The following is a 44,571-nucleotide window of genomic DNA, read 5'->3' on the forward strand; positions in this document are numbered from 1 at the left end:
GCTGCACTCCGCTGCCGCGGACCTGCCCCCGGCCGAGCTGGAGGCCGCGCACTACCGTCAACACATCGGCCAGCCCGAGTCAGAGCACTCAACCCGATAGCTCTCCGGACACGCCGGGGCGGTTCACCACCGCGGGCCGGCGGTGGGTCGACCTGTGCCCAGCTCGCCGAGGTGGGTGCGGCGATCCTCCCGCCGACTTACTACGCCGCCCGGGCCGCAGCGCCGACTCGCCAACAGCAGCGCGACCGGGGGGCTGACCGCCCAGATCCGGCGGGTGCACGCCGAGAACTAGGGCGTCTATCGGGAGCGGAGGGTGTGGGCTCAGCTATACCGCGAGGGAGCCGAGATCGCTCGCTGCACGGTCGAGCGGCTGGTGCGCGAAGCCGGGCTAGTCGGGGTGCGCCGCGACCGCCGGATCCGGACCACGATCGCCAGCGCCCGGGCCCCGGGCGGCGGACTTAGAGGTCGTTGCAGAAGTCGGGGTGTGTCGGTCCTATGTAGATGGATCTGGTCGGGTGATGCTCGGGGTCGATGGCAAGGGCATCGACGGTCGAACGACTGGTCACCGACGAGCTGTGGGAGCTGGTTGAGCCGCTGCTTCCCCGGCCTCGGCCACGTCGGCGAGGCGCGCGGACGGGCCGGCCACCGGTACCGGACCGGGCCGCGCTGGCGGGGATCGTGTTCGTGCTGGCCACGGGGATCGGCTGGAACGACCTGCCGCCCGAGTTGGGCTGTGGATCAGGGACCACCTGCTGGCGACAGCTACGCGACTGGCAGCGGGCGGGGGTCTGGGGTGAGCTGCACCGAGTGGTCCTTGATCGGCTCGGCCAGGCTGGGGTTCTGGACTGGTCGCGAGCTGCGGTGGACTCGGTCAGCGTGCGCGCCAAGCGCCGCGGCGAACAGACAGGGCCCTCGCCGACCGACCGTGGGAAGGCCGGGTCGAAGTACCACGTGCTCTGCGACCGCAACGGCCTGCCGCTGCACGCGGTCGTGTCCGGCGCGAACACCCACGACAGCCGGATGCTGGCCGAGCTGCTCGACACCAATCCCGGCGTCCGCGAACGGTGCGGCCAGGCCGGACGCCCGCGGCGGCGTCCCGGCAAGCTGCACGCCGACAAGGGCTACGACTACCCACGGTGTCGGCGCTACCTCTCCGGGCGCGGGATCGGGGTGCGGATCGCTCGCCGCGGAGTCGAAGACTCGGCCCGGCTCGGCCGGGTCCGGTGGGTCGTGGAGCGCACGATGGCCTGGCTGCTGTCGTTCCGGCGGCTCGGGCTGCGCTACGAACGCTCCCGCACCAGCATCGAGGCCTTGCTGAAGCTGGCGTGCGCGTTGATCTGCTTGCGCCGTCTGCCCTGAACGACCCCTCGCGGTGGATCAGGACCGCGCCGTCGCGCTCGACCCGGCCAGCGGCGACCAGGCCAACCGCTCCAGCACTCGGTCGGTGCCGGCGAGGTCGAAATGGTGCGGATCGAACTGGTCCGAGCCCCACCACTCGACCCGCTCGGCGTGCTCAGCATGATCGGGATCGGCGAGCGCGTCGACGAACTCCGGGTAGCCGAACACCCCGCCCACGTCCTCGGGTGGACATGCACCCTGCCCCTCGACACAGCGCGGGTAGCGCACCCCAGGCTCTGGAGTGGTGACTGCGTCGACGGTCAGGACGTGGTGCCAGTTGTCGCCGAAGTCGTAGACATAGCCCGCGTCCTGCCCGGCGGCCAGCACCCGGAACAGCTTCGTCTTGGCCTCGTCGAGCGTGCCGGAGTCCCAGTCCGGATCAGGCATCCCATAGCGCACAGCGTCGATCTCGAACTCGTGCAGGTGGGAGTTGGTCCAGCCCATCGCGTCCTGCACGACCTCGTGCAGGACCGCGAGACTGGCCTCACCCGGGACCTCGACCACCCGCCGCACGGTCGGTTCGACATCGACCAGCACGATCTCGATCCGGAAGATCTTCGTCTTCGTCGTCACCCGAGGCCTCGCCATGCCCGCGATGCTCCCACCGCCCCTGGGAGCGCCCGGTACCCGCTCCCGGACTTCTGCAATGACCTCTTAGTCGGGCGCCCGTGCGACCGGCAGCGCCCGACCGGTTGCCGATCGCTGACTTCGCCTACGTCCCCACCCTGGTCCGGGATGGTCTACGTCGCGTTCGTCATCGACGCGTACTCGCGACGGATCCTAGGCTGGCGCGCAGGCACCTCGACGCGCACCGAGCTTGTGCTCGACGCACTCGAGCAAGCGGTATGGATCCGCGCACAGGACAGCCACGACGACCTGCCTGGGATCATCGCCCACTCCGACGCCGGGTCTCAACACCGGTCCATCGCCTACACCGAACGCCGCGCCGCGGCTGGAGCGGCACCCTCGGTCGGGTCGGTCGGCGACGCCTACGACAACGCCGTGGCTGAGTCCACGATCAAGCTGATCGAGACCGAACTGATCAAGCCATGTCGATCGGAACTAAGATCCCGTCTCTGCAATGGTGGGCGCAGGGACAAGGACGACCGCCCCCAGACCAGCGCCGACAGCTGATCGAGTCAGTGTCGGCTTCGCAGCCCGAGGCCTGTAAACGGCGTTTACCCCATCCTGCACGGTCGCGACTTCGCCCCGAGCCGAGATTCCTGGAGCGGCGACGGCTTCGAGGGCGAGCTAGATGCTGCAGCCCGACCCTCCCGCTTCGACAGCGGTGCAGACCTGACCGAGGTCCGGCATCGGTCAGGTGAAAGGACCTCCATCCCTGATGACTATTTACTGCCAGCCCTACCACTGTTGCAACGACTCCCCGCCGTGCTCTTAGCGCGCTGACCGTAGGTCTCATGCTCTGCACTTCCCCCGCCCGCTGGCGGCGCCAGCTGCACACCCCGCTCAGCTGCAAGCCTCGCTGGATCTTGGCGCAACCGCTCGACCCACCACCTGGACCAGGCTATTTGCGATATACTGTCACTTTAGTGACTATCGAGCCTTTCCGGCTAAAAGCCCAACCAACTGGCTGGTGCAGAACTCTGACCGAAGAACTTCCCTTAGGCTAAGGGAGGGCCCCACCTGCACTTGCAGCGACATCGGGACCAGGGGCGGGGTAGGAGGCCAGGATGATTCGTGGTCGTTTTGGCGATACCCATGTCGCACCGGCACCGCTCCTCGATGTCGGTGACGCCCATGCGTCGCCGCCAGCTGACTCACATGAGGTGCAGTTCCGCATTCCTCTCTCGCTCTCGGCGATGCTCGACGGCATGGCCAGAGCCGGCTTGGACGAGGACGTCGCGGCGTGGGGGACGGCCTACACCCAGCTGGTGCAGGACCAGGTTCTGCGCCGTGTGCAGGAGGCGTGTGGCTACGCGGCTGATCCCGCGAGACCGGATGTCGGTCGCCCGGCGCGTCTGGAGTTGGCGGCCGTGGTGGAGGCTGCGGTGCCGGGGATCGACGCGACGCGGTGGCACTGTCACGTCTACATCGGGTCGACAGCTTGCGTGCTGGCCACGGGGGAGCGTTTCCCTGTCTACGTCCCGCAGATCGAGCGGGGTGTCTTCGGCCTTGCCCACAGCTTCCACAACGCCGACGTGCGAGAGCTCGCGGAGCGCGAGTTCGGTGTTACCTGGGGTGATCCAGGCCCGACGGCCACGGTCGAGGAGATCGTGGATCCGCCGTGGCACGAGCACGTCGATCCTTCGGCTGTCCGTGGGGTGTGTCTCGGGCCGTGGGAGGTCCAGGGTGTGCGTGTTGTAGCCGACGAGGAGAGCCTGCGTGTTGCTGCAGAGCAGGAGGGGTTTCTGCGCGCGGAGCTGGAGCGGCGGGAGTCCGAGCCCGAGCCGTCGCCGCCGACGCTGATGGAGCGGTACGCCGAGTTGCTCGGTGATGCGGCGGTTTCACCGCGGTCGCGCTGACCGGAGCCCGTCTGCGCGGCAACTGCCGCCGCTGTTCCACCGCGTCCGGGAAGTATCGACCGGGCAGGCTGCTGGGGTGGGGCGGGACACCCCCGCGGGGAGCCTCCGCGCTCTTGTGCGGAGGCTCCTGGCTTTTCGTCGGGCCGCCGGGAGGGCCGGTTGGGTTAGTCGTCGTAGCCGTAATCGGTGTCGTAGGGGTCGTAGTCCGCGCCGTACTCATGGCCTTGTTCGTGGCTCTGTTCGGCCTGGCCACTGTGGTGCTGGTGGCGTTCGTTCTCGATGGCGAGCTGGTCGCGGTGGGCCCGTTCGGCATAGCCGGTGTCGGGGTCGCGGTCCTGGTGGTGCTGGTCGTTCTGGACACGGGCCTGCTGGTGCAGCTCTCGGAGCTGCGACTCGCGGGTCACGCGGCGTAGATCATCCACTGCGTCGCGTGCCGCGCCCGGGTCGCGCTCGCCGATGTGGCGGGCGCCGTTGTCGGCGGAGGGTTCCTCCTGGGTTGCCTCGGGTGTCGCGCTCGCGCGCGGCTCCTGCACGTCCGGTTCGACCGTAGGAGAGTCGTCGGAGTGCCCGAGGTCCGGGGCCGGCGCCGACTCCGAGTTCGCGCCCGGACCCTCATGCTCGACACTCGACTGCGCGGCAGCTGGGCTGCTCTCGGGCTCTGCGGCCGCGGCGGGCTCTGGGACATCGGTGGACAGGATGAGTTGTTCCCCAGCCGCCGGTGTCGGGGTGTCGCGCCAGGCGGGAAGCTGGCGTCGTTCCAGTTCCCCGGCCGCGGCCTGGTCGGCCTCGCGCAGCGGAGCGACGTCGTCCCACCACTGCTGCCGGGCCTCGTACTCCTCGGCCAGGTCGGTCGCTTGGGCGTTGTAGGCCTGTGCGAGGGCGCGATAGCGGTCGGCGGCCGCGAGCAGATCGTCTCGGCCGGGTCCGTCGGCTGTGGCGTCTGCTTCGGCTGCGGTGAGCACGGCGTCGTCGTTGATCTCGGTGGCCAGCCGCTGGGTCGCGGCCAAGTCCTCACCGACGGCGCGGGGCCCGTACTCATCGGCGTGATACAACGCGAGCGCCCAGGCTTCGCGGGCCTGGTAGAGCTCGCTGTCGGTCTTGTGCTGCCAGGCCAGCGCGGTCGGGTCCGGGTCGAGAGCTTCGGTGGCTTCGCGCCACAGCGCGTAGGCGAAAGGCTGCTGGGTCGGGGGCGCCTGCCCAAGGGAGGACTGGTGCTCGGGGATGCCGCGGTACTCCCGGTACGCCGCGACCACTCCGGCGCGGTGCTCCCATGCGCGGCGGGCGTCGGTGTCGTCCTGGCCGGGGACAGCAGGGAGCCGGTCGAGCGCCCACTGCGGCGGGTCGAGAGCGATCTGGGTGCCGAGTTCGCGCTGCCGGTCGGTGGCCAGTTCCCCGAGCTGGTGGAGGTAGTCGCGGACGGGGCCGGGAGCCAGGGTGTCGGCGACCGCGGTCCAGTCGTGCTCCGGCTCGGCAGTTCCGTTCTCCGGTGCGCGGTCGGCAGTGAGCTCTCCGACGCGCCAGTGCAGAACCTTCGCGATGGACTCGGCGTCGTCGAACCCGCGACGCGCGACGGCCTCGATGAGCAGTGCGCGCGGGTCGTGTCCGTCGAGTTCGGCGGCGTAGACGGTGGCCAGCATGCGTCCGTAGGCGTCCTCGCCCTGCAGGCGTTCCATCTGCTCGTCGGTGAGCAGTTCCGTGAGGATTTCGGCGTTGCGGCCGCCGGAGGCACGCATGCTGACCTGGTTGATCAGGGCACCTAGAGTCTCGAACGAGGCAGTGTCGTGCTCGGCGACCTCGCGCACGGTCAGCGCCGCTTCCGCGACCTCTGTGCGCGCGAGGATGTCGGTGAGCCGCTGGGCGGGTGTGTCCTCGATGCGCCGCTGGTCGTGACCGTCCGGGGCCTGCTCGGTGACCATGTAGAGCAGGTTGGTCTCCCTCCCGCGGCTGATCGGCACATACACCGACTCGCGGGTCGCGTCGCGGTCGAGCAGGCCCCGCCCGACATCGACGGTCACGCCTTGGGCCGCGTAGGCGGTGACGGCGTAGCCGAGGATGACGTGCTTCTTGACGTACTCGGGGGTCAGATGTGCGACCGCGCCGCGCTGGTCTCGGGCCAGGATCGCGCCGGCGGGGCTCAGGCCGATGACGGTGTAACGCTCCTTGTTCAGGACCTCGCCAACGGTCCCACCAGGCGCGGGGTCCACGCGCAGTCGCCGGTCGTTGCGGGTCGCTTGGATCAGGTCCCCGACCCCAATCTTGTTCTCGACACCCCCGCGGTTCACTATCGCCAGGACATCGGGCGATACGCGCCCGAGATCAACGAGGGTCTCGTGGACCTGTTTCGACATCTCCGCCGCAGTTCGGTTGGTGCCGACGATGAGCAGGGCGTCCTTGCCCTCGATCATGTCGGCCATGTGCCCGCGCACGGCGTGCTCGCTCATCTCCTTCACCGTGCCCGTCCGCAACCGCCCCCGGTCGGCGTATGCCGCGACGGCTGCGACGTCGCCCACCCGAAGCTGCAGCGACGCCTCGGCCTCCCAGGCGTGGCGGAACCGGTGCACTGTGTCCAGCTCGAGCACGCCGGCCTGGGCGGCGAGGTGAGCGAACATGCCGCCTGCGCCGACCGGCTGGAGCTGGTGGTGATCGCCGACCAGCAGCACCTTGGCCCCGGCCGCCGCGGCAGCGTCACTGATCTCGGTCAGCTCGGCGGTGGTACTCATGCCGGCCTCGTCGACGATCACCAGGTCCCCGGCGCGGAGCCGATCACAAACCTCGCCGGTGGTCGGGTCGGGTAGGAACCGCTGCCGCCACTGTGCGGTGTTCATCCCCTCTAGGCCGAGCTCGGCCAGGTTGCGCGCGGCCATCTCCGCGGTCGCCAAGCCCAGCACTCGGCCACCTTGCTCACCCGCCCACACGGTCGCCAGGGCCCCGACGGTGTGCGACTTCCCGGTGCCCGCCGGCCCGACCAGGACGTCCACTGTCCGCGCGGACCCCAGCACCCCGGAAATCACCGCAGCCTGGTCTGGGGACAGCTTCCCAGCACCGAGTGCTCCCCCGAGTTCGGCGAGCCGCGCGGCCGGAAGCGGGATGAGGCTGTCGGTGCGGCTGTAGCCCAGCAGCCGCTCTTCGGCGGTGACCGCCGCGGTGGTCGCGTAGCGCTCGTCGATGTGGGCGCGGAACATCGATCGGCCGTCACCACTGGCGCCGAGGCGGCGCAGCTCGTCCGGGACCGGCACCGGATCGGACGCGGAGACCTGCACGATCCCGAACTGACCGGGTGCGGCCAGCACCGCCTCGGTGAGGGTGGCCATGAACGCCGGACGGGCGGCCGCCGCCACCCCGAGCGCGGCCGCGTGGTCGCCGAGGTGGTCGTCGATGGCCGCGGTCAGGTTTCCGACCGTCCACGTCGCATACCGGCTCTGGACATCGGCCACTCCGGCCTCGATAGCGATGGCCACTGCCCCCGCGAGCGTGGCCGCGCCCTCCCCGACAGGCGTGTTGTGGCCGGACACCGCTCGGCCGGCGCCGATGACCGCCAGGACCTCAAGCGCAGCCTCGCGTCCGTCGATGGCCTGTGCCTGGTCACCATGTGCGAACACCGGATGGGTGCCGTTGGCCGCCGCGGTCATCACCACCTCGTCGACCGCGTCCAGTGCGGCCGCGAGCCTGCCCACCCGCCCCGGCTGTCCGGTCGTCCACGCCAGTACCGCGGCCGGGCCGGCCAGACCCCGCTTCGGTTCGCGGGTGCCCTTGACCGCCTGTTCCACCAACGCCCGCCGCGCCCGCGGCCCCGGGGCCCGCCCGTGCCGGGCTGTGTACGCCTCCACCAGCTCCGCGACCGCCGGGCGGACACGCTCCAAGGTGCGGGTGCTCGCCTGTGCCAACAGCTCCGGGTCGAACCCGGCGATCTCCCGCGCCAGCCCGTCAGGCCGCAGCTGGAACAGCACCCCCATTCGCTCGGTCAGCAGCTGCTGGTATGCCCGCGTGTAGGCCGCCGACAGCGCCTCCTTCACCGGCCGGAACGCCTGCCCATCCAGCGCGAGCACCCGCCCATCGGCGGTCGCGGCACGGTTGAGCACCCCGGCGTGCGAGTGCAGCTGGGGCTCACCGTCACGGTTGGTGTGGTGGCCATAGACCACGGCGGCCAGGCCCGTGGCCGCCTCCCACTGACCCACTGTCCGCCCCGACGGGCCCCGGCCCTCGTGGCGGCCCGAGCGGACATACGCCACGTCGGACTGCACCGACGACAACGCGATCCGCACCGCCTCGTCGTGCGCCCAGCGGACCGTCTCCGCGCCGTCGTTGTCGCCCGCGGCGAGCAACGCCGTGTAGTACATCGACACCGACTTCACCGGCGAGAACGTCACGTCGTAGTAGGCCGTCGGAGTCCGGGTGTTGCGGGTCGCCGCCGTCTCGATCTCGAATCGCCGCTCCGCCGACGCGGTCGGTTCTTCCTTGAGTGCGTCGGCCACGATCTGGGCTGCCGTGCGGAACTTCCGCGGCTTCGAACCGAGGTAGACCGGCGTCTTCTCGGTCGACCCCGCGAGCACGTGCTCTGGATAACGCAGCTGCCCGAACACCGCCCGAACGTCATCCGCTGCAGCCGTGTCGCCGGCCGCGAACGGCAGTCCGAGAGCCTCGAAACCGGCACCGAACCAGACGCCGTCGGGCTCGCCGCGCTCGGCCGCAGAGGTCAGATACTCGGCCGCCCCGGGGATCCGCTGAAAGCCATCCCCGGCGTTCTCGACACCCTGTTCTGAACCGTGCTCGTAGCTCTGTTCGGGGCGCGAATCGCACCCGTGGAGCAGGTACTCGACAGACCCGGGCGCCATCGCAGTGACCCGCACGACGCCCATGGCGAGAACGCTACGCGACCAGCACCGCATCCGGCAAGATCATTTGATGCATAGGTGTGAGGCGTTGGAGAAGTCAGCAGCAGCTCAAGACAAGAAAAGCAGAAACCACCAAACGGTTGGTAGAACCAAGAGGAAGGGAGAACGGATAGCTGCTGTTGAACGACGCTGAAGTGGCACTGGCAGACGACAGATAAGTGGCACGCGGCGACAGCTAAATGGCACGGAAGTGGATCATCGTCCGGGCGTCAGAGGTTGGTGACGCTGGCCGTCTGGGCGACGGCTGCGGCGAACGGCGCGGCGGGGTGGTAGCCGTAGAGCGGCCGGGCCGCCGGGGGCGGCCTGGTCCCGGTAAGGGTGCAGCCGCGGGCGACGCGGTGTGCGAGACGTTGAACGCTGAGGTGGAGGTCGCCGGGTTGGCCGAACAGCAGCTGTCCAGGCCCCGGGTTGTCGTGGGTCTCGATTGCGGCCCGCAGCAGTGGCCGGGCTGCGGACGGGATGCGGTACTGCCCGGCGAGCAGGGTGATCTGCTCGGTGTCCGCGCTGTGGCGGTGGTGGGCGAGGAATCGTGATGCTGCGTCGGTGGCCAGTGCAAGCACTACCGCGGCGGCGGTGACCGGACAGACGAGCTGGCGCAGCTGGGTGATCGTGGCCGGGTCGAACCGCGGCCCGAGGACGGCGAGGGTGGCCGGGTTCAGCTCGGGCAGGGTCAGCTGCCGGTGTTCGCTGGCGAAGCCGTCCTGGGCAGCGCGTAGCCGGATTCGGAGCTCCGCTGGGGTGGCGGCGTCGATGGTCAGGCGTTGCAGCAGCGCGCCGACGTCGCAGCCCGGCCAGGCGTGCGACGTGGGCGGGAGTCTCCACCCGAGCCGGTGTCCGTCGGGGCGCCAGGTGCGGGCCTCCTGCCTGGCCGCGGCGAACGCCGCGACGTACACCGCGTGCCCGGTCGGTGGGCACGGAGCGGCGGCCGTATCGGCGAGCAGCGCGTCCACCACAGCTGCCCACCCGGTGCGCGGGTGGGGCAGCGGCGCAGTGTCGCGGTGGTGCCAGACCGGCCACAGCGTGACGTCCGCGTCCGCGGCGAGTTCGACCAGCCGGGCCAGAACGGTCGGACAGAGTCGGTGTGCGCGCAGCACGACCAGGTGGCGGATCTGTTCGGCGCGCAGCCACACCCGCAGCAGGTGTGGGCCGTGGCGGGTGCAGCGTTCCCGTGTCAGCGCCTGCGGGTGCTTGCCCAGCGCTCGGAGCAGGTCCTCGACCAGCGCCGGCCAGGTCGCGCCGGGCCGCGGATGACACACCACCTGCCCGGCCGCCAGGTCGTGGAGATCTTGCAGCCCGCGCATGCAGGCGGTGTCGTCGCGCGGGTCGAGTGCCCAGGACACCCGAGGGCGGTCGGCGGCGACGGGCTCGGTCGCACCGCCGGGCACGGCCGCGACGACGGCCGGCGCTGCCACGGCTGCCGCGGCGAAGCTCACGCTGGCGCGCTGGTGGTGACCCCGCCACCACCGACGTCGACGACGCCGCCGTGAACGGCGAAGGCGTTGTGCACGATCTCCTCGTCGATCCGGTCGCGCGCAGCCCGGGCGCACAGGTCGGCGGCGGTGTGGGTGAACGCGGCCCAGTGCCGCAGGTTCCCGTGTCCGACGTGGTCGTCGATCAGCGCCAGCAGCTCGCGGTCCGCGCCGTCGTAGATCGGGTGGAACGAGCCCATCAGCTCGCACACCTGCGGCGCGGTCAGCGGGTCCAGCGCCACGCGACGGTAGACCCTCGAACGCAGCATCGGCTCGCGGGAGAGCACCGACCAGGCGTCATCGCCGCCGACCAGCAGCAGCGCGAACCGGGTCCGCCGGTCGTCGTGGAGGTAGCGCAGGAACTCGATGCAGTCCTTGGTCAACCGCTGCGCCTCATCGACCACCACCGCCCGCGGGCCGCGCCCGAGGGACTCGAGCAGCTCGTCGGTGAGCACGAACCGGCTGCGCCGCCCGGCCGGGTCGCGGGTGAGCTGCTCGAACAGAGTGGCCGCGACCAGGCGCATCGTCGGCCGGGACGGGAACTCCACCCACGACACCGCCACCCCGGCGTGGCGGGCCAGGGCCCGCTCGACCGCGTAGCTCTTGCCCAGCCCCGCCGGGCCGTGCACCACGCCCATCGCAGACGCCGCCACGACGTGCTCCACGGCCTGATCGGTCGCGACCAGACCCGGGGTGGGCAGCGTGCGCGCCCCGGCGATGTCCAGGAAGTGGTGACCCATCAGCGGCTCTCGCTCTCTGTCGGCTCGGCCGGGTCGACGGGCTCGACGGCCGCGGCGGGGGCGGGGGCGGCCAGGTCATCGAGGTCGGTCGAGGTGGCAGCAGTGGCAGGGGTGGCGATGTCGGGGTTCCAGAACGCGAAGTCGGTTTTCAGGTCGAGCAGGCTGGTACGCGCCATCCGGCGCAGCGCCTCATCGTCGCGACGCCCCGCACCGGCCCGGCCGCGCGTCGGCTCGCGGCGGTCGGCACGCGCGGACGCAGCAGTGATGACAGTGGTGTCGGTGACCGGGCCTGGCTCGGTGATCGGGGCCAGCTGGGCGCGGGCCCGACGGCTCGCCCGGCGATGGCGGCGCCCGAGCTCGGCGGCGTCCGCGCGGCGTCGCTCGAGCACCGCCGCGCGTTGCTCGTCGGTCAGCGTGTCCTGCGCGAACGCGGTCGCCAACCACACATCACCGCGGAACACCTCGATGCTGCGCAGGTCGTGGGGCATGTAGCGGATCTGGACCCGTTCGCCGACCAGGCCGTTGAGCTCCGGGGCCAGGAACCGGACCCCGTCGTGATGCACACCGTCACGGTTGACCGTGCGTTCCCGATCGGCCAGCAGCATCCAACGCAGCGCCTCGGCCGGGATCTCCCGCAGGGGGGTCGCGTCCTGGGCCCAGCGCTGCAGCGGGGTGCCACCCAGCGCGGAGTGCACCCGGCTGATGTTGTAGTCGGCGACCCAGGCGGCGAGCCGGTCCACAAACAACCCGAGCGTCATCGGGTCGGAGTCCGGGCCGAGCAGCGTGCCGTCGGCCGCGCGCGGCCCGCCGGTGTAGAACGGCAACCCGGACAGGAACTCCTGCACCAGCGTCCGGTTCCACCTCTCCACCTTGCCCTTCAAGTGCGGGGTGTAGGCCGGGGCCGGCACCAGCTCCACCCCGAGAGCCGCGCACGAGCGGCGCAGCGCGGCCGCGGTGAACTCCAACCCGTGATCGGTACGCAGCACCGCCGGGACACCGCCGAACGGGCCGCGCGCCGGGTCGATCACGATCCCGCCGCGCAGCGCGGCCAGCACGGTCCCCGAGTTGGGCCGCAGCGAGATCGCCCACCCCATCACCAGCCGCGAGAAGCCGTCGATGAACACCGTCGCCCACGGCTTGACCGGCCGCTGGGACCGCGGCGCGAGCACCAGCACCGGCAGCTCGACGTGGTCGCCCTCCCACATCGCGTTGCGCGCCGGCGGCGCCCACCGCAGATACACCTCGTAGCGGCGTCGCCCCTCCGCACCGTCCACCAGCCCGGCCCGCTGGCCCGGAGTCAGCTGCGCGGCGAACGCGCGCTGCAGCCGGCGCACCGACAACCCGCCCGGACGACCGGCGTGCAGCTCGCGGTGCGCCGCCGCGACATTGCCCTGCCACCGCGTGAACGCGTCCACATCCGCGTCGGTCAGTTCGTAGCGATCCGACCTGCTCTCCTGGTCGGTGTCGGTGAACTCCGCGACCCAGCGCCACACCGTCCGCGCGCCCACCCCGAGCTCTCCAGCGACGCGACGGACCTCGTCACCGATCGGCTCACCTGCTCGCCGGCGTTCCCGCAGCCGCGCCACCAGCAGCGCCTTGGCATGCGGGTCCACCCGAGTCATCGCGCCAGTTCACCGACGCAGTCCGGGCACACCGGCCCCGACAGCCGCCACCCGGCGCTACTCATCCAGGCCTGCACCATCGGCGATATCCGATCGTCGCCGTCCGCGGCGGCCGCCAACTCTCCGCCCAGCAGGGGTCCGTCCCCGCACCGCACACATGCGAGGTCAGCGACCGGACCAGCCGGCACGCAGCCACGGCAGAACCGCCGCTCGACCAGCCCCATCGACTCCGCCTCCATCGACTCCGTGGCGTCCAGCAGCAGCCAGGTCATCGACACCTCCGCGCGCTCGATCGGGTTCCCCGGCGCCTGCCCGCACCCCGAACAACGCATCTCCACGCGCCCCGGATACGCCGAACTCTGCCGCCGCACCGCTACACCCGACCACTCTGCTGCACGGGCGTATCGGACGGTTTGCCCAGGTAGCGGTAGATCGTGGGCCGGCTGACCCCGAACTCGGCAGCGATCTGGGCCACGGTGTAGCGGCGCCGCCCGTCCGCACCGGTTTCCTCGTACATCAGCCGTGCCAGGTGCGCCTGGCGCGCCCCGAGCTTCGGTTTCTGCCCACCGGTACGCCCGCGAGCACGCGCGGCCTCCAGGCCGTCCTTGGTCCGTTCGGAGAGCAGGCTGGCCTCGAACTCGGCGATCGCGCCGAGCACCTGGAAAAACATCCGCCCGACCGCGGTGGAGGTATCCACACCCTGATCGAGCACCACCAGATCGACACCACGCTGCTGCAGCGTGCGGGCCAGCTCGATCAGGTGCTCCAGCGAACGGCCCAACCGGTCCAGCTTGGTCACCACCAGCTGGTCACCGGCCCGTACGACGAGCAGCGCCTGATCGAGCTCCGGACGGCGCGCGAGCTTGCCCGAGGCCCGGTCGACGAACACCTGCTCGCAGCCAGCCGCGCGCAGCGCGTCGTGCTGAGCTTCGGGATGCTGGTCACGGGTCGAGACCCGGGCGTAGCCGATGCGCACACCCGCACCGTATCGCGAACCCGCGAATGCGTTACGCAGGCGCGGACACGGGTTCCGTTACAAACGCGACCTGCAGGAACCGACCTGCTCCGCGAGTGTCTCGCGAACGATCATTTCCCGACACACACCCCCAACCGCGCACGCACGAGGTGCGACCCGGAACAGATACACCCGGGGGTATGTTGGTGAGAGTGGAGGTGGCGACATGGAGATGACTCCCGCCCTGGTGGGCGACGCTCTGGTCCGGTTGCGACGCGCGCAGGGCCAACTGGCCGGCGTGATCCGGGCGATCGAGGGGGGTGGGGACTGCGCGGAGGTGCTGACCCAGCTGGCCGCGGTCTCCCGTGCTCTGGACCGGGCGGGTTTCAAGATCGTCGCGAGTGGGATGCGGCACTGCCAGGCGGCCCGGGACCGGGGTGAGCAGCCGCCGATGACCGAGGACGAGCTGGAGAAGCTGTTCCTGTCGCTGGCCTGATCCGCGAGCCCCGACCTCCCGTGGCGTAGCCGTGGGTAGCAGCCAAGGCAGAAGTGTGTTTCCTGGATACCCCACCGGGTATCCGTGACCAGGAGGTGTTGCATCGTGTCGATGCGCGAGATGGACGTGGAGCAGTTCGCGGCGGGACGTCGTGAGGACATGGCCGTGGTGGATGTGCGCTCCCATGAGGAGTTCGTGTCGGGCCACGTACCTGGGGCGGTGAACATGCCGCTGGAGCGGGTGATCACCGATCCGGGCCGCTATGCCGGGCAGGAGTTGTACGTGATCTGTCAGTCCGGGGGTCGCAGCGCCCAGGCGGCGCAGGCGCTGGCCGCTGCCGGCGCGCAGCCGGTGTCGGTGGCCGGCGGGACCGCCGGCTGGATCAGCTCCGGGCGCCCGGTGGACACCGGGGCCCGATGAGCGCCCCGCCAGTCCGATCGAACCGACGAAACGAAGGAGATCTGTCGTGATCGACGTCAACGTGATCGAAACGTCCTCGCTGGGTGACCGCAGCTACCTGGCCACCGACGGGGAGGTGGCGGTGGTGGTCGACCCGCAGCGAGACGTGGACCGGGTCCTGGCCCTGGCCGGGCGGCTCGGGGTGCGGATCTCGCACGTCGTGGAGACCCACGTGCACAACGACTACGTCTCCGGCGGGCTGGAGCTCGCCCGCCTCACCGGCGCGGCCTATGTGATGTCGGCGCGCGACGATCTGGCGTTCGCCCGCACCGGCGTGGTCGACGGTGACGTGCTGGAGGCCTCGCCGCGGCTGCGGCTGCGGGTGCTGGCCACCCCGGGGCACACCTTCCATCACCTGTCCTACGTGCTGGAGGGCCCGGACGGGCCGCAGGGGGTGTTCACCGGCGGGTCGCTGCTCTACGGCACCACCGGGCGTACCGACCTGCTGGGTGACGAGCACGCGGAGGCGCTGGCTCGGGCCCAGCATGCTTCGGCCGCGTCGATGGCCGACGTGTTGCCCGACGGGGCGCAGGTGTGGCCGACCCACGGGTTCGGCAGCTTCTGCACCGCCAGCCCCGCCTCGGGCAACGACTCCACGGTCGGGCACGAGAAGGAGGTCAATCCCGTGTTGCGGTTGGCCCGCGACGAGTTCGTCCGCCACACGCTGGCCGGGTTGGGTGCCTACCCCGCCTACTACGCGCACATGGGCGCGCTCAACACCGCCGGACCGGCGCCGGTCGACCTGCGCCCGCCGACCATCGCCGACCCGGCCGAGCTGGCGCGCCGCCTGGCCGACGGGGAGTGGGTGGTCGACCTGCGCCACCGCAAGGCCTACCTCGACTCGCACCTCACCGGAACGGTGAGCCTCGGCCTGGACGGGCCGATGGCGACCTGGCTGGGCTGGATGGCCCCCCACGACGCACCGATCACCCTGCTCGGTGAGGACCGCGCGCAGGTCGCGCAGGCCCAGCGTGAGCTGGTCCGTATCGGCGTCGACCACGTCGTGGCCGCCGCCACCGGTGAGCCCGGGGACCTGGCCGACGCGGCCCAGCTGGCTGGGTTGCCGAGCGCGAGTTTCGCCGACCTGGCCGCGGAGCTGTCCGGTCGGCGGGTCGCGGACCTGCCGCCCGCTCAGGTGGTCCTCGACGTCCGGCTGGGCACCGAGTGGGCCGCCTCGCACGTCCGCGGCGCGGTGCACGTCCCGCTGCCCGAGCTGGACGCCCGGCTCGCCGAGGTGCCCGACGGCGCGGTGTGGGTGCACTGCGGCAGCGGCTACCGCGCCACCGCGGCCGCGTCGCTGCTGGCCCGCGCCGGGCGGACGGTGGTGGTCATCGACGACATGTTCGACGACGCCGCGGATGCCGGTGTCCCGCTGACACCCACCTCGTGAGCAGGTCCCGGACCCGTGGCCCAAGGCGGGCACGGTGATCCTCGCCGGCGTGTTCGGCCTGGTCATCGGCGCCGCGCTGGGGCTGCTCGGTGCGGGTGGCTCGATCCTGGCCGTCCCGGCCCTGGTCTACGGGGTCGGCCAACCGGTGGCGGCCGCGGTGTTCGGGTCGCTGCTGGTGGTGTCCGTGTCGGCGGCCGGCGGCGTGGCAGCGAGGTTGCGGTCCGGCATGATCCGGTGGCCGGTAGCGCTGGTGTTCGGCGCGGCGGGCATTCCCACCGCGTTCGCGGGGGCCGCGCTCGGCCGCCTGATCGCCGACCGGTGGCTGCTGGTGGCGTTCTCGGTGCTGATGGTCGTCGTCGCGGCCCGGATGCTGCGCGGCAACCCCGAGGAGGCGACCGGCGGCGCGTGTCGGATCCGCGACGGGCGGGTCGACTGGCGCAGCTGCCTGCCCAAGGCGCTCGCCGCCGGCGCCGGGGTCGGGGTGCTGACCGGGCTGTTCGGGGTGGGGGGCGGTTTCCTCATCGTTCCCGCCCTGACCCTGCTGCTCGGGCTGAGCGCCGCAGAGGCCATCGCCACCTCGCTGGTGATCGTCACGATCACCTCGCTGGCCGGGCTGTCCGCGCACGCCGCCGACGCCGCGAGCGTGGACTACGGCGTGATCGCCGTGTTCGCCGGCGCCGCCCTGCTCGCGTCGCTGGCCGCCGGGCGCGTGGCGAACCAGCTCCCGGCCGCGGCGCTGCGGCGCGGGTTCGCCTACCTGATCCTGGCCGTCGCGGTCGGCGTCGCCGCCGCCGCGCTGCTCGCCCCGGCCGCACTGAGCAGCGGCTGACACACACACGACCGACAACTTGACGAATGGAGCATTCGCAATGGACTACAGCATGACGATCACCCTGGATCTGCCCTACGACCAGGCGGTCCCCGCGGTCAAGGCGGCCCTGGCCGAGCAGGGGTTCGGGGTGCTCACCGAGATCGACGCCCGCGCCACCCTCAAGGAGAAGCTCGACCACGACATGGAGCCCTACGTCATCCTGGGCGCCTGCAACCCCCAGCTCGCCCACCGCGCCCTCGACGTCGACCGGCAGATCGGGCTGCTGCTGCCCTGCAACGTCGTGGTCCGCGCCGACGGCGACGACCGCAGCATCGTCTCCGCCCTGGACCCGCAGGTCATGGTCACCATCCCCGAACGCGAAGACCTGCGCCCCGTCGCGGACGAGGCCGGGGTACGCATCCGGGCCGCACTCGACGCACTCACCAGCGACTGACCCGCAGACCAAAACAGGCACGACGAGACGACGGGAGTGGAACGACCATGATGGACGGCTCGATGATGGGATGGTTCTGGATCTGGCCGGTACTGGTGCTGATCGGCCTGGTGCTGCTGGGCTACCTCGCCTACCGGCTCACCCAGAACCGCCGACCCGGCGCGGACACCGCCGCGGCGGCGGGGCCGACCTCGGCACGGCAGATCCTCGACGAGCGCTACGCCCGCGGCGAGATCGACGACGACGAGTACCGCAAGCGCCGCGACGAGCTGGCGTGACCCCGGCACCGATCAGCCGGCGCCGCGCGATCGTCCTGGGCGGGCTCGGCGCCGCCGCCGTCGCCACCGGTGCGACGGGCTGGATCGGCTCCGGTACGGGCAGCCGGCTGCGGCCCGCCGACACCGGCGCAGAGCTGCGCCAACCGCAGGTCCTGGACAGTGCGGGCGGGCGGCTGCAGGTCGAGCTCACCGCCGCGGCGGGGGTGCGGCTGGCCGGTCGGGACACCCAGGGCCTGGGTTTCAACGGCACCGCACCCGGGCCGACGCTGCGGGTGCACCCCGGTGACGAGCTCGCGGTGCGCCTGACCAACCGGCTCGACGAGCCCACCAACCTGCACACCCACGGGCTGCGGGTGTCCCCAGAGGGCAACAGCGACAACCCGTTCCTGCGGGTCGACCCCGGCACCTCGTTCGACTACCTCTACCGGATCCCGGAGGATCACCCGGCCGGCACCTTCTGGTACCACCCGCACCACCACGGCATGGTGGCCGATCAGATCTTCGGCGGGCTCGCCGGTGCGCTGCTGGTCGCCCCGGCGGGCGCCGACCCCGACCTGGCGGTGGTCGAGGACCGGGTGCTGCTGGTCACCGACACCACCCTCGACGGTGACGGCGGGCTGGTCGAGGTGAGCGCGATGGACCGGGCGATGGGCCGCCAAGGCGAGCTGGTCCTGGTCAACGGCCAGCACCAGCCCGTCATCCCCGCCGTTCCCGGCGGGACGCAGCGCTGGCGGGTCGTCAACGGCTGTGTGTCGCGGGTACTGAGCATCCGCCTCGACGGGCACCAGCTCGTCCGGGTCGCCCAGGACGGCACGTTCCTGCCCGCCCCGGTCGACGCGGACCGGGTGATGCTCGCCCCGGGCAACCGGGCCGACGTGATCGTCCGCCCCACCGGCACCGGCCGCTACCCGCTGATCGCCGACGCCGTCGACCGTGGTGGCATGGGCGCGATGATGGGCGGCGCCGCCGCGAGCAGCGGGCCCGTCACCCTCGCCACCATGGTCACCGCCGGGGCGCCGGTCACCGCACCGCCGCTGCCCACCGCACTGCTCGCCGAGGCGCCCGCCCCAGGGCCGGTGACCGGGCGGCGGCAGATCACCTTCCAGATGGGCATGGGCGCAGGCGGGATGGCCTTCACCATCGACGGCCGCGCCTTCGATCCCAAGCGCGACGACCAGACCATCGCCCTGGGCTCCACCGAGGAATGGACGATCACCAATCCCGGCCCGCTCGCGCACCCGTTCCACCTGCACGTCTGGCCGTTCACCGTGCTCGAGTCCAGCGACGCCACCCCACCGACCGGGGTGCCGCAGGACGTCGTGCTCGTCCCGGCCCGCGGCTGGGTCCGGCTCCGCATCCCGTTCACCACGTATTCCGGGCGCAGCGTCTACCACTGCCACATCCTCGACCACGAGGACGCCGGAATGATGGCCACCGTCAACGTCCGCCCGTGAGTGCGCCTCGACTCGGCCATCTCGCCGACCCGGGCCCGACCGCGGCGGCCGGCTCAGCGACCATCCATCCCACGACCCCTACCGACAAGGACGCCCCTGTGGCCCACGCCAGCCCCCGCCACGTCGACGCACGCACCGTTCGCGACTGGCTCGGCGATCCCGACACCGTGACCGTCATCGACGTGCGAAGCCCCACGGAGTTCGAGACCGTGCACATCCGCGGTTCCTACAACGTGCCGCTGGACATGGTCAATGAGCACACCGAGCAGCTCGCCGCTCACTTCGACCGGCAAGTCGTCCTCGTCTGCCAGTCCGGGACGCGGGCCGCGCAGGCTCACCAGCGTCTCGCCGGGGTCGGATCCGAGCGCGTGCATATCCTCACCGGCGGCATCTCCGCGTACTCCGGTGTCGGCGGGGACGTTGTGCGTGGCCGCGCCCGGTGGGCGCTGGAGCGCCAGGTCCGTCTCGTCGCCGGAACGCTCGTGCTCGCAGGACTGACCGCGGGACTGCGTGCGCCGAGGGCACGTCTGCTCGCCGGCGGAATCGGGGCCGGACTCACCGTCTCCGCGCTCACAGACAGCTGCACAATGGCGTCGTTCCTGTCCGCGCTCCCATACAACCGCGGGCCTCGCGACCGCACGCCGGCCGAGGTACTCGCGGAGCTTCCCGCCACCCGGAAGGCAGCGTGAACCGCAGGCACCAACGCAGCACCGAGTTCCTGTAGCTGGCCCGCGATGATCGACGTGACGAACGGTTACCCGAGACGGAATTGATCTCGATCCGCGAACTGCGGTCAGCGTGCACCAGGGCGTCGCGGGACTGCCATCTCGTGGCGCCGACCCGCTGTCGTTCTACTGTCGTTCCACAGACGATCGGCGACGGGGAGCGAAGGCGACGTGCGGGACGGCGACGAGCGCGAGGAGGAGCTGCGGCCGGTGAACGCGGACGACCCGATGGGGACGTTGCTGGCCTCGCCGGGCGTAGTCCACGACGAGCGCACCGGTGAGGTGGCGGCGACCCTGACGCTTGCGCTTAGCCGCGACATCTGGGCGGCCGATCCGCATCGGGGCGCAGAGCTGGTCAGCGTGCTGGTCTCCGCCATGCTGGGGCGCGGCTGGGCACTATTGACCGAGACTCATCCGAGCGCGGTCCGCGCCCTCCCGCGCCCGCCCGGCTGGTCGGTGGAGATGCCGCACCCCGATGGAGGGATCACTATTGGCACGGCCGGCGAGGTGCTCTACGCCGGCGATCTGGGCCCGGCGGTCCCGCCCGGCTGGGTGTCGGCAATCCGAGCCCTGGACGATCAGCTCGCGGTCTGCGTGGCCACCGGTGTGGATCTGAACCGCCGCGACCTTGCCGACCATCTGGCGCGCGCGCAGCCGCGGGCAGGTCGCCGCCGCCGTCCTGCCGGTGGCACTCCACGACGGCGCACCGGACTAGGTGACCGCCACGGCCGACACGCCCTGTCCTCTCGCTGTGCTGGCACGGCCACACTCCCTCTCGATCGCCGCGAGGGTCACGGCCACATGCCAGGCACCGACCGCCACACGCCCGGGCAGCGTGTGCCCGAGCGGGGGGCGGACTCATGCACCCGACGGCCGCCCCCACCTCGTCTGTCAAACGAGATCACTTGCCGTGTACTTTCCATTATGTTGTCAGGGCGGGATAGAACCCGCGCAGGGAACGCGGACTGAGGGGGCAAGCAGTCATGGCCAGGCAGAGAATGCGGCAATCACGCCAGGAGCGAGACGACATCGCGGGGATGCTGGCCAAGCGAGATCAGCTCGACCGTGACCAGCAGCAGCAGCGCCAGCGGGAGGAAGTAGCGTTCGCTCGTTACGCGCATGCCCAGCTTCGGGTCACGGAGATCGACCGCGAACGTGCCGATGCCATCGCCGAACTCGATCGTCGACGGGAGCAGGTGATGACCGACGCGCGCGAGCAACTTGACGCCGTCACGGCCGACCAGTGCGCAGTGCTGGTCGAGCTGCACGTCGACGGCCGGGGCCGGCGCAGCGCGGAGGACCTTGCCGCGCTGTTCGAACTGCCGGTCAAACGTGTCCGCGCGATGCTCAAGCGAGCTCGTGCCGATGAGCCGGCCGGCCAGGACTCAACGACACCGGCACCCGAGGGACCCGCACGCGCCGGTGGCGAGCCCGGCGGCGCCGCTACCCCGGCTCCGGCCAAGGACGCTTCCCCGGCCATCGACGCCGAACGTGAGATGGAGGGTCCGCCGGTCCCCTCCGTCTCAGGCCCTTCCGTCCAGTCGGTCGAGGACTGACCCCTTACGAGGTCCGTGTGGCAGTGCAGCGACTACCTGACCTATGGCAACCGCGGCAGGCCAGGCCAGGCCTGGCTGCTGCGTCGTCGCGGATGATGCTGTGCCGCCGAAGGCGGGTCCGCTCCGCGCGCGGCCCGGCGCGGCCCTGAGCGCCACCCGGCACCGGCGCGGTCCCGCACGACCGTGCCGGTGGGGCCCGACGCCGTCACATGCCCTGCGCCTCGCGCCAGTCGACCACGGCGAACTGGTCGGTCCGTCGCATCGCCCGCCAATCGCGCCTCATCCGGGCATCGCGCTCGTTCGGGCTGGTCGAGGTCGCCGCGATGTAGTCGCACCGGGCGAACAGCACTGCCCGCGCGTCCGCGTCCGCGGCCGGGATCGCGATGCCGGGAACGCCGTCCTCACGGCAGTCCTGGCACAGTCCATCGTCATTGGCGCGGCGCCGGTCGGTGGCTGAGCGTTCCACTCCACACGCCACGCACCCGAGCCCGGCCATCGGCGCCAGCGCGGCCCGGTCGTAGTCGATCCGGTCATCACGCTGCCGCTCGTCCTCCTCGGTGCTCGGCTCGACCCGGTCGGCGAAGTAGCGCCGGGCCACCGTGTCGGACTCGACCGTGCGCGGGTCGCGCCGCTCGCGTGGGTTGGCGCGGCGGCTGGTCAGGTTCCGCGCGCGGCGGGCCGCCCGGTCGCGATCCTTGGCGCGGTTGTCCTCTGCGATGCGCGCGGCATCGCGGGCCTTCTCCGCGCGCCGTTCCGCGGTCGGCGCGAGCGCCTGCACCAGTGCGCGCCCGTCCTCGTCGGCCCGACGCCATTCGTCGCGCAGCCGGTGAAGGGCCGTTGTCGGGTGCTCGGCCTCCAGCGCCTCCACGCAACGCACCATCAGCAGTCGAGTCGGCGCGTCGACGCTGTCGAGCAGGCGGGCAAGACGAGCACGCGCGCCGCGCACCGCGCCACGCTCGATGATCTCGGCGATGACGCTGAGCTCCGCGGCCGCCGCAGTCATCACAGCGCCGGTGTTGTCGACATCGTCGGTGCTGGTGGTCTCGCTGGCAATGGTCATCGCGGTGCCTCTCCGTCGCTGGCGGTGGGTGATCGGGGTGGGTGGGGCTGCTGGCCCGTGAGGGGCAGCGGGCGTCGTCCCCGCTGCCGCTTCGCGGCGATCGCTCGGCCTCCGAGGCTCGACGTCAAGGGCAGCCCGCCAGGGCTGTCGCCGTGGCGACGCGGAGCGCCAGCGGAGCGCCCTTTACGTGGAGTGAGGCCGTGCTCAGCTCTAGGGCCGGCAGGCCCACCTCCCGCCGAAGGCGGTCCACCGGGGTTCACGGCCCGGCGCGGCCTTGAGCGCCCCCACCCGGCCGCCGGTCGCCCCTCCCGGCTGACACTCCGCCCGGCTTGGGCGCACCGCACCGGAATCCGCCACGCCGCGCTGGCCCTCCCGCGGGGGGCCACGCAACTGCGTTCGCTCAGGTGACCGGTGCGGTCTCGCGGACAACGACGATCTTGCGGTCCGGGCGGGCCTCGAGGACGGCCCCTCCGTCGAGCACCAGGGTCACCGGTTCGTGGCCATCGACCCCGCGGGTGGTCGCGGCCCGGTTCTCTACCGCGACCACCCGCGTACGGCGGTTGGTTTCCACCCGCACGGGCACGCCGTACTCGTCGTGGCGGATCCGGTCGATGGTGTCGGTCGGCAGCCAGTCCCCCGGCCGGATCTTCGTGCTGTAGGTCTGGTGGATCTCGATCGGCATCAGCCGGACCTCCTCACGCGCACACGGGAAGGGGCCCGCCCGGCGGGCGGGCCCCGGAGGGCGGACCGCCCTCAGAAGGGCGGCTCCTCGCCTTCGGCGATGCCCGAGCCATCGGCCTCCACCGGGCCGGCGGACTCCCAGTCCGCGGCCAGTGAGCGGAAGATCCGGGCGTCGCGCTCGGTGTAGCCGTCGGCGATGTCGAGGGAGTCGAAGATGGCGGCAGGCATGGCGGTCCTCCGGTGGTCGGTGCGGCTGGAACGCGGCGCAGCCTCAGCACGCCCGGTGGGGGTCCCGAAGGGACAGCGGGGCCTGCTGCTGGCCCGTCCGGGTGAGACTGCGAACCCGACCCCAGCTGACTCGGCCCCCTCGACCCCGGCCGTCGCGGCGCGACCCGGCCCGACCCACCCCGACCACCTCGTGACCGCCACTGCCGCACGCAACAGGCCCACACACCGCCGACCACCTCGGTAACAGCAGCCCCCGGCAGTCTCACCCGGACGGGTCGGCAGCAGGCATCGGTGCTCCGCCCCCGCCGGGTGTGCTGACCTTCGGGCGATCCAGACGCACCGACCACCGGAGGACCACGCGAACCCGTTCCGGTGTGGAGTGGTCGACTGCCCCAGTGCGGGGTTGACCTCGGCGAGGCGCGGTCAGGTCGCGGTGTGCAGGCGCAGGTCCGGTAACCGATCGCGGACGTCCCACTCGATCAGCGGTGTGTCCGTGCTCCGGTAGTGGCTGATCTTCGCCTGCTTGCGCGCGGTGTAGTCCTCGCGGTCGAGCATGCCCCAGACCTCGACGAGGGTCGCCGGATCGGTGTCGGTGAGGACGAAGTCCGGCAGGACCGCGGCCTCACCGTCGTAGCGCAGGGGTTTAACGAAGGTCCGTTTCGCCGCCGTCAGGGCATCGGCCATGACGACCTCGTGTGTGGAGTCGGCCGGGATGAAGTCGGCGTTGGTCAGCATCACCGCGGCGCCGACCGCGGACAGGTTGCCCTGGTCGCTGCGCGAGACCAGGGCGAGTATCACCTGCTCGCTGCCGGCCGGGCGCTGGTCGGTCATCGCCGGCGCCGCGGCCCGGCGGATGCGCTTGTGCAGCGCGGTGGAGAAGAAGATCGGTGCTCGGTGATGGCGCAGGTCGCAGCGCTGTCCGTAGGGCGTCGGGGTCCAGGAACGGACCGCGCCGAGCAGCAGCCCCCGCTGCACTATCCCGTTGCGCTCGACCATCCGGTCGGTGAACCGGGTGAACGCCGCATCGTGTTGGTCAGGGTGCGCGGGGTCGAACGGTGGGATCACGTAGCAGCACCAGCTCAGCGGCAGGCCGGCTGAGGTCACCCCGTCGGTCGCGGCTCGAACGAGCGGACTGCACCTGGCCCACCCACGCCGGCCGGATCTGGGGTTATCGGGTGGGCTTGAGCGGGTCAGGTCGGCGCGTTCCCACAGGTAGTGCAGCAGCCCGAGCAGGCCCATCCGTGACCGCGCCGCCCCGGCATCGCGGGGGCTCGAGGTGGTGCCCGACGCCGCGGGGTCGCTCGTGCGAACGTGTAGTGGCAGCGACAACGCCACGCTCGCGCTGCCGTCGTCAGTTTCCTGCAGCGCGCCGTCCTGGTACTGGCTTCGCCCGGACCACTGGCCGGTGGTGTTGTGGAACTCGCAGTCGCGGGCGTGCTCTTCTCCACCGCTGGGCCAACAGGCCAGGTAGTAGACCCCTGCGCGGTGGCGGATCACCAGCCGCGGGGCGGGGTCAGTGCACAGGCACCACGCACAGCCGTCAATGATCTTGGCCTGCTCGACCACCGCTCGGTAGACACTGGGTGCGCGGCGTAGCTGCCACAACGCGACTTCGCGCCCGGCCAGCCGCACCCGCGTCCGAGACACCGCGTGCTGGCCGTGTCGGTGTCCGGAGACCGGCGCCCGCCCGCGTCTGAAGGTCATATCGGCTCTCCCTACCTCATCCGCACCGCGTTGTCGGGTAGTTCAGCATCGCGTGGGCTACGCCTCGTCGACGTGGTTGTCGGCGCCGGCGGTGCCGCGGTCGATGGTGCGCGGGGCGCGCATCCCGAAGGTCATCCCACGGGCGATGGTGCGCTCGGCCTCGACACGGGTGAACCCCGCGACCCCGATGTGTACCCGGGCGGCGTCGAGCAGAGCCGCGTGAGCGTTGTCGGCGTCGAGCTCCCCACCGCCGACAAGCTGGCCGAGGACCCGGGCGGCGCCGAGCAGGGTGATCTGCCGCGTGCCCGCCTGGGAGTGTTCGACCTTGTCCAGTTCGTCGGCCTGGATCGCGGCGATGTAGGCGTTCGCGCGCTTGGTCGACAGTCTCCTCGCCGGTGTGGCCAGCGAGCTCGGCGGCGGCGGGGTGAGCAGGGTGGTCAGCCAGGTGGGTAGCTCGGCGACCTGTCCGTGCTCGGCGACCTGGTACGCACCTTCGGGGCGGATGCTGCCGGCGCCGACGACGAATCCGCCCCCGGCGCGGGTGTCGATCAGCGGGCCGAGGCTGTGACCGTGCCCGCCGATCGTGTTGCGCAGCTGGAGCCCCTCGGGCACCCGGAAGTAGAGGTGCTCGCCATCAGTTGGCGTGCGCACCGCGTAGGTGTCGGGGAGGGTCTCGCCGTGCCGGGCGGCGAGCTGGTCGAGGACCTCCCGTCCGGTGGTGGCCCCGCCCCATGCCCGGATCGGCTCGGTGCTGGTGTCCAGATCGATCACCACGAGGCCGGAGGGCCCGCACGCCACACCGACGTTCCATCTGGTGGTGTTCGACCACCAGCGCCGGATCTGGACGCGGTCGCGGGTCGCGCGCTGCTCCCAGCCCTGGTGTCCTTCGGCGCACACTCCACGGCGCCGGCACCGGGTCTCGCCGTGGAAGGCCGGGACCTTCGTGCCGGCCCGGACCGGGAACACGAACAGACCGGCGGTCGCGGCGTCGAGCGCGACCTGCCGCAGCCGCGCCACCTCACGTTCGAGGCGCGGACGAGCTCCTCGCGGCATGCGCGCCGTGTCCTCCCGTCTGGTCCGGGCACCGGTGTCGTACGCACCATCGCATCGCTCCCCAGCAGTGTGGGTGCTGTCGGCGCTGGTCGTGACGGTCATCTTGTGCTCCTCGCGTGGTTTAGGGACCGGTGCCTGGCCGGCCCGGGATCCGTCCGTCCCTGCGGTAGTCGATCTGCACATCTGCAGCGACTCCGGCGAATCCGTGTCGCTGCCACGGTCAGATGCTGCGGTGGCGGGTGCACAGGCCGGGCCTGGGTCGCGGTCGGTCGGAGCAGGCCCGGCGCTGTGCGGTGTGGTCACGGGGGTGGACGAGCCCGAGGGGCCGGGCGCAGTCGTGGGCGGCGCCCGGGCGTCGCCCACGACTGGGGTCAAGGGGCGATGACCTCAGGCGCGGTGGTCGAAGCGGGACGCCCGTTCTTGTGGACGGTCGCTGTCGCGAAGCTGAGTTCGACCCCGGCGGTGTCGGCGTGCAGGGTGGTGCGCACGACCCGGCGGGTCTCCCCGGCAGGTGTGAAGGAGTCGTCGGTGAGCCGGCCGGTCACTGTCACCCGGGTACCGGACTCCACCGAGTTGTAGACGTTCTCGGCGAGCCTGCCGAAAGCGGTCACCTGCTGCCAGGCGGGCTCGGCGTCACGCCACTGCCCGGTGTTCGGGTCGCGCTCGCGCTGCCTGAGAGCGAGGGAGAAGTTGAGGATTGCGGTGCCGTTGGCCTTGCCTCGGACCAGGGGCCGGATCTGGCCGATGTTCCCGGTCAGGGTGATCTCGTTCATGGGGTGCCTCTCGGAGTGGTCGGTGCTGGTTGGTGACGCGGCTCTGCCTCAGCGCGGTGCGGTGTGGCCCCGCAGGGGGCGGCGGGGGTTGCCGCTGGCCCGACCGGGCGGGAACCCGCGAAGCGGGTCCGATCGAAGCGAGGCCCGTCCCACCCGGTCGGTGTCGGCAGGCGTCCATCGCCGCGAACCACGCCGTGCTGTGCTGACCTCCGGGCGTCTCCCAACCCCGGGCTCTGACCACGCGTGCCCGCACGTGTGCGACCGTCCTGCTCCGGTGGTCAGACCCAGGCGATAGTTCGCTGTTCAGGCCGAGCAGGTGATCTCGCGCGAGGTAGGAGGAGCCGGGCCCTGCAGATAGCCCGGGGCGGCGCCCCATATGGATATGGAGGCCTGGTTGCCGAGGTCGTACCGACGCGTCGGGGGTTACGCGGTGCGTGCGACAGTCAGCAGCAGGCGAGCCGGCGTGCTGAACCAGGCGCGCACGACGTCGGTGGTGTCGTGATGGGCGAAGTGCTGGGCGAGCCGTTCGAGGGCTCCGGGGATCCGGCTCTCGACTTCGGCGGCGAGCGTGGCCACCGGGTAGGCCAGCCCACTCGCACCGTGTAGCTCGGCATGCTCGGCCAGGGCCAGGTGCTGGAACAACTCCTCGTCTCCGAGGTCCTGCACGCGCGGCACTGCGTCAGTCTCAGCCGCGAAGGTCGCCCCGGTGATGGTGCGCCGGTAGAGGAGGCCGTCGTTGAGCATGACCCGCAGCGGCGGAGTGTTCGGGTAGCGCTCGCCGAGGTCGGTGGTGTCGATCGATACGTGCAGCGCCCCGTCGTCGCTCCAGTAGGCGAAAACCAAGGCGTCACCGACCCTCACCGCGGGCAGCTGATCGTCGCTGGTCTGAGGCAGGAACTCGGCGGCCCGGTTGAGCTGCCCGGGGCTGGCCGCCGAGCGCGGTTGGGTGTCGTTGGTCCGGTCGGTGTTGGGCCGGTGGGATGGCATGAGCATCTCCATACGTCGGGGTGTCGGTCTGTTGATCGCTCCCGCGAGGCCGAGGTGGCGGTCGGGCCGCCGTCGTCGGTCGGGGCCGTCGCCGCTCATCCGGCCCAGGACAGACCGTGATCGTCGAGTGCGGGGAACTGGTGCAGGAACAGGCGCTGGTCGTCGCTGGCACGGTCGCGCCAGTCCTGGGCGTCGTAGTCCCAGGTGGAGTAGCCGCCGATGAATACGCACGGTGTGCAGGTCGGCCGGCCTGTGCGCTGCCCGAACGTGGCGAGCGGGCGGTCGCCGCCGGGGTGCGGGTCGCGGTGTTGGGCCATGACCTCGAAGACCGTCAGCATCACGCGGTAGGCGGGCGACCACACGGGCTGGTACTGCCCGAACCCGTAGGCCACGTCCGGGATCTCTTGCCATCCCTGCCTGGCTGCCACGTTCAGCGCCCGCACGATGTCGTCGGGCAGCAGCACGCACGGTGCGCACCGCCCGCCGTGGCGAACGACGACGCGCACGTCGTCGTGGTTGATGGCCGGGACGTCAGCGATGTAGCGGGCCTGTTTGCCCATGCGCGATTCCTGCTCCCAGTCGAGGTAGTAGGACAGCGCGGAGGCGAAGGACTCCCAGTAGGACACGGTGTCGTCGGTCATGCGCTCGCCCCAGGCGGGGTATCGCGGGCTGTGGGCGGTCGTGGTCATGCGTGGCCTCCGGTCGGTCGTCGAGGGGTGGCGACGGCGTCCGGCGGGCGCCGGTGGGTGGTCACGGCGCCGACCGGGCGAGTGGGGCAACCGTCCGCTCGGCCGGCCGGCCGCGGCAGGATCAGCTGATGGCGGCCGGTGCGCGGTCGGCGATGGTCGAGAGCCGGGTGCTGATGAGGACCGAGTGGTAGGCGGTCAGGGCGTCGCCGAGGGTGCGGCCGTCGTCCTGGGCGTTCTGCGCGGCGCGGGCCGCGGCCGTCACAGCGTGGGGCAGGGTGGGGACGATCAGCAGGTCTAGGACGGCGTCGGCCAGGGCGCCCTCGTGGTCGGCCAACAGGTGCAACGGCATCCCGGCGCGGTGCAGGGCGGCGCCGATCAGGCACATCGCCCGGTGGCCGTCGGCGCTGACGTAGCGGCACGACGGCACACCGTTCTCGCCGCTGTTCTCGGCGAACAGCGGGTGCTGATCGGCGGGGTCGACGTAGGCCTCGGGGTCGGTGTCGATGCCGGGGTAGGTCCAGTTCAGGCCGCGTTCACCGGCCACGGCGTGCAGCGCGGCGGTGAACTGGTCCTCGGTGACGGCGATGGTGTGCATGGGCGAACCCCTCTCGGGCAGTAGGCTGGCGGGGTGCGGGCGGCGCGGAGCCCCGCCGGGAGCGGGGCCCCGCGGCGGGTTGTCAGCGGTTGAGGCAGCGGCGGTGGTAGCCGGCCAGCACCGCGACCACGGGCGCGAGATCGACGCCGGGTTCGAGCAGGGGCTGCAGGTCGCATCGGACGGCGTCCGCGACGACGGTGTCGGGGTAGCAGATCCCGACGGTGACCTCGTCCCCGGTGAGCTCGCAGTCCTCTCCGATCTCCTCGTAGAGGCGGCCGGGGCCCACCGGGTGGGCCGAGTGCAGCACCACCGAGGGCCCGAACGGCCCCGACGCGTTGCGCGGGTCGAGCCAGCGCAACTCCACCGCGCCGTCGTCGTCGGCGACGACCAGCCGGATCCGGTGCGGATCCGACGCGACGCTCACCCGCAGGCCGTCGACGACGATCGGGTGGGTCTGCAGCCGGTCCAGGGTCAGGGCCGCCTCGCTGGTGGTGGGGGTGTTTGTACTGGTCAACGGGGCCTCCGCGGATCGGTGGGGTTTGCGCTGGATCGCGGCTCTGCCTCAGCGCGGTGCGGTGTGGCCCCGCAGGGGGCGGCGGGGGTTGCCGCTGGCCCGACCGGGCGGGAACCCGCGAAGCGGGTCCGATCGAAGCGAGGCCCGTCCCACCCGGTCGGTGTCGGCAGGCGTCCATCGCCGCGAACCACGCCGTGCTGTGCTGACCTCCGGGCGATCTGGCACGAGCTCCACCGGCCTGCGGCGTCGCGCGCCGGACCGCAGCGCCACACGTTCTGGTCCGTCGGTGCTTAGGCGTTATCGACGGCGGCGAGGAGCCGCTGTCGGAGCCCGGGGGTCTCCAGCGCTTCGGCCCAGACGATCCAATCGGGAAACGCGCGGGCCAGCGCTCGCCGGTGAGTGGGCCCGGTGACCGCGATCAGCTCACCGAGGGCACGCCCCCAGGGCGACGGGATGGTTCCGCCGGAGAGGCCGTAGGTGGTGAGCAGGCTCTGCAGCGCGTGCTGCTCGTCCTCTGCCAGGTCGTGGCGCTCGGCCCGGCAGACCCATTCCTCGATGGTGTGCTCGGCTTCGGCGGCGCGCCCGGGCGGGGCGGCACGTGGGCCGGGGTGGGCGGTGCCGAGGCTGAGGGCTGCGGTGATGTAGCGGGCCTGCTCGTGGTGCGAACGCCGCCGCCAGTGGTCGGTGTCGGTCTCGGCGAGGACGGCGGCGAGCAGGTCGATGGAGATGTCCACGATGTGTGCTCCTGTACGACGTAGGGGAACTGCGGATACAGCGCGGTCGGGCGCAGGGGCGAGACGCCCGCGGGCGTCTCGCCCCTGCGGTGACCGTGCGGTCAGCCGTTCGCGGCGGCCTCGCTGTTCGCGGCGGCCTCCGCCGTGGTTTCAGTCCCGCCCTCGGCGGTTGCCGCGGTGCCGGTCGCTGCGGTGTCGGGCTCGGTGGTGTCCGCTGTCTGGTCCTCGGCCGCTGCCTCGCCGGCGCTGTCGGTTACACCGCCGTTCTCGGCGGAGTCCGCCTCGGTAGTGGGGTCCGGGACGGTGGCATCCCGCGGTGTGGTCTCGGTGGCGCCGGTCTGGTCGGTGATGACGAGCTGCTCGACGTCGGACAGGTCGTAGCCCCACTCGCGCAGCTGGGTGATGTAGCGCCGCGTGGCCGGGCTGGGGTTACGCCAGCTGTTGCGGTGGGTGCCGTCCTCGTAGGCGGCGAGGACCACCGCGAGGGAGAGCATCGTGGCCCGGGCCGCGTTCGACGTGCCGGCGGCTTCGGCGATCGGGTGGGTCGGCCCACTGTGGAGGCCGTAGACGCCACGGGGGGAGGCGGCGCCCAACCCCAGCAGGGTCGCGGCGAGGGCGTTGCGGGACTCCATCGCGCGGCGTAGGTCGTGATCGCCCCGGGCGATCTCGGCAGCGACGAAGATCGCTGCTCCCTTCGGCGCCGCCTTGCGGGTGAACAGCTCGCGCAGCCAGTCCCGGCGCACGATCTGCGCGGAGTCCCATGCCTTGTTGTTCGCGATCACCGTGCGCCGTTCCTGGCGCGCGGCTTCCCGCTCGCGGTCCTCGCGGGCCTGGCGCTGCTCGTCGGTTTCCCCGACCGGCGCAGTGGTCGTGATGCCTGGCTGGGACCGGTCGTAGAGCTCGGCGTGGCCGTGCTCGATGGGGGCCAGGCACATCCACACCGGCTGGGCGATCCTGCCTGCCTGCTCGAAGTCCCAGCGGGTCATGACGGTGGCGGCGTGGCCGGGGCAGTCGCGGTGGGCCTGTTCAGTGAGGTCGGTGCCCTGCGGGTCGTCCGCTGTGGGCCGCAGCCGAGCGATCGAGGACGCGGTGTCCAGGCGGTCGTCGTCACGGCTCAGGACCGTGACCCCTGAAGCGCGCAGCTGGTCCTCCACCGCTGTGCACCGGGCGCGGTCTGCGCGCTCGTCGCGCAGCCGCTGCGCCTGGTGTGCGAGCTGTCCCGGTCGGGTCAGCGCGGTCTCGGTGAGCTGCTCGACCGCGGTGTCGTCATCGGCGAACTCGGCGATCACCGCCATCTGGACCAGGTCCAGCTCGTGACAGGACCCGATCTCGAGCGCCCGGGCGCTGCGGGCGACCGCGGTGGTCTGTCGGACCCGCTTGGCTGGGGTCCGGGTGGTCCGTGCGATCTGCCACGCCGTCATGCCTAGCCCGAGCAGCTGCTGGTGTGCGGCGACCTCGTCGGCGTCGGAGATCCCGGCGCGGTGCTGGTTCTCGCCGAGCTGGTCGATGATTCGCTCGGCCTCGGCGACACGCTGGGCCTGTGCGGGGTCGGTGAAGGCCTCGGCGGCGTCGGTGGCGGGGGTCTGGGGTTCGACCAGAACTCGCACACGGGCCAGACCGGCCTTGACTGCGGCAAGGGTGCGGCGCTGGCCCTTGCGCACGACTAGGGCGCCATCGGCGGCGCGGCGGTAGACGTTGATGGGTTCGCGCACGCCGCGGTCGCGGATCGAGGCGCAGAAGTGCGGGTCGAGGTGGGCGTCGGTGCGGGTATTGACCTCGAGGACCAGTGTGGAGGGGTCCGCCCAGGCCAGTTCGCCGAGCTCGTCGACATCGCCGAGGAGCTCCGCGGTCACCGGCGCGACCGGGGTACCGGTGGTCTCGGGCTGGTCGTCGACGCGGTCGGTCGAGTCGGTGGTGGTGTGTCTCATGAACGGGGCCTCTCCCTGGCGGTGACCGCCCGACCCGCTGGTCGGGCGGTGCGCCCCCGCTGCCCGGGGGTGCGCTGCGCGTCCCGGGCAGCCCGGCCGGGGGGCCGGAGGGGGATCGGCCGTGGTCACCCCGGTGTGGACCCGCCATGGGAGTGCCGCAGCGCTCAGGCGTCAGCGGGGCGGGTTCACCCGTGGGGGACCTCGCGGCCGAGGCATCGTCGGCCCGCCGGTCGGGATGCCAGCGTGTGTCCGCCCCCTGGCCGGGGCGGACACACGGCATACCTGACCTGGCTATGTCCCCGTTTCGCCAGCGAAGTTGTTGATGCCGCTGCGCATGACCTCGCGGGGGTCCCAGCCGGCCTCGGTCACCAGGTGGAGGAGGTCGGTGATCAGGTCAGCCACGCCCTCGGCTGCCTGCTCGTCCACCGCGGCGATCCGCTCGGGTGAGGTCCCGTCCGGCCGGTACGCGCGCAGCGCCCCCCAGCGCACGCTCGGCCGACTGACGGGGAGTCAGCCCATCGTTGAGGCGTTGGGCTCCGATGTCGTCCACCTCAGCCCTCCCACGTGCGGCTCTGCCCGAGCAGGTCGGGGCGGCGCGGAGCGACAGTCACCAGGGCCTCGTAGTGCGCGTGCTCGGACGGTCCGCACGCGTGACCGTCGCCGGTCTCGGGCTGGACGACATCGTCGAACCATCCCTCCACGCTCTCGCCGACGTGGGGCGCACGGATCACGGCCGCGTACTCGGACTCGTGTCCGCACGAGTAGGTGTTTTCGACCCTGACGGTGATCATGTCGGCGCCTCCCACCTCGTGCTTTCTTGCGAGGCGGCCGATGAGGCCCTCGGGGTCTCTGTGATCGGTGTGGTCGTGACCGTGTCTGCACTGCGGCTCGTGGGCGTGCGGGCACTGGTGGGCAGGTACTGAGGTGATGTCCGATGCCCAGCCGAGCACGGCGAGGGCTCGGGACAGGTCGGGTAGCAGCCGGGGGTGTACCCGCAGCCGGACCTCGGTGTAGCTCGGGAACTGCGCGTCGAACTGGCCGGGGCGGATCTCGTGGCGCAGGGAGGGCTCCACGACTTGCACCGAGTCGATGGGACCGGTGTGCGGATGATCTGAGCACAGCCGTAGCGCCCCGCGGTCGCCGTGCTCGCCTCGCGACACGAGCGTCGGGAGGCCGGAGAGGTTGGAGCGGACCTCGGCCAGGATGGCCTGCTCAGCGGCGGCGAGGGCGTCCGCGGCGCGCCGCCAGTCCCGCGCGGCCGGGCGGGCGTGGCGGTACGGGGTGACCAGCCGCCGGTGCAGGTCTGCGGCGATCCGGGCCGTCGGGCGGGTCGGATCGACGGTGGCTCGGGCTCTCAGCGCGTCGGCACCGGGTACGTCCCGCGCGTCCGGCGGGGGTTCGCAGACCACGAGCAATCGGCCGGACTCCGGTCCGTGGCGGGCGATGCGGACTCGCAGGGCCGCACCGTCGGTGGCGGTGAGCAGCATCCCGCTGGGGTGTGTGCTCGTCGCCCAGGGGTGCTCGTCGATCGCGGTCAAGGCCTCAGCGACAGCTTCGGCGACATCGCGGTTCCCCAGCTGCGCTGCGCCGGTCACGATCGCGCCTGCCCGGGGTGGCCGGGCGCGGTGTCGGCCCGGGCGGCGCCGGTGAGCAGGAGCGGGGCGATGCCCTGCTCGTGGAGTAGCCGATGGTTCTCGGACGACGTGATCATCGGTGGTTCCTCGTCTCGAAAGGTGTGCACAGCACGAAGCCCTGGCTGGGGCGATCCACTGCGCAGGGCAGGCCGCACCAGCCAGGGCTCGGGTGGTCAGGTGGTGGGATGGGAGTTCGGTGGCGTTGGCTCGACGCGCGCGGGATCAGGGACGGGCGGCGTGGCGGACCGACATGACCTGCCACCAGCCGTAGGCGACCTCGCAGCACGGTGCGTGGCCCCGGGTCGGGCACCACCCGCAGGGACAGTGCTCCGCCTCGCGAAGGTGGCAGACGCTGCAGTCGCCGGGCAGGTAACGGGTCATCATCAGGTGGAACGGCCACTCCGGTGAGGGCGCCACGAGCAGGTGCACCGCCGGCCACAACTGCTCATCGGTGGCCCCGTCCCTCAGCACCCGCTGCGACACCGCCGTCCAACGCTGGTCGTGCCCGACCAGCCGGGCCGCGGCGCGAGACGCGGCCGCGCACTGGGCCAGCGTCGGCGCACTGTAGTGGTCGAACGCGAGGGGGTTCACCGTCTGCGGCGTGCTCACGCGACGCGACCGGTGGTGAACGCGGCGGAGAGCCGCATGGCCTCGATACCGCGGGCCTCGACCTCGTAGGCCTCATCAACGTCGGCGATGCCCTGAGCGGCCGCGGTGACCGCGTGCAGTACCCCACCGGAGGTGCGCAGGCCGCCGTCGATGAAGTGAGACAGGATCGAGTTCTGGGCCTCGATGGAGAACCGCAGCTTCTTGCTGACGTGCTCGATGGTCTGCTGCGGGCGGGTCACCTCGATCCCGGCGTCGGCCTCGATCTCAGCGATCCGCTCGGCGACCCAGCGCTCGTCGAGGAACGAACCGATCGCGTCGCGGGTCATCTTCGTGACCAGCTGCAAGCTCGCGGCCTGGGTGTCGGAGGACCAGTTGATCTGGCCTGCGGCGAGGCGCCCGCCGACGTGGACCTCGTCGATGGCGTGGCGGGTCAGGGTCATCCCGTTGTTGCAGATCTGCACGGTCAGCTGCGGGATGAGCCGGAACTTACCCTGCCCGGTCTCGGAGTTGGTCAGCACGAACCCGGCGAACACCGTCGGGTTGTCGGCGCCGCGCGCGCCGGAGAACGGGGAGGTGTAGCCGGCCAGCAGCGCCGGGGCCATCGCCGAGACCGCGGTCGAGCGGATCTTGACGTACATGCGGGACTCCGACAGGTCCGCGGAGACGATGTCGACTGGGTGTCCGGCCGCGTGGACGCCTTCCAGGGCGGTCATCAGGACGTCGAGGTTCTCGATCGGGCGGTATCGGTCCGACAGCAGCGCCCGCATGACCCCCTGCCCGCCCTCACCTGCGGTGAGGCCGCGGACCAGGAACCGGCGGTTCGGGTCGTGGGTGAGCCAGCCGTTGACGTTGTCGTCGTAGAGCTCCACGTTGTGCTCGCGGGTCCGACGCAGGTAGGCGGTGGGGATGCCGAGCTTGTCGGCGATGCCGTTGTCGGCGGTGCGGGTCGGGGCCAGGGAGAGGTCACCGCTGGTGACCCCGTCCATCGACAGCTTCACCGGGCCGGCGCCGCGTACGACCACCCTGCCGGCCCTGGCCTGCAAGGCCGAGGCGGCGACGACGTGGTCGGACTTCGCGGCCTGCTGGGTACGCAGCAGCTCGACCATGTCGCTCAGGTCGGCGTTGCGGGTCGTCAGCGCCACCGGGCCCGGTCCGCCCTCGTTGTCAGCGCGCGAGGTGTTGTGCTCGATGTTCTGGCTCATGACGTGAGTCCAATCTGTGCGGCGTTCGTACCGGCCCCGGTGGAAGTGGGGCCGGTGCGGTCCCGACCGCTGCGGTGGGACGTGACTCGCCCGCACCACGAACTCCGGCGCGCCGGGGGCGTGCGCTCGCCCGACCGGCGTGACACCACCCGACCGCACCAACCGGCCGGCCGACGACGCAGAGCCGGTGGTGTCACCCGCGTCGGGTGCGGCAGGCGCGGCATCGGCGGGCAAGCCGGAGAGCGGGGTGCAGAGTCATCACGGCCCACCCATGTAGCGGGCGGGACCTCGCCGGCTTCTCTTCCCCCGCGAGGACCAGTCCGTCCCTACGGCCCGCGTATCGCTCGCCCGACGGTCAGGACCGAGTGAAGGTGTGGAGACGGTCGATCGAGCGGAATCCGTACTTCCGGTAGAGGGCTGTGGCTGCTGTTCGGTCGCGCGCGGTGCCGGGCTCATCGTCATCGACGTAGAGCACCGCCTGCTCGGCTCCGGCGCGCCGGGCGCGGCCCAAGCCCGCTCGAAGGAGGAACCGGCCGAGTCCAGCGCCGCGGTGGCCGGGGTCGACCTCGAGCCACGCTATCCGGGAGATGCCCTGGGCAGGGCCGTCGATCTCTATCTCGCCGACGAGGTGCTTCCCCTCGTGGACCGCGATACGCCAGCCCAGTCGCCGCTTCTCGATCCGGGACGTCAGCGCAGGGCTGAGCTTCGATGCCGGGGCGTCGAGCAATTCGGTCAGCGCATCCGGTGGCAGCAGCATGTAGTTCCACAGGTCGGCGCTGGCGAATCCGGCTGCGACCAGGACATCAGCCGTGTGACGCCGGTGCGATACCGGCAGCGCCTCGAGTCCTAGGTCCAGTGCGGTCGCCATGCCGAACGCCTCCGCCTTGGTCGTCGAGAAGCGTGCCAGGGCGGCGTCGAGCAGGGCGGACAGGACGGCGCTGTTCTCCCGCGCGTGCATCCAGGTGAGGACCGCGGTGCTGTCCCGGGCGCGCCAGCCGGTGGCGATCACGCCAAGCACATTGCCGAGGCTGTCGACGGCGACGTCATGCCGCAGGTCAGTCAGTCCCGCCCACAAGGCGCCGTCGATGGGCGAACGTCCTGCGAGAGCCTCGCGCAGGTCGGCGGGGGCGGCTTGGGGTTGTCCAGGCAGCCGGTCGGCGTCGACGAGGTCGAGTACTGCCTGGTGCTCGTCGCGGCGTACTGGGTGAAGAGTGATGGTGGTGAGTCGGGTCGACGGCCTCCCCTGCATGAGACCAGGATGACCCAGCAGGGACGTCGTATCGAGGTGAGTGCCGGTCATGGGCTCACTCCTGGGATCCGGGCGCCGCGGACCGATGCGGCACGGAGCCAGCTCTCGGTTGCGGCGATCGTCATCGACACCGCGGTGTCGGCAGTGTCGATGCGGGCGGGATCGATCAATCCGGCCGCCGTGAGCAGCCGGGGGTCGCACCGCTCGACGAGCTCGCGCAGCGCGGTCTGGAAGTACTGCTTGGCCGGCGGCAGTACCTGCCGCTCTCGTGGGGCGAACAGGGAGACCACCGCAGCCTTGTTGCGGTGGTATGCGGTCGGCAACGCCGGGTCATAGCGGTGTCCCGGGGAGAGATCCGCTGCTGCGGCGAGGACTTCTGGGTCGAGGAACGGCGAGCGCTCGGCGAGCCGGCCGGCCCCGATCAGTGGGGCGTGCGGCCAGATCGCATCGTGGGCGAACTTCTGGGCCCACGACGTCGACGCGTGGTCCTGGTCGCGGCGCTGGGCCAGCCAGCGTTCGCTCCAGTCCCGCAGCGGGTCGTGGTAGTTGTCGGTGACGGCCGCGGGGACTGCAGCACCCATCGTGCTAGCCCAAGTCGCCGCCCAGTACATGCGCCAGCTCGCCTGGGCGGGCAGCAGACGTGCGATGCCGGCGGCTGCCTCGTCGACCAGGACGCTTCCGCGGCCGCGGTCGGACAGGTAGCGCGCCGCGGCGCGGGGGCCGCGGGTGGCCAGCAACTCGATCGAGGCGAAGCGTGGGACTTCGAGGACCTCGTCTGCTCCATCCCCTGACAACAGGACCTCACAGCCGAGCCCGGCCGCGCGCGCGGCAACTGTGGCGTTGAGCTGCGGGAGAGCGTCGAGGCGGGGCCCGGCTGGAGACCATGCGGGCTCGGTGCGGGCCGAGGTCTCGATGATCTGGAGCTCACATCCCAGCTGGAGGCGAGCGATGAGCGCAGCAGCGACGGCGGCGGCTGAGCGGCCCTGGTCGTCGGTGAGGTCGATGGTGAACGCCACGACCCGACGCCCCTGTGCTTGGCGGCAGGCCTCGGTGAGGACGGCCAGGCTGTCGATGCCACCCGAGAAACTCACTCCGATCACCGCGGCGTCGTCGCAGGCTCGGGCGACGGCACGGCCGAAGGCCGGGGCCAGGGCCGGCCCCCGGCCGGCAGTGCCGGCCGGGGGCGCAGCCAACGAGGCGCCCTCCCACGGATAGAACTCGCCGTAGAGCACCGGCGGCGCAAACAGCAGGGCCACCGCGTCGAGGTCGACCGTGGGCTGGGCGCATCCGCGTAGCCAGGGGCCGACCTCGGTGGAGAACGCCTCGCTCATCGTTACCGCGCCCCGAACAGCAGAGCGCGAACCAGCGTGTAGACCCGCGACGGGGTGCTCACGGCGAGGTTGTCGCCGCGAATCCCGCGGCCGTGGGAACCATCTCCGGGAGAAGACTTCGCTGCCATGTTGACCTCCGTGCTCATCGTTTGCCGGCCCCGGTCGGGGTGGGCGCCACGTCCGGGACCGGTCCGGCTGACCGGTCGGGCGGACCAGCTCGCCCGAGCGGTGTGGGATCGGCCGCCAGGCCGACGAGCGCAGCGAGCTCGTCCCACCCGGGCGGCGCGGGTGCAGGCCGATCGGGCGCAGCGGCAAGGACCGGTCACAGTGGCCAAGCCCATCTCCGTCCCGGGGGCGGGGATCGATGGTCACGTTGGGCTGGCTGCTGGGGTCTGGGTCGGTGCCGTGCGGACCGAGGAAGAGGCGCACATCAGCGACGGAGTTGCGCGCGGGGGTGCACCGTGCGGAGGGTCGGGGACCGGTCAGCAGCGGGTCCGGGACGCGTTCGGACAGTTCGTCGTGTGTGTGCCGCCCTTCGGGCATGCAGAGCACGACCTGCAGTGGGAGAACCAGTCCCCGCAGGACGGGCACCATCCGTACGACCGCGCCGCGTTGTCCCGCCCGGCGGAGGTAGCACTAGCGCTGTCGCTGGTGTCGGTGAGGACGGCGGCGGTGGGTATCACGGCTCTCCTAGGACGATCGGACGGGACGGGCTCGGGGTGGGCTGTCCGCGGGGTTCCTGCGGACGTCGTGCGCTGGCCCGGCCGGGCTGGCGCTTGTCGTCGGGTGACGGGGTGGGCTCGGCGGGCGCCGGGCCCACCCCGGTGGGTGATGGCACGACAGGTCAGCCGGACCAGCACCGCCGCGCTCGCGCCGAGTCCCCGACAGGCCCGGTCCGGGAGGGGCCGAGCTGTGTGATCACGGCCGAGTGATCAGCCAGTCTGCTCACCAGACCGGACCTGGCTCGTCAAACAGGGCCGCGAGGTCAGCCTCGGCAACGAGTGGTCCTTCCATACCAGCGGCCACGACGTCTTCCGTGCGGTCGATGAACTCGATGAGCTCGTGGCTGGGTAGGCCGATCTCGGCTGTTCCGCTGGGTGATCGGAGGGTGATGAGTGTCCAGTCGTGCCGCGATAGAGCGTGGGTACTGATCTGGACGTCGCGGGCAAGGTGCTGAGCGGCGTCGTCCACCTCGGACGACGCCCCGGTGAGCCCGGCCGAGAGCAGCTCCCGGCCGATGCACCAGGTCACGCTCGTGGTGTCACCGCAGGTCCGGAATCGCACCTCCAGCTCGAAGGGGCGGCTGCGGCGGTAGGTCATCTCGACGTGGACCGGCAGCTCACGAATGCCGGGCTCGGGGGCCAGCTGGAGCTGGTAGATGCGCCCGATGACCTGGGTACAGATCTTGTTGAGACCGACACCGCCGCGGTCGGGCTGAGTGTCGGTCATCGGGGCCCCTCCAACTGCTGCTCGCGGCGGATCTGGCGCCGCTCCCTCTCGGACGCGCCGCCCCAGATGCCGAATCGCTCGTCGTGCTCGATGGCGTAGGTGAGGCAGTCGTCCCGGACCTCGCAGCGATCACAGACGCGCTTCGCGTCCCGGCTGGATCCCCCCTTCTCGGGGAAGAAGGCGTCGGGGTCGGTCTGGGCGCACAGTCCGTGCTCCCGCCAGTCCGGCTCGGAGGGCGGGGGTTCGCTGAGGAGTGCCAGCAACAGGTGGTCGAAGTCCTCCGGGACGTAGGCGAGGCCCGGGCGCTGCGAGGAGGCCGTGGCGCTCCCCGGGCTGGGGGCGGACAGCTGAGACACTTCGTTCTCCGATCGATGAGGTCGGAGCGGCCCGGGCGGGATCTGTGGAAGGTGAGCGCTCGGGCCGCCTCGTGTGATGACGACGTCAATTAGCCAGTACAGTACCAAGTACCGTACCAATTAGCGAGTGGTGTCGGTGCGCCTTTCATCCGGTCTGGCTTTCAGTCCCGGCCGGTTCCCACTGCCCGTGAGCGATCTTGTGGGCGACGCCCATCTCGGCGAGCGCGCCGAGCGACTTGGACACGGCGGGTGCCTTGAGACCGGTCGCGGCGACGATCTCGCCAGTGCGGCGACAACCGGCCTGGAGCGCGCGTAGAACCTCCTGTTGGCTGGCGGGGAGCCCTTCGATGTCCGGGGCGGCCTGCGGGCCGTCGGGAGCCGGCGAGCTGGTCGGTCGTGGGCGCAGCGCGACGACGTTCTGCGCACTGAGCGCGGACGGGATCTGGAGTCCTTGCATGAACGCCGGCAGAGCGGCCTCAACGGCGTCGCCTACGGTCGTGGCAGGGACGTCGACGGGTTCGCCGGACTCCTTCCGGCGCCGCCAGGCGTGGAGCTTCTCGACCTGCGCGGCAAAGCGGGCGCCCGGGCTCTGCTCGATCGCGGGCTGGAAGTCGCGCATGGCCAGGGCGGTGTTCTCGTCGAGCGCGCATGACGGGAGAGCTGTGGCCCATTCCCCCAGGTCGGGAGCCCAGGCGACGCGGCCCATCGACAAGCGGCCACCGGCGATGGCGAAGCAGTAGCCACCTCCAGGAGGCAGAGACCCTGGGGTGACGGCCATCCCGCCGACCACCGCGTTCTCGCTGCGGTTCATGTTGCGGAAGGCGAACAGGTTGCGGGCCATCAGGTAGCCACGCAGCACGGTGCTGTTGCCGTAGTCGCCAGCGAGCAGGGACTGGGTCCCGACGACCACGGCGACGCCGTACTTGCGGCCGATCCGCACGACACGTTCGAGGCGCGGGATGAAATCCTGCGATGCGAGCCAGGCGTCGGTGCTGAGCCGCTGCAGCTCGTCGATGATCCACATCAGGCCGGGGATGGTGGTGCTGGGCAGCAGCTTACGCAGGGGGCTTTGCTGCGAGGGGTCGGTGATTCGAACCGGGCCGTCGGGGCCCTCGGTGAGGGTGGACTTGAGCAGGCTGCGGATCTCGAGGGCGGCCTCGATGGCTTCGAGCTGGGCGAGCACCTGGCGGGGCCCGGCCTCGGCCCAGTCGCTGATGTCGTTGAGTACGGGGCTGGACCCTCCGTCGGGGTCGCCGTCGCCGAACAGCAGGTGCCAGACAGCGCTCTGCTTGATACCGAGCCCGATCGCCTCGAGGCAGGCTGACTTTCCCGATCCTGGCTCACCGGTGACCAGGCCGTTGCGCACGCCGATGTCCTCGACGGCGTAGAACTGCATGTCGCCCTCGCCGTCTGCGAACGGGCCGAGGGGGATGACGCCGTTGTCGTAGCGCGGGCCTCGGTAGGGGATGCCGCCGGAGAGCAAGTCGCGCACGATGACGGTCAGGTAGGCCCAGGCTTCGTTGTCCTCGTGCGGTTCGATGATCAAGTTCTTCGCCGAGACGCCGAGCGCGCCAGCGATGCGGGGGCGGCGGCCGAACACGTCGTCGAAAGAGGCGTCGCCGGCCGGGGTGCGCACGGTCCAGCGGATGGCGCGGCTGAGATCGACGCGGTCGGTGAGCATGGATCCGGGCAGTGCCTTGCCGCGGCGGCTGACGCTCTCGGACCAGCGCTGGGCCAGCGTGTCGCCGTAGTCACCGCTGGTGGTCTCGTCGCTCGCCTCGGGCAGCTGGGGAGCGTTGAGGTCGACGTCGGGGATGCTGTGCTGCTTCATCCAGCTGGCCCAGGTCGCGGCAGCGCCTCCGGCGAGCAGCGCCGTCATCGTCCAGTTGGCGGGGCCGACGGCAGAGGCGGCGGTGATCCAGGCCGCGGTGCCTGCGCCCGCGGCCCAGGACTGCCGGCGCCAGAAGGCCGGGATGCGGCTGTGGAGCAGGGCGCGAGCACCGGCGATCGCTCCGAGGGAGGTGAGACCGATGCCGGTGGTCGTGGCCAGCTCGGCGCCGGGGCCGGCGGCGAGGCCGACGAGTTCGGTCAGACCCCAGCCGAGGTAGCCGGCGGCGGCCGTGGCGGAGGTCGCCAGGTAGGGGGCACGGCGGGCGGCGTTCTCAGCTCGGATGTGATCGTGGTGATCGCTGATCGCCGACCGCCGGGGCGTCTCCTTGCGCAGCACAGTGGTGGGCTGGCGCACGGCGAGCTCGGCGGAGGGAGTGGCCGGGCTGGTGTCCTCGTCGACCAGGCGCTGCAGGGCGCGGGCCAGGACCTCTGGGGTGAGGTTGGTGCCGGCGACGCTCTGCTGCCTGGGCATCGCAAGTCCCTTCGTCGTTGTGGTGCTGGAGTGCTTGTCGGAGTGCCACCGCTCCGCCGCGACGCGGGTGCCCAGCGACCGGGGTCAGTCCTGGGGGCGGGGCTGTCGGGCTAGGAGCGAGTGCCGATGTAGGTGCCGTTGACGGTTCCGGCGAGGGTGTCGTCGCTGAGCACCTGGTCCTGGGTGTTGAGGTGCCGGCCGAAGTGGGTCTTGGCCTCACCGGCGGAGCTGGTGAACAGCTGGGCGTTCTCGCGCATCTGCTCGAGCAGGCGGATGGGTTCGCCGCTGACGCCTGCCTGCGTCAGGGAGGCGACGGACTGATCGAGCTCGGTCAGAAGTCGCTGACCGACGTTCTGCATCTGCTCGCAGAAGTGGTTGGCACTGCCGGGATCGAGGGTCTCGCCGCTGGTCAGGTTCGGGTTGGCGCCGGTCATCGGGATGTCCTTCCGGATGGGGTGGATCGTGGCGGTGGACTGGTGTTCGGCCGCGGACCGCGGCTCGGGCTCGGTGTCGGGCTCGGTGTGGATGGCTTCGGGCTGCTGGGTGTGGTCGGGTTCGTGCTGGTTGGGCTTTTCGGGGTCCTCCGGGGGGCCGTCGGTCGGGGTCTCCTCGACCGGTGCGGGTTTGGTGTGGTCGGTGGGCGGGGCTGGGGTCGGCTCGGCGTCGATGACGACCGGGTCGGCGTTGTCCGTGCGATGGGGTGGGCGTTGGGCGGTGGTCGGCCGCGGTCGCCAGTGCGGGTCGGTTGTGTCGCCGAATCGCTGGCGGAGGTTGCGGGCCAGGCGCTGTCGCAGCAGGTCGCCGTCGGCGTGGCGCTGGTGGCGTTCACGGCGTCGCTCGGTGGCGTAGCCCCAGGCGTCGGACCACCACTCCCCCATCGCTGCCCGGGCGGGCCCGGGCGAGCGAGGGCCGCGGGGATGGGCGATGCGATCGGCGATGCGTTGGGCCAGTGCGTCGCCGACGCTGGGGCCGGTGCGGCGGGTTTCCCGGGCCATCCGGCGCTCGTGGGCGCGTTCGGCGCGGCGCTGGCGGTCGCGCAGGCGCGGTGGTTCGGTGCCGCGGGCGGTGGCGATGAGCTCGGTGCCTGCGTAGCGGGCGAGTCCCCAGGTGATGAGCGCGACCAGCACGAGCGTTTCCATCGTCGATCACCCCACGAACCACTGCTGGGCGATGGATCCGGCGTTGCCCATGCCGGTGGCGACCAGGCGGTAGAGGCCGTAGAGGATCGGCACCCCACTGGCGAGACCGATGGTCGGCGCCGCGAGCGCGAGCCAGGGATGGATGCGGTTGGGCCTGGCCGTCTTCGGGAAGATCCCCTTGATCACGACCTCGAGGGTCATCACGATGGCGATCCCGCCGAGGATGACCGCGCCGCCGAAGCCGAGCAGGCGGGTCGCCAGGGGGGTGGCGTTGGCCGCTACGCCGTAGGCCTGGGCGATGAGCGCGCCGATGAGGCCGCCGAGGCCGGTCCCGGCAATTAGGAAGAGCAGGCTCGTGGTCTTGCGCATGTCGTCGTGGTAGTAGAGCCAGAGGCCGAACAGCAGGGCCAGTGCGGCGATGCTGCCGGTGCCGGCGAAGGCTGCAGCGTTCATGTCGGACTCCTCAGTTGATCCAGCAGAAGGGCGGCCAGTAGGGCCAGGTCAGGAACTCGGGTATGAGCAGGCGGACAACCGGGATCTGGTCGAGCGCGGTCGCGACGTTCAGCAGTAGGAAGGCGACCGTCCAGAGGCGACCCGGGGTCCGGGCGGCCCAGGCGATCAGGGCGCCGATGACCAGGACGGGCGCCTGGATGCACCAGACGTGGACGACCGCGGCGCGGCGCAGCGGGCCGGTCCGGGTGGTCGTCCAGGCGCCCTGACGGGCCAGGGCGAGGCTCTGCTTCAGGCTGGCCGGCTGCTCGTGCACGAAACGCAGCTCGGCCGCCGCGGTGGTGACCGCGTGCAGGGCTCCCTGGCGCCGATCGGGCACGGTTGGCCACCCGGCACGCGGTCGGTCGACCTCGACCTCCGGCTCGCCGTCCGGGTTCGCGGCCGGGGTGGCCGCAGTGACACGCGGGCTGGGCAGGGCCGGGGTCTCCTGTTGGCCCGAGTCGGGCGCCGCGGTGTCGAGGGCGGCGTCGTGCTCGCTCACTGGTCCACCCTCCGGGTGTCGGTGATCGTGATTGGGTTGCCGATGCGCCCGAGGTGCCGCTGGGTCATCGCCCTGCTCGCTCGACTCGGTTGAGGTCCAGCATGAGATCTGCGGGGCCCAG

At 71.6% G+C, this 44,571-nt stretch carries 42 protein-coding genes and 2 pseudogenes; 13 read left to right on the forward strand and 31 right to left on the reverse strand.

Annotated elements, in window-relative coordinates; genetic code table 11:
* Positions 1-295 precede the first annotated feature (295 nt).
* Positions 296-448, forward strand: a pseudogene (locus NH602_RS03885) (IS3 family transposase); the annotation flags it as partial.
* A gap of 83 nt (positions 449-531) precedes the next feature.
* A complete protein-coding gene (locus NH602_RS03890; protein WP_253067037.1) occupies positions 532-1,359 on the forward strand; it encodes an IS5 family transposase in 828 nt (275 codons plus the stop codon).
* An 18-nt stretch (positions 1,360-1,377) separates the two neighbouring features.
* On the opposite strand, the gene NH602_RS03895 is transcribed toward NH602_RS03890, so the two are convergent.
* Entirely contained in the window at positions 1,378-1,971 is a 594-nt protein-coding gene (locus tag NH602_RS03895; RefSeq protein WP_253067038.1) for a plasmid pRiA4b ORF-3 family protein, read from the reverse strand.
* Between the two features lie 107 nt (positions 1,972-2,078).
* Between NH602_RS03895 and NH602_RS03900 the strand changes: the two are divergent.
* Positions 2,079-2,445 (forward strand): annotated as a pseudogene (locus tag NH602_RS03900) (DDE-type integrase/transposase/recombinase); the annotation flags it as partial.
* Between the two features lie 644 nt (positions 2,446-3,089).
* Complete coding sequence (locus NH602_RS03905) at positions 3,090-3,881, forward strand: hypothetical protein (protein ID WP_253067039.1); 792 nt, start codon at positions 3,090-3,092, stop codon at positions 3,879-3,881.
* A gap of 164 nt (positions 3,882-4,045) precedes the next feature.
* On the opposite strand, the gene mobF is transcribed toward NH602_RS03905, so the two are convergent.
* The 6 genes from mobF to NH602_RS03935 form a co-directional block, all read right to left on the reverse strand.
* Complete coding sequence (gene mobF, locus NH602_RS03910) at positions 4,046-8,737, reverse strand: MobF family relaxase (protein WP_253067040.1); 4,692 nt, start codon at positions 8,735-8,737, stop codon at positions 4,046-4,048.
* Positions 8,738-8,982: 245 nt separating this feature from the next.
* Entirely contained in the window at positions 8,983-10,206 is a 1,224-nt protein-coding gene (locus tag NH602_RS03915) for a hypothetical protein (protein ID WP_253067041.1), read from the reverse strand.
* Positions 10,203-10,982, reverse strand: coding sequence for an ATP-binding protein (locus tag NH602_RS03920; RefSeq protein ID WP_253067042.1), 780 nt, complete (start codon positions 10,980-10,982; stop codon positions 10,203-10,205). The genes NH602_RS03915 and NH602_RS03920 overlap by 4 nt, the downstream gene beginning before the upstream one ends.
* On the reverse strand, positions 10,982-12,595 hold the full coding sequence (locus NH602_RS03925; protein WP_253067043.1) for a Mu transposase C-terminal domain-containing protein: 1,614 nt from the start codon (positions 12,593-12,595) through the stop codon (positions 10,982-10,984). Before NH602_RS03925 ends, NH602_RS03920 begins: the two co-directional genes overlap by 1 nt.
* A 5-nt stretch (positions 12,596-12,600) precedes the next feature.
* On the reverse strand, positions 12,601-12,876 hold the full coding sequence (locus tag NH602_RS03930; protein ID WP_253067044.1) for a hypothetical protein: 276 nt from the start codon (positions 12,874-12,876) through the stop codon (positions 12,601-12,603).
* A gap of 101 nt (positions 12,877-12,977) precedes the next feature.
* Positions 12,978-13,580, reverse strand: coding sequence for a recombinase family protein (locus NH602_RS03935; RefSeq protein ID WP_253067045.1), 603 nt, complete (start codon positions 13,578-13,580; stop codon positions 12,978-12,980).
* 205 nt (positions 13,581-13,785) lie between these two features.
* Here NH602_RS03935 and NH602_RS03940 point away from each other — a divergent pair, with 205 nt between their 5' ends.
* The 9 genes from NH602_RS03940 (at position 13,786) to NH602_RS03980 (ending at position 21,182) form a co-directional block, all read left to right on the forward strand.
* The gene (locus NH602_RS03940) at positions 13,786-14,055 is read left to right on the forward strand and encodes a metal-sensitive transcriptional regulator (RefSeq protein WP_098960089.1); all 270 of its coding nucleotides are present in this window, start codon (positions 13,786-13,788) and stop codon (positions 14,053-14,055) included.
* Between the two features lie 111 nt (positions 14,056-14,166).
* Entirely contained in the window at positions 14,167-14,475 is a 309-nt protein-coding gene (locus NH602_RS03945; protein ID WP_253067048.1) for a rhodanese-like domain-containing protein, read from the forward strand.
* Between the two features lie 46 nt (positions 14,476-14,521).
* The gene (locus NH602_RS03950; RefSeq protein WP_100877278.1) at positions 14,522-15,904 is read left to right on the forward strand and encodes an MBL fold metallo-hydrolase; all 1,383 of its coding nucleotides are present in this window, start codon (positions 14,522-14,524) and stop codon (positions 15,902-15,904) included.
* Between the two features lie 34 nt (positions 15,905-15,938).
* Complete coding sequence (locus tag NH602_RS03955; RefSeq protein ID WP_100877279.1) at positions 15,939-16,733, forward strand: sulfite exporter TauE/SafE family protein; 795 nt, start codon at positions 15,939-15,941, stop codon at positions 16,731-16,733.
* 40 nt (positions 16,734-16,773) lie between these two features.
* Positions 16,774-17,169 carry a DUF302 domain-containing protein gene (locus tag NH602_RS03960; protein ID WP_100877280.1) on the forward strand — a complete coding sequence of 132 codons (396 nt, stop codon included), beginning with the start codon at positions 16,774-16,776 and terminating at the stop codon, positions 17,167-17,169.
* A 47-nt stretch (positions 17,170-17,216) separates the two neighbouring features.
* Entirely contained in the window at positions 17,217-17,447 is a 231-nt protein-coding gene (locus NH602_RS03965) for an SHOCT domain-containing protein (protein ID WP_100877281.1), read from the forward strand.
* The gene (locus NH602_RS03970) at positions 17,444-18,901 is read left to right on the forward strand and encodes a multicopper oxidase family protein (protein WP_100877282.1); all 1,458 of its coding nucleotides are present in this window, start codon (positions 17,444-17,446) and stop codon (positions 18,899-18,901) included. Before NH602_RS03965 ends, NH602_RS03970 begins: the two co-directional genes overlap by 4 nt.
* Before the next feature lie 98 nt (positions 18,902-18,999).
* Entirely contained in the window at positions 19,000-19,590 is a 591-nt protein-coding gene (locus NH602_RS03975; RefSeq protein ID WP_100877283.1) for a rhodanese-like domain-containing protein, read from the forward strand.
* Between the two features lie 1,073 nt (positions 19,591-20,663).
* A complete protein-coding gene (locus NH602_RS03980) occupies positions 20,664-21,182 on the forward strand; it encodes a hypothetical protein (protein ID WP_157818119.1) in 519 nt (172 codons plus the stop codon).
* Between the two features lie 205 nt (positions 21,183-21,387).
* Here NH602_RS03980 and NH602_RS03985 read toward each other — a convergent pair whose 3' ends face one another.
* The 24 genes from NH602_RS03985 to NH602_RS04095 all read right to left on the reverse strand — a co-directional run bounded on the left by NH602_RS03985 (position 21,388) and on the right by NH602_RS04095 (position 44,450).
* Positions 21,388-22,242: a hypothetical protein gene (locus tag NH602_RS03985; protein ID WP_100877147.1), complete on the reverse strand. Its 855-nt coding sequence runs from the start codon at positions 22,240-22,242 to the stop codon at positions 21,388-21,390.
* A 400-nt stretch (positions 22,243-22,642) separates the two neighbouring features.
* Positions 22,643-22,924 carry a hypothetical protein gene (locus NH602_RS03990; protein ID WP_100877146.1) on the reverse strand — a complete coding sequence of 94 codons (282 nt, stop codon included), beginning with the start codon at positions 22,922-22,924 and terminating at the stop codon, positions 22,643-22,645.
* Positions 22,925-22,995: 71 nt separating this feature from the next.
* The gene (locus NH602_RS03995; protein WP_157818118.1) at positions 22,996-23,151 is read right to left on the reverse strand and encodes a hypothetical protein; all 156 of its coding nucleotides are present in this window, start codon (positions 23,149-23,151) and stop codon (positions 22,996-22,998) included.
* A gap of 423 nt (positions 23,152-23,574) precedes the next feature.
* Positions 23,575-24,717: a DUF1173 family protein gene (locus NH602_RS04000; protein ID WP_253067047.1), complete on the reverse strand. Its 1,143-nt coding sequence runs from the start codon at positions 24,715-24,717 to the stop codon at positions 23,575-23,577.
* A gap of 195 nt (positions 24,718-24,912) precedes the next feature.
* Positions 24,913-25,908, reverse strand: a complete 996-nt coding sequence (locus tag NH602_RS04005; RefSeq protein ID WP_224400973.1) for a bifunctional DNA primase/polymerase — start codon at positions 25,906-25,908, stop codon at positions 24,913-24,915.
* A 371-nt stretch (positions 25,909-26,279) separates the two neighbouring features.
* Positions 26,280-26,681 (reverse strand): single-stranded DNA-binding protein, encoded by a 402-nt coding sequence (locus NH602_RS04010; RefSeq protein WP_100877143.1) that lies wholly within the window; start codon positions 26,679-26,681, stop codon positions 26,280-26,282.
* 423 nt (positions 26,682-27,104) lie between these two features.
* Positions 27,105-27,767: a hypothetical protein gene (locus NH602_RS04015; protein WP_224400974.1), complete on the reverse strand. Its 663-nt coding sequence runs from the start codon at positions 27,765-27,767 to the stop codon at positions 27,105-27,107.
* On the reverse strand, positions 27,764-28,357 hold the full coding sequence (locus NH602_RS04020) for a hypothetical protein (protein WP_100877142.1): 594 nt from the start codon (positions 28,355-28,357) through the stop codon (positions 27,764-27,766). Before NH602_RS04020 ends, NH602_RS04015 begins: the two co-directional genes overlap by 4 nt.
* A 121-nt stretch (positions 28,358-28,478) precedes the next feature.
* The gene (locus NH602_RS04025; RefSeq protein ID WP_100877141.1) at positions 28,479-28,952 is read right to left on the reverse strand and encodes a hypothetical protein; all 474 of its coding nucleotides are present in this window, start codon (positions 28,950-28,952) and stop codon (positions 28,479-28,481) included.
* 82 nt (positions 28,953-29,034) lie between these two features.
* A complete protein-coding gene (locus tag NH602_RS04030; protein WP_100877140.1) occupies positions 29,035-29,466 on the reverse strand; it encodes a hypothetical protein in 432 nt (143 codons plus the stop codon).
* Between the two features lie 290 nt (positions 29,467-29,756).
* Entirely contained in the window at positions 29,757-30,200 is a 444-nt protein-coding gene (locus NH602_RS04035) for a hypothetical protein (protein ID WP_100877139.1), read from the reverse strand.
* 101 nt (positions 30,201-30,301) lie between these two features.
* Positions 30,302-32,128, reverse strand: a complete 1,827-nt coding sequence (locus NH602_RS04040; RefSeq protein WP_100877138.1) for a ParB/RepB/Spo0J family partition protein — start codon at positions 32,126-32,128, stop codon at positions 30,302-30,304.
* 291 nt (positions 32,129-32,419) lie between these two features.
* On the reverse strand, positions 32,420-32,554 hold the full coding sequence (locus tag NH602_RS31160; RefSeq protein ID WP_255624037.1) for a hypothetical protein: 135 nt from the start codon (positions 32,552-32,554) through the stop codon (positions 32,420-32,422).
* 125 nt (positions 32,555-32,679) lie between these two features.
* Entirely contained in the window at positions 32,680-33,666 is a 987-nt protein-coding gene (locus NH602_RS04045; RefSeq protein ID WP_157818117.1) for a hypothetical protein, read from the reverse strand.
* 318 nt (positions 33,667-33,984) lie between these two features.
* Positions 33,985-34,371, reverse strand: coding sequence for a hypothetical protein (locus NH602_RS04050; RefSeq protein WP_100877135.1), 387 nt, complete (start codon positions 34,369-34,371; stop codon positions 33,985-33,987).
* Positions 34,368-35,573, reverse strand: coding sequence for a DUF932 domain-containing protein (locus tag NH602_RS04055; protein WP_224400976.1), 1,206 nt, complete (start codon positions 35,571-35,573; stop codon positions 34,368-34,370). The genes NH602_RS04050 and NH602_RS04055 overlap by 4 nt, the downstream gene beginning before the upstream one ends.
* Before the next feature lie 355 nt (positions 35,574-35,928).
* A complete protein-coding gene (locus NH602_RS04060; protein WP_100877134.1) occupies positions 35,929-36,873 on the reverse strand; it encodes a GNAT family N-acetyltransferase in 945 nt (314 codons plus the stop codon).
* Positions 36,870-38,153, reverse strand: coding sequence for an asparagine synthase-related protein (locus NH602_RS04065; protein ID WP_179763172.1), 1,284 nt, complete (start codon positions 38,151-38,153; stop codon positions 36,870-36,872). The genes NH602_RS04060 and NH602_RS04065 overlap by 4 nt, the downstream gene beginning before the upstream one ends.
* A 945-nt stretch (positions 38,154-39,098) precedes the next feature.
* The gene (locus NH602_RS04070) at positions 39,099-39,602 is read right to left on the reverse strand and encodes an SsgA family sporulation/cell division regulator (protein ID WP_179763171.1); all 504 of its coding nucleotides are present in this window, start codon (positions 39,600-39,602) and stop codon (positions 39,099-39,101) included.
* Positions 39,599-39,868, reverse strand: coding sequence for a WhiB family transcriptional regulator (locus NH602_RS04075; protein ID WP_179763270.1), 270 nt, complete (start codon positions 39,866-39,868; stop codon positions 39,599-39,601). The genes NH602_RS04070 and NH602_RS04075 overlap by 4 nt, the downstream gene beginning before the upstream one ends.
* 235 nt (positions 39,869-40,103) lie before the next feature.
* Complete coding sequence (locus NH602_RS04080; RefSeq protein WP_100877213.1) at positions 40,104-42,320, reverse strand: ATP-binding protein; 2,217 nt, start codon at positions 42,318-42,320, stop codon at positions 40,104-40,106.
* A gap of 110 nt (positions 42,321-42,430) precedes the next feature.
* Positions 42,431-43,459 (reverse strand): hypothetical protein, encoded by a 1,029-nt coding sequence (locus NH602_RS04085; RefSeq protein WP_157818144.1) that lies wholly within the window; start codon positions 43,457-43,459, stop codon positions 42,431-42,433.
* Between the two features lie 6 nt (positions 43,460-43,465).
* The gene (locus tag NH602_RS04090) at positions 43,466-43,912 is read right to left on the reverse strand and encodes a hypothetical protein (protein WP_100877211.1); all 447 of its coding nucleotides are present in this window, start codon (positions 43,910-43,912) and stop codon (positions 43,466-43,468) included.
* A gap of 10 nt (positions 43,913-43,922) precedes the next feature.
* A complete protein-coding gene (locus NH602_RS04095) occupies positions 43,923-44,450 on the reverse strand; it encodes a hypothetical protein (RefSeq protein ID WP_179763170.1) in 528 nt (175 codons plus the stop codon).
* Positions 44,451-44,571 lie beyond the last annotated feature (121 nt).

The organism is Pseudonocardia sp. McavD-2-B (assembly GCF_024124365.1).
In the GTDB taxonomy this organism is placed as follows: Bacteria; Actinomycetota; Actinomycetes; order Mycobacteriales; family Pseudonocardiaceae; genus Pseudonocardia; species Pseudonocardia alni.

Coding starts and splice junctions, on each gene's coding strand:
- NH602_RS03890 (WP_253067037.1), top strand. CDS start 532: ATGGCAAGGGCATCGACGGTCGAACGACTGGTCACCGACGAGCTGTGG.
- NH602_RS03905 (WP_253067039.1), top strand. CDS start 3,090: ATGATTCGTGGTCGTTTTGGCGATACCCATGTCGCACCGGCACCGCTC.
- mobF (WP_253067040.1), bottom strand. CDS start 8,737: ATGGGCGTCGTGCGGGTCACTGCGATGGCGCCCGGGTCTGTCGAGTAC.
- NH602_RS03920 (WP_253067042.1), bottom strand. CDS start 10,982: ATGGGTCACCACTTCCTGGACATCGCCGGGGCGCGCACGCTGCCCACC.
- NH602_RS03930 (WP_253067044.1), bottom strand. CDS start 12,876: ATGACCTGGCTGCTGCTGGACGCCACGGAGTCGATGGAGGCGGAGTCG.
- NH602_RS03940 (WP_098960089.1), top strand. CDS start 13,786: ATGGAGATGACTCCCGCCCTGGTGGGCGACGCTCTGGTCCGGTTGCGA.
- NH602_RS03945 (WP_253067048.1), top strand. CDS start 14,167: ATGCGCGAGATGGACGTGGAGCAGTTCGCGGCGGGACGTCGTGAGGAC.
- NH602_RS03960 (WP_100877280.1), top strand. CDS start 16,774: ATGGACTACAGCATGACGATCACCCTGGATCTGCCCTACGACCAGGCG.
- NH602_RS03965 (WP_100877281.1), top strand. CDS start 17,217: ATGATGGACGGCTCGATGATGGGATGGTTCTGGATCTGGCCGGTACTG.
- NH602_RS03980 (WP_157818119.1), top strand. CDS start 20,664: ATGCTGGCCAAGCGAGATCAGCTCGACCGTGACCAGCAGCAGCAGCGC.
- NH602_RS03985 (WP_100877147.1), bottom strand. CDS start 22,242: ATGACCATTGCCAGCGAGACCACCAGCACCGACGATGTCGACAACACC.
- NH602_RS03990 (WP_100877146.1), bottom strand. CDS start 22,924: ATGCCGATCGAGATCCACCAGACCTACAGCACGAAGATCCGGCCGGGG.
- NH602_RS03995 (WP_157818118.1), bottom strand. CDS start 23,151: ATGCCTGCCGCCATCTTCGACTCCCTCGACATCGCCGACGGCTACACC.
- NH602_RS04005 (WP_224400973.1), bottom strand. CDS start 25,908: ATGCCGCGAGGAGCTCGTCCGCGCCTCGAACGTGAGGTGGCGCGGCTG.
- NH602_RS04010 (WP_100877143.1), bottom strand. CDS start 26,681: ATGAACGAGATCACCCTGACCGGGAACATCGGCCAGATCCGGCCCCTG.
- NH602_RS04015 (WP_224400974.1), bottom strand. CDS start 27,767: ATGAGCGGCGACGGCCCCGACCGACGACGGCGGCCCGACCGCCACCTC.
- NH602_RS04020 (WP_100877142.1), bottom strand. CDS start 28,357: ATGACCACGACCGCCCACAGCCCGCGATACCCCGCCTGGGGCGAGCGC.
- NH602_RS04025 (WP_100877141.1), bottom strand. CDS start 28,952: ATGCACACCATCGCCGTCACCGAGGACCAGTTCACCGCCGCGCTGCAC.
- NH602_RS04040 (WP_100877138.1), bottom strand. CDS start 32,128: ATGAGACACACCACCACCGACTCGACCGACCGCGTCGACGACCAGCCC.
- NH602_RS04055 (WP_224400976.1), bottom strand. CDS start 35,573: ATGAGCCAGAACATCGAGCACAACACCTCGCGCGCTGACAACGAGGGC.
- NH602_RS04060 (WP_100877134.1), bottom strand. CDS start 36,873: ATGACCGGCACTCACCTCGATACGACGTCCCTGCTGGGTCATCCTGGT.
- NH602_RS04065 (WP_179763172.1), bottom strand. CDS start 38,153: ATGAGCGAGGCGTTCTCCACCGAGGTCGGCCCCTGGCTACGCGGATGC.
- NH602_RS04070 (WP_179763171.1), bottom strand. CDS start 39,602: ATGACCGACACTCAGCCCGACCGCGGCGGTGTCGGTCTCAACAAGATC.
- NH602_RS04080 (WP_100877213.1), bottom strand. CDS start 42,320: ATGCCCAGGCAGCAGAGCGTCGCCGGCACCAACCTCACCCCAGAGGTC.
- NH602_RS04085 (WP_157818144.1), bottom strand. CDS start 43,459: ATGGAAACGCTCGTGCTGGTCGCGCTCATCACCTGGGGACTCGCCCGC.
- NH602_RS04090 (WP_100877211.1), bottom strand. CDS start 43,912: ATGAACGCTGCAGCCTTCGCCGGCACCGGCAGCATCGCCGCACTGGCC.